Raw genomic sequence first — 57,671 nt, 5'->3', positions numbered from 1 at the left:
CGTGATCGGCGAGTTAAAATTCGGCGTGGATTGTGACTCGAAAGAGATGCAGAACATTTACAAACTGGCGGAGGAATATAAAGTGCCGGTACTGATGCACTGGCAGTTTCAAATGTTCAATTACAATTTTGAACGATTCCCGAAAATGCTTGAAAAGTACCCGAAAGTCAATTTCATCGGCCACGCTCAGACCTGGTGGGCCAATATTGACAAAAACCATACGGACCAGAATGTGCTTTATCCGAAAACCAAAGTGACCAAAGGAGGCCTCACCGACCGCTTGCTCAGCGACTATCCAAATATGTACGGGGATCTTTCGGCCGGGTCGGGATTGCTGTCCATGACACGGGACGAAGACCACGCCACCGATTTTCTGACGCGCCACCAGGACAAGCTGCTTTACGGCAGTGATTGTGACGACATTGCAGGCAGCGGTGAAACGTGCCAGGGTTCCCAGACAATTTCAGAGATCAAAAAACTGGCTTCTTCTAAAAAAGTTGAGCGAAAGCTATTATATGAAAATGCAAAGCAGCTTTTCAGGTTGTGAGGATCTAAACTACAAAGCGATGAGAACCCAGGTATACCTTTTATTTTCGATTGCCATTCTTTTTTCGGTTAGCACCGCATTTCTATCTTCATCCCAAAAGGAACCTGCAATAGTCACCATTGAGGGCGGCAAAATCTCAGGCTTACTCAGCGCCGACGGCAAGATCAGCATATATAAAGGCATTCCGTTTGCTGCGCCACCGGTCGGAAATCTGCGCTGGAAGGCTCCACAGCCCATTATTCCATGGTCGGGCGTTCGCAAATGTGAAGCGTTCGGCGCTAGTCCCGTACAGGGAAACCCGGCACCGTTCAGTATGTGGAGCGCCGAATTTTTGATCGCAAAAGAACCCATCAGCGAAGACTGCCTCAACCTGAATGTATGGACTGATAATGGTCAAAAGAATGCTGCACCGCGACCAGTGATCGTGTGGATTTACGGTGGCGGATTTGGCAGCGGCGGCAGTAGTTGTGCGATTTACGACGGTGAGGCGACGGCTCGAAAAGGAGTTGTTTTTGTGAGTATTAATTACCGGGTAGGTGCGTTCGGCTTTTTTGCACATCCTGAACTAACCGCTGAATCCGGAAAAAACGCATCGGGGAATTATGGCCTCATGGACCAGATCGCTGCTTTACAATGGGTTAAAAAGAATATAGCGCAATTTGGCGGCGATCCTACCAATGTCACGATTGCGGGACAGTCTGCCGGTTCCATGAGTGTGAATTGCCTGGTGGCTTCCCCTTTGGCCAAAAACCTTTTTAACAAAGCCATTGCTGAAAGCGGCGCAGGTTTTGCCAGACCCTACCCTACTTTACAAAAAGCGGAAGAAAGCGGCCTGGGCATGGCAAAGTCATTGAATGTATCGAGCCTGGCGGAATTGCGTAACATACCTGCGGAGGATATTCTCAAAAAGACACCTGCTATGCGTGGCCCGATCGTGGACGGCTACGTGCTCCCCGCATCCATTGCGGATATTTTTGCCGAGGGTAAACAAAATGATGTAATCTTATTAACCGGTTGGAATGAGGATGAAGGACTGTCGGGAAAACCCAAAAATGCCGTGGATTATCAAAAGCAGATCAAGGAACAATATGGTGCGCAGGCGGAGGAATTGTTGAAGCTTTACCCCGGAAGCACCGACGCAGAAGCGGCCTCATCCCAAAACAGAATTTCCCGCGACATGACTTTCGGGGCCCAGAATTACGCCTGGGCCAAAACGCAAAGTGACGCTGGCAAGAAAGTATACCTGTATCGTTTCGACAGAAAAGTGCCCGCTACCGGTGAGTATGCACATTATGGCGCATTTCATACCGCGGAGGTCGCCTATGCTTATGATAATCTTCGCTTTATCAATCACCAGCTCAGACCATTGGAACCAGCCGATGATAAAATTGCACATGATATGTCCACATATTGGGCCAACTTCGTCAAAACCGGGAACCCTAACGGGAACGGACTTCCTCAATGGCCTCTCTACACTCCGAAAGAAAAGCAAACAATGGTAGTCGGTACGGGCGCCCGCACTTTGCCGGATGCCGCCTCGCTGGACTTTATTTTAGGCTTGATGCGTAAGCGTTAATAAAAAAGAAACCAGGTCGTGGAGCCCGTTTGTAGCCGTGGCACTATATTTTTATTGCGTCTGTAACGCTGTACATCACGCAGTTAAAATTTAAAAAAGTGAAAACGATCTACCTGGCAGACGACGACGAAGACGACAGAATGCTGATTCGCGATGCGATAGAGCGGGTCATTGAAAATGTGGAAGTGATTGAGGTTGAAGATGGAGAAAAGCTTCTCACACTCATCACAGCGAACAGTAATTGCCTTGATTCCGCATTGATTTTAATGGATATGAACATGCCGCGTAAAAATGGCCTGGAAACACTCACCTTCCTGAAATCAAATCCCAAATATGAGCGCATTCCTGTGCTGATGATGTCCACGACCTCCAATCACCAAATGATTGAACAGGCATATAAGCACGGCATTGACGGCTATATGATCAAGCCAGTCAGTGAGGATGAATTTACCAGTCTTGCTGAGAGCATTGATACCCATTTTCCACTCGAAAGGCCCGTTTACAAGCGTAGTCCCAAGCCTCGCATAGCAAGGGGTTGGAATACCGCCCGATGGAATAATGACGTCAAAAACCTTCCCAACTTTTGGTGGAAGACAGTTACCTATTCTAAAAAGAGATAACCATCTCCCACCAACTTCTCTCAGGCTCCGCTGCTAGTTATGCACTGCGAATTGGCCTGGCTGGTAATTCCCTACCTTATTAGGAAATGCAATATTGACCCTGTTGTAACCATTAATGGTGATAACAGCCAGGGTGAGATCAATCAGCTCCTCTTCTGAAAATTGCTTAATCGCGTCCTGGTAAATCTCGTCCGGCACCTGCCCGCCCTCAATTTTCGTAACTGCTTCTGCCCATGCAAATGCTGCACGCTCGCGATCCGAATAGACAGGTGCTTCGCGCCAGGCATTCAGCAGATAAAGCCGTTGCTCCGATTCTCCTCTTGCACGCAAATCCTTGGAATGCATATCCAGGCAGTAGCAGCAGCCATTAATCTGCGAAACCCTGAAAGATATCAGGTTCAAAAGTGACTCTTCCAGATTCGATTTCGCCAGATATGCGCCCAAACCGAACATCGCTTTCATAGCTCCTTGTCCTTTCGCGAAAATATTGATTCTCTTTTCCATTTTTTGTTTGATTGTAAGTGAATATTTGAAATACACCCTAATGGCGAATGAGATCGCGAAAATTGGACAGCGGTGACAAAATATTTTTCAAATATTTCACAAAACGCTCATTATCATCCCATATAAACTTTAATACGGTTCAGAAACTGTTTTTTTCAATTCAGCACAAACAGGCTGTGCGGGTGCTTACTGCCGCTATACTTTTGGAACATGTTTCACTTAAAACAACGGATTTAACACTCCGGATGTAACCATCAGATAGCCATGAGCACAATTGAAATTGAACAGGAACAAGCCGTTTCACCCGTACACATCCTTCAAACCGGGATGAGTTTCTGGCCTGCTAAAACCCTTCTTACTGCTGTCAAACTAGGCCTTTTTACGGAACTGGCCGACGGCCCGTTATTCGCTTCCGAAATTCAGCAAAGACTGAAACTGCACGAAAGAAGCTACTTTGACTTTCTGGATGCATTAGTAGCCCTGGGCTTTCTGCAACGCGCAGGATTCGGCTTTACAGCTACCTACGAAAATACACCCGAGACTGCATTGTTCCTCGACCGCAACACCCCTGCATACGTGGGAGGCTTGCTCGAAATGGCCAACGATCGTCTTTACCCATATTGGGGAGACCTGGAAGAAGCGCTTCGCACGGGATTACCTCAAAACGAGATCAAACGTACCGGTAAGCCACTTTTTGAAGCGATTTATGCAGATCCTTCCGGCCTTGAAATGTTCCTCGAGGGAATGGCGGGTGCGCAGGTAGGTAACTTTATGGCCCTGGCAGAAGCATTTGATTTTAGTCAATACAAAAAACTTTGCGATGTTGGCGGCGCCAATGCATTGCTTTCCGTTTGTGTGGCACACCGCCACCCTGGCTTGCAATGTTTGTCCGTTGACCTGCCGCCAGTAACCCAGATCGCTCAAAAGAATATAGAAAAACTGGAACTGACACATCGCATTCAGGTAGGAACGCTCGATTTCACATCAGAAGCATTTCCGGAGGCTGACGTGATCACAATGGGTAACATTCTGCACGACTGGAACCTGGAAGAAAAGAAAATGCTCATCGGCAAGGCTTACGAGGCACTTCCGGTAGGCGGCGCGCTGGTAGTGATCGAAAACATCATCGATGACGAGCGCAAAGAGAATGCTTTCGGTTTAATGATGTCGTTGAATATGGCGGTGGAAACAACCGGAGGATTTGATTATACCCATGCTGATTTTCATCAATGGGCAACCGAGGCAGGATTCCGCTCAACTGCCAAAATACATCTCGCGGGACCTTCAAGCGCAGTAATCGCTTATAAATAGATTTTTTGTCAGTCTGAGCGCGCGGATCTTAATTATTTTGTCCCACTGAGCGGAGTCGAAGTGCATGCACTTCGACTCCGCTCAGTGGGACAAAGCTTCACTACTTCCCGGAAAGCGATTTAATATACATAATCACTGACTCAATATCCGAATCCGACAGCACACCCACAAAAGAAGGCATTTCTTCGTTGTAGCCTTTCACGATATGTTTAGAAGGTGTCAGGATTGATTCTCTGAGGTAATTTTCGTCGGCAACCGTCGTGGTACCATCATCAAATGTCCGCTGGGATTTGTACAGGTTCTGAAAAGGGGGACCGTACATTCCTTTCGTTCTCAAACCTTCCGAATGACAGCCGGAGCAAGCCATTTTCTGAAAAACCTCTTTGCCTTTTTCGACAGTAGCAGGTTCAGCTTTCGCCATCGGTGCTGTTTCCACAGGTTTGGGTGCAGTTAGCAAAGCAAGGTCTACATTAGTGAAACCGTATTTTTGCAAATCCATATCCGTAGCACTGTTTACGGTAAACCAAAACTGATCGTTCATTTGGTGACCGTCCGCTGCCTTCAACTCGTACGAAACTTGCATTTGCATGATCTCGGTCATTTCCGGTATCAGGAGTAACACCTTTTTGCGGTCGGCAGACAAGTACGAAGCCACTACCGGCAATGTCTCTTCACCAGTAGTACCGTCCAGTTTGAAGTGGCCCGAACCATATTCTTCGGTACGCTTGTAGTTCCATCTTTTAACCGCGAAATTTTTCGCGTCTGCTGCGGCAGTAGCATCCAATGCATTATCAAAGCCCAGAACAATACCCTGCTTGCCAGCGCGGAAATGATTGGGCATATAACTAGGCTTACCGGTGTAGCGCAGCCTCAACAATGCACTGATACCATTCGAACTAGAACCCCAGAGGTTGAAACCAGCGACATACATCTGTCCATCTATAGGGTTCAGCACACCTTTGGACGTGGGGGCCGGATAATTGGCATTGATAAACGAAACACCTCCCTGAATTACTTTTGATGCGCTATCGATCAAAACCCTGAACAAACCCGGATGACCAAAAGAAAAATGGATCAGACTCCCATTCAAAGGCCCCATTTTATTGCCGATAACCCACGCCTGGCCTATGCTCGACCGATCGATGCTGTGAGGTATCCAGGTCAGCGGCGGTGCGATCGGCGGGTTGTCCGTGCGGTGCGCTGTGGGCTCTACGCCATAGTAATCTCCTTTTTTGATCAAATAAATGGGCGTGGAAGGAACAAAGTTACCCTGCTGATCAGAGGCAGTCAATACGCCGGTTTCAGGATTCAGTCCCAGGTATGGTCCCCGCAGACCAGTTGCGATCACTTCTGATTTTCTTCCATCGGGCGAAATTTTGAGGATCGTACCATTTTGATCAGAACCTACACGAAACCCTTTCCCAGCAACCGCAGTCATACCAGGCCCATTGCTCAGACTTCCCCCTTTTGCAATGTAAAAACTACCATCCGGTGAGTACACGAGATCAGCCGCCCATTCCCTCGACTCGGCGGACTGCGACATCACATTGGAGAAATTCTCATAATAATCCGCCATGCCATCCTGGTCCAGGTCATTCAAACGGACAATACCATTCCTGTCAAAAACGTAGATCGTATCTTTCACGATTTCCACACTCATCGGCTCATGCAGGCCAGACGCGAACCGCTTCCATTTCAGGTTACCGAGTTCTTTATCAATGCCTTCGATCGTCCACACGTCCCCTTCAAAAGTAACGACAGCGGCACGGCCATCCTTAAAAAAGGCCATATCGGCCACACGCACATTTCTTTTCCATGGATTATGCAGCGGTAATGTCAGCTCATCGGTAACAAATGCAGCGGTATCAGGTGCTAGTTTGCCTTTTGTCACAACGGTTTCCTTCCAGTTCGCAGGACCACCTTTGCTGAAATCCGGCAGCGGCGCAGGCTTCGTCCGGCAAAATTTCTCGAATGCTTTAACTTGTGAGGCGAGACCTTTCCAAACCACCACAGTAGCCTCTGTGGCTCTTGCTGACGCAGGCACACGAACCGTGAGATAGCGGCCGTCTGTTACGCCCGGCTGCCACGAAACTTTGCTTTTCCCCAATATCCCGACGGCCGTCACAGTGTCTTTATTCGCTCCCTGGTAAATGTACGCGATCCGCCCCTTCACCTCACTGCCCGTACTGTTTCGCACTTCGGCCGCTGTGAGATAGATGTCGTTGGTTACATTACCAGCCTGAATAGCTCTCGTAAAAGCGACCTGATCCTCAAATGCAGTGCTACCCGGCAGTTCAAAAACATTGGCCGTACCTACCGAGTAATGCAGTATCGCCTTGTCGCCGTATACATACACACCGTTCCAGCGGCCTTCCGAGGCGGGCAATGGTTTCCATGAAGGCTGGTTTGGGTCAGTGGCAGCGTAAACGGGCTTACCGGTCGTCCAGCCTGCGTAGGCACCCGTGGCAATTTTCCCGTCGCCGGTTACGCGACTGATATTGTTATTTTTATTAAAAAAATCCTTGTAAGATACCTGCGCCATGAGCACCATCGGCAGGAATTTGCCCGTCCAGGCGACAGACCATCTCAACAGATCAGTATCGAAACATGCATAGGCATTGTTTCCGAGCTGCAAAGCCAGTGTTCTGGCTGCCTGATTGTCGTTTGGAAAGCCTGCACCCAGTTTTCTGGCGTCGACAGACGTACTGATAAACGGGAAACCGGGCTCGACAAATGATGCGAGGTCCAGAGAATCAGGCTGGTTGGAAACGTCATTTTGATTGCCGGTATACCCTGTGAGCAATATGGTGGTCATTCCCAAAACCCCTATCCACACCGCTGCCGACTTTTTGCTCCAATATTTTAAAAAATCAAACATGTCATGATCAGGTAATAATTCACGCTGAAAAGTCCGGTACGGATTGAAAATTACTTGAAAGAAACCGGTTAATTTCAATGAATTCAACGAAACCGGTTGCGTAAAACCTTCTGATTCGATTTAAATAAATATATTTGAATTAAACCGACCTTTTATGTTTTCCTTTTCAGGACTAAAAAAAGAAAATATTTCCGTTTCAACAGAAATCCTGGCGGGCGTATCGTCTTTTCTGGCAACGGCATATATTATTATCGTCAATCCGGCGATTTTGAGCCAAACCGGCATGCCATTTTCGGCGGTACTGACTGCCACCATTCTCGTATCGTTTTTCAGCAGCCTCATGATGGGACTGTACGCCAATAACCCGATCCTCGTAGCACCGGGTATGGGATTGAATGCATTCTTTACATTTACTGCTGTATTTACTGAAAAAATAAGCTGGCAGGTTGCGCTCGGCACCGTGTTCTGGTCCGGGATATTTTTCCTTTTGCTATCCGTTTTTAACGTCCGATCCTACATTGTCAAAGCCATTCCAAAGCCGCTGCGTTTTGCGATTGCTTCGGGTATCGGACTGTTTATCACATTAATAGGCTTCGCCAATGCCAAATTCATTGTCGCCAGCCCTGCCACGATGGTTACGCTCGGCAAGCTTAATGCGCCCACCCTGACGTTCATTGCCGGTTTGCTCATCACCGTTGTGTTGCTGATCCGGAATGTGAAAGGCAGTATCCTCATCGGCATTATGCTGACCAGTCTGCTCGCGTGGCCCATTGGACGCTGGTGGGGTGGCGAGGAAGCGGTGATCACCATTAACAATATTATTTCCAAACCGGATTTCAGTCTTTTGTTTCAGCTGGACCTGGTCAATTCGCTGAAATGGAGCCTGGCGCCTATCATTCTGGCATTTGTGTTCACGGATATGTTTGACAGTCTTTCCACATTCGTCGGCCTGGCCGAGGCTGCCAACTTACTGGACGAAAACGGTGAACCCAGAAACATCCGCAAATCGCTTATTGTGGATGCATTCTCCACCACCATTGCCGGGCTCACCGGCAGTAGTCCCGGCACCGCCTACATTGAATCCGCAGTCGGAATTGAGCAAGGTGGTAAAACCGGCCTTACCGCGATCACAGGGGCCATTCTCTTTCTGCCATTTCTGTTTTTGTCACCATTACTGAGCGCAGTACCAGCCATTGCGACGGCTCCTGCGCTGGTATTGGTCGGTGTGTTTATGATGAAGCCGGTAGTCAAAATCAACTGGTCACAGCTGCACGAAGCATTTCCGGCATTTCTCGCAATGGTACTCATTCCATTCACCTATTCCATTACCCAGGGCATTATCTGGGGGTTTCTGAGCTGGACGGCATTGCAGATCGCTACCGGAAGGACCCGGGAAATCAGTCTTGCTTTGTGGATCATTGACATCTTTGCCGTACTGGCCTTAATTTTTTGATATATTAAATGAAAAAACTTCTTCTGCTTTCGCTTCTGTTTTCTTTTCACGCCCAGGCACAGGACATTACCGGCGTACTCGGCGCATTTCCTCCCGAACTCGTTCTGCTGCAAAGTAAAATGGAGAACAAGCAGGATACCGTCATTGCTCAGGTGCGTTTCACCAAAGGCATTTTGAACGGAAGGCCGGTGGTACTGGCGCAAACTGGTATTGGAAAGGTCAATGCGGCCATTACTACCATACTAATGATCGAGCATTTCAAACCCAGGGAAATTGTCTTCTCAGGCATAGCCGGCGGCATTGATCCTGCATTACTTCCGGGCGACATTGTGGTCGGCACACAGATCACCTACCACGATTTCGGAGCGGTGGAAGATGGCGGCATGCATTACTGGGCCACCAAAAATCCGAGTACGATGAAGGAAAACCCGGTAACCTTTGATTGCGACCCGGCTTTGGTCCAAAAAGCGGTGTCCGTTTCGAATGGATTGGCCTTGGCCAAAATAAACCGTGAGACCGGCAGCGTTGCCCCAGCTGTGAGAAAGGGAATTATTGTGACGGGTGACGTATTTGTCTCTTCCGGCATCGTCACGACCAGGCTTCGCAAAGAGCTAAATGCCGCCGCCACTGAAATGGAAGGCGCTGCCATTGCCCAAACTTGCTATCAGCAAAATGTACCCTTTCTAATCATCCGCAGCATCAGCGACAACGCCAATCACAAAGCCAAAGACGATATGATGACCTTCTACGAAATTGCCGCGCAGAATGCCGCCACGCTGGTAATGGCCGTTGTGGGGGCTAAATGATGGGTATAGTAGCAATTTACGGTCAGCCTGATTTGTTATTGACAGGCACAAATATCGTATTCGCTTGCATGACTGTTACATCGCTACGCGATTTGGAAATGGGTGGTAAATTGTTGGTGGCTACCGAGGTTGCATCGCTACGCGATTTCAGATCTTGGCTATGACGTCGCTCATTTTTGGTGCAAATTCAAAAAGCAAAATGCCACCGAAACGGCAAAATGTCAAGTAGCTACTGAGGTGCATCGCTACGCGATTTCAGATCTTGGCTATGACGTCGCTCATTTTTGGCGCAAATTCAAAAAGCAAAATGCCACCGAAACGGCAAAATGTCAAGTGCCGTCAGGCACGAAATATCGGTAGCACGTCACCGTTCATAGCCATTTTTGAATGCCGTCAGGTATGTAACATTTAGTACGGCGCAAATATCGTATTCGCTTGCATGACTGTTACATCGCTACGCGATTTGGGAATGAATTAAACCGCCCTCTTCAATGCAACTTTGGGCTGGTAAGTATAAACCGAATACGGAAAAACGGCATGTGCTACCCATTTCGAGATCAGGCAGGCAATTACGATTGGAATGAATAAAATATAATTATCGGCCAATGCACAGACCAGAAATATGGAAGTAAAAGGTGCGTGAATGCTCCCGCTCAGCACCGCCGCCATCCCAATAAGTACAAAATTGACCGGAATCAGTCCCAGGCCAAAGTAATGGTTTAAAACCACGCATACGATCAGCCCCAGAAATGCCCCGATCAACAGGCTGGGCGCAAATACGCCGCCATCTCCACCCGCGCCCAAAGTCACGGAAGTGGCTATGGGTTTTAGTAAAAGCACCGCGACTAACGGTAACATCAGCGTCATCGAAGGCACATTGACCTGGCTGAAAACATGCTTAATCCCTTCATAACCTTCACCATAAAGATTTGGAACAAAGAAAATCAATGCAGATATAAGCAGCGAGCCGCCTATGATCCGGATGTAATCGTTGTGAAAAGAGGCAAAAAACTTCTTGAAAAATAATACACTTTTGGTGAGGTAAACCGAATTAAGACCGGCCAGCACTCCCAGCAAAACAATGTAGGGTAAGGCATATGTATTCCATTCGGTAACTTTAAAATGAAAAACCTGTTTGTAAAAAAACAGCCGCGTAATGGCATAGGAAGCAAGAATAGCCGTCACAACGCTAATCGTATGCAGCTTGCTTCTGCGTCGGGTAAAAACCTCGAAGGCGAACAAAAAACCAGCCACGGGTGCATTGAAAAGCGCGGTAACACCAGCAGCCAGGCCCGCACAAACGAGATCCGTCCGGTACTTGCGCAGGTAGCTCACTTTCCTGCTGGACAATGCGCCGATAGCTGCCGTAGACACCACCGTGGACACTTCTATGCCCGTGGAACCGCCAAAAATCACGGTCAGCAAGCCATTGAAATAATGAGAAGAAATTTTGTATGAAGGTAGCGTATTACCGTTTTTATTAATCGTGTCGAGTACTTCCTTGATCCCTTTATTGGCTTTATTATGAAACAAAAAATACCGCAAAACATGAATGGTACTGAGCCCGATGAGCGGAATAATGAAGATCAGAAAGCGGTTTTGATGCAGTACGCCCAGAAAAAGTGCTTCGTAATGTTCGGTAATTACTTTGAGTGTGTCAGCAACCAGGGCAGATAAAACTCCAACTATTGCAGCGGCCAGCAGCACAGCGGCGACCCGCCTGATTTTTTTAATCTGATAAGAATTCATTGTGTTCACTCCAACGAAGGATATTTTCCGTCATAATTTCAACGCGCATTTCATTTTTTTTGTTTTTCATATCGATAAATAATATCAAAAATCAAATCGTCTCTGTTATTTTCATTAAGATTCACGCATTGATACGATATCGATAATATACATTGATTATCAGACGAATACATGTAATTATTCTGAAAAAAGTTGGCCATTTAGAACGGGTAGGATGAGCGACCATATTCCTTTTAAAGTCACGTTACGCAATCACTAAACTGAATTGACTATGAAAAAAATGTATTTAGTTTTGGCGGTCATGGGTGCCGGGTTGGTGCTGCTGGCCAACACCACGCGCCTGTCGCACGGAAAATATGGTTTTATTGTCGGTACGCCTGAAATCAAATCGATCAGCGCGCTGACATTCGGACCGGACGGCGTGTTGTTTATCGGCGACTCGAAAAGCGCGACTGTATTTGCGATGGATACCAAGGATGCTGGCAATACTCAGGTACCAGCTGTGGAGATCAAGAATATCGATCAGAAGATCGCGGCACTGTTAGGAACGGAAGCACAAAACATTACCATTCAAGACATTGCGGTTAACCCGGTATCAAAAAGTGTGTATTGCGCGGTGCAGCATAGCGATGGTACGCCGGTACTTTTCAAAATTGACGGAGAAAAAATCCAGGCTGTGAGCACCAAAAACGTACCTTTTTCAAGCCTGATACTTAACAATGTACCTGCCGAGGACGCAAAGGACAAAAGAGGTAACTCCGTTCGCGTTTCTGCTATTTCGGACATTGGTTTTGCTGATGGCAAATTGCTGGTAAGCGGCCTTTCCGGTCAGGATTTCAATTCTACTTTCAGGAGCATTCCATTTCCTTTTACCGACAAACAGGATCAGGCTTCGCTTGAAATTTATCATGCTGCACACGGCAAATACGAAACATTAGCGCCAATCCGAACATTTACAACCGCTGAAATCGGTGGCAAAAAATACCTCGTAGCCAGCTATACCTGCACACCGCTGGTACTGTTCCCGATGGATGAACTGAAAGCCGGAACACATGTAAAAGGCAGAACTGTTGCCGAAATGGGTAGCGGTAACTCGCCGATTGACATGGTGACGATGAAAAAAGGCAATGAGTCATTTTTAATGATGGCCAATTCGGCCCGGCCTGTTTTCAAGGTTAAATTCAAAAGCATTGAAACCTACCAGGGTTCCTTAACCACGCCGGTGGAGGAAAGCTTCGCCACAGCCGGTGTCGATTTTGTATCATTACCCGTAACCAATGTGATCCAGATGGACAGGCTGGACGATACGCGAATGGTACTGCTGCAACGCCGCTCAAACGGTAGTCTTGACCTTTGGATTTCCAGTGAACGTTATTTGTAAAAAATCAGCTCTTAATATGGTCAGGTCGTGCGTGATGTACGGCCTGACTTTTTTTGTTTTCTTCAATACATTATTTTCTTGCAACCCGGCAACCGACACGATCGACATTACCTGGAAAGACAAAAGAGCGGTAGCGATTACTTTTCCGCTGCGAATGGCCGAAAAAGTGCCCGCTGATTCCATTGAACAGCTGATCAGGATACATCTACTAACTAAAACGCAACCCGAAACACCCGCAGTTACAGCTGTTTTGGGAGACTATTCGATTGAAAACGGGATCGTTACATTCACTCCGCTGATACCTTTCACGCGCGGGTTGCATTATGTTGTGTGGGCAAAAGGCGCACGCGTAGGGGCATTTTCGATCCCCGCACCTGATATCGCGGACAGCCCGAAACTGCTTGCGATATATCCCTCTCAGGACACATTGCCGGAAAATCTGCTTAAAATTTACATGCATTTCTCACAGCCAATGCGGGAAGGGCTGTCTGACAAATACGTAGCGCTGGTAAAAAATGGCCGGGATACCGTCGCCGGGGCGTTTCTGAACCTGCAACCCGAACTTTGGAATGAGGACAGGACGAAGTTAACGCTATGGCTCGATCCGGGCCGAACGAAACGTGACCTGATACCCAATCAAAAACTAGGCGCTCCGTTGACAAAAAATGGAGGTTACCAGATCGTAGTATCACGTCAATGGCACGATCAGCAAGGAGCTTCACTTTTCCAAACTTATACCAAAGATTTTGTCACCATTGCCCGGGACAGTTTGTCGCCGGAGCCCAAGAATTGGAAACTAGGCATTCCTGCGATCAATACCTCCAATCCACTGCAAATCAATTTTGGAGAACCACTAGACTACGGCCTGCTGAATGAGGCGATGAAGGTGAAAAACGACAATGCGATGATCGTTTCGGGAAAATGGCAGTTTAATGAAACAGAAACCATTGCCCGGTTCATTCCCACTGCAAACTGGACAGCAGGAAAATATTCTCTACAAATTGATACAAGGCTGGAAGACCTGGCTGGTAATAACATCAACCGGCCGTTTGACAGGGATATTACGAAGAAAACAGCGCAAAAATCCGGCGCGACCATGACATTGGAATTCCACGTCAAATAAGCCCGCGATTTTTGTCGAGCAGCTTACTATTAACGACCTGCTCAATAACTTGCTCGCGGTAATTCCGGCTGATAGGGATCAGATGCGACTGGATAAAAATCTCATTGCCCTCAATACCCTCGATCTTACTGACGGACACCATATAGGACTTGTGCACACGGATAAACGAGCGGCTATCGAGATTTTGTTCGAGATTTTTGAGATTTAAAAGTGTGATATACTTGCCTTTTCTGGTGTAAATGGTCACGTAATTTTGCATTCCTTCGACAAAAAGAATATCCTCGAAAAATATCTTTTCGTATTTGCTGCCGCATTTGATAAAGAAATAATCGGCCTTGGGTTCTGATTTCTGAGAATCCGCCGCCACTGATTTCGCCACCAGCCGGTGATAATCCCTTGCCTTGTTTGCGGATTTGAAAAAACGATCGAATGTGATCGGTTTCAGCAGATAATCCATCACATTCAGCTGAAAACCTTCCAGTGCGTAGCTGGGATAGGCCGTTGTGATAATGACCATTGGTGAGTTTTGTACACTTCTGAGGAAGTCGATACCATTCATCTTCGGCATTTGAATGTCCAAAAATATCAGGTCGATCTGATGCTGATCCATTACATTAATGACTTCCAGCGGGTTTTCGCAGGTAGCAGCCAATTGCAGGAAATCAACCTCTTTGACGTAGTTCGCCAGCCCTTCCCGGGCCAGTGGCTCATCGTCGACAATTACACAATTAATCATTTCAATGGATTGATGTTCAAGCTATTTGCATGACAGGTGCGATGACATTTTCTTCCAAGGTTACCTGGAATTTTACCTCAAAATCATGTTGATTTCTTTGAATATCCAGCCCATACTTGCCAGGATAGATTAAGTCCAGCCGCCTTCTGACGTTTTTCAGGCCGATACCGCCGTAGTTGATCACGTCACGCGACTCGTCAAGTGCGGTACTGTTGGCGATGTAAAAATTCAGCTGCTGCCCGGTCAGGCTCAGTCTGATATTGATCCAGTTATCGTCTCCCGGGTTCCTGGAAACATGTTTGAATGCATTTTCCAAAAAAGTCATCAGGATAAATGGTGCGATGCCCAAATGATGCCCGTCCAGGATTTCTCCTTCAAAAGTGACCTTCACGTGTTCATTCTGGCGAAGTTTTTCCAGCTCGATGAAGTTTTCCAGATAACCAATCTCCTTTACGAGCGGAATCTGATGATCATTGCACTCATAAAGCTGATGCCTGAGCAGCTCCGAAAATTTCGCCAGCGAGGCCGAAGCCATATCCGGGTTTTTATGGATCAGGAAAAATATGGAATTGATACTGTTAAAAAGAAAATGCGGGTTGAACTGGTATTTGAGGAAATTAAGCTCGGTTTCCAGCTTTTCCTTTTCGAGTAATTGCTGCCTTCTCTGCGTATTAAGCCAGTTTTTGGCCAGTTTAATGCTCATCGCAAATGTAATGCTGGCGACCGTCGAGGACAGCGGGCCGCCCGTCACCATGTGCCAGAAGTCGTAGGTACCTCCGCCGTACAATTCCTCCGGCGTTTTTTCCGCCACTATGGCGCCCAGAAAGTAGCCCGGCACGATCAATGAAGCCGTGCAAAGTATCGTTAGCAGCAGTAAAAAGATGTAGGTTGTAAATTTTCCTTTTTCAAGAAATTTCGGGATCAGGAAATACAGGTTGAAATAAACCGCCAGCGCCTGAAAGACCAGGTAGAAGATGAATTTGACAAAAAAAGGTGTAAAAAGAATGTTGGAGGCAGCTTTGAAGGGATTACCCATTGCGACCACCCACCATACATAATGGTATACAAACCAGAACGGAATGTGGTACAATTTGTATTTGAAAAACCACTGCTGGTTTGTTTTTCCAAAAGATAAGGCTGCCATCTGCCGCGGCTTGGATTTGGGTACAATTCACATACAATTTACACGAACTATGCGAATTATACTGTTCCATTACACGAAGTTGCCCTAATAATTGACCATCTGCTCGTCTCCGTGGACGAGAGGAAGGCAGCAATCAGATCAAACCAGAACGATGCCACTTGGATGCTCTTTTTTCTTTTTGGTTTCAGGGGGATATTCGAGTTTAAGCTTTTTGCCTTTTTCGTCTGCTTCTTCCAGCAGCTCAAAAGTTTTTCTTTCACCCACCATCAGAAGCGCCTGAAACAAAATTCCTGCATAATGGCTTTCCTCGCTGTCCGGGCCCTTTTCCTTCGCCAGGTCGTTGTAATAGCCAAATAGGTCTTTGCCTTTTCCCATGATCAATGAATGCTTTTTTAGTTTAGGATTGGTCGTCAATCTGGAAATTTTACATTCCATTAACTTGAACGAGGCCAATATAATAAAAAATAAATGATAATATTATTAACCCAATCACTTCAAAACATCCAAAAAATTCATACCAATATGAAACTGTCATTGCTGGTTGCATATTTTTTCCTGTTTGCATTGCCTGCTGTTTTTGCTCAAAAGCCTTTGCAAAATGGCGTCTGGCAATCCTTGTTCAATGAGAAGGATCTCGCCGGATGGCAAACATACCTCGACCACCCTTACGCCAAGGAAGGCCAGCCAAAGCTACCTGCACTGGGCCTGAACAATGATCCGAATCACGTTTTTTCGGTCGTCAAAGTGGATGGAAAACCTGCAATCCGGATTTCAGGCGAGACGTTTGGCGGCATTAATACATTGGCCGATTTTGAGAATTATCATTTGCGCCTTGAATTTAAGTGGGGTCAGCTCAAATGGCCTCCCAAGCTCGACCAGCCACGGGACAGCGGCCTGTTGTATCACAGCGTGGGTGCGCATGGGACGTCGATGTTGTGGATGGAATCGTTTGAATACCAGATCCAGGAAGGCGACTGTGGCGATTATTGGGGCGTCATGAATGTACTGACTGATATTTCAGCAGTCAAAAATGAAAAGGGCAAGTACGTTTACCAGCCCGGAGCCGCTCCTGTTATTTTTCAGGATAAAACGCCAAACGGACGTACTGTTCTCAAAGCGCCTGACAATGAAAAGCCTTCGGGAGAATGGAATACGGTGGATTTGTACTGTTTCGGAGATACCTGTTTACATGTGATCAATGGAAAAGTCAATATGTTACTTACCAAAACGCGGCACATTGTCGACGGCCAGGAGCAGCCACTCACCAAAGGCAAACTCCAAATCCAGTCCGAAGGCGCCGAAGTTTTCTATCGCAACATTCAGATTGAGGGGATTACGAAGCTGCCTGTGTGGTTGATTAAGTAATGTGGGTTTTTGAAAAATGGTTTTTGAAAACCTAAGCATATTTCGTTTTTACACACATGAACAAATTGATATGAATGCAAAATTGACGTTAAAGCTGAACAAGCTCCTAATTGAGAAGGCTAAGAAATACGCCTGGACACACAAAAAGAGCTTGTCTAAAATTGTTGAGTTATACCTACAATCACTTATAACCGATAACGAAGTTGCAGGAGAACATATTCAAATTTCTCCCTTCATAAAGACCATGTCGACCGGCATCAGGATACCATCAGACTTAGATCTTAAAAAAGAATTCGCTGATTATATACACTATAAATACAAACAGACCCTTATCTAATAAACTCTTCTCAGTTATTACTCCGACCAAAACCTTACCATTATTAAAAAAAGATAAATGGCGAAACACTCGGATTAGTCGATCACTTATTATCACTACTAAACGAATCCCGGTACATTTTCCAGCCTTTGGCGGTCTTTTTCCAGAGTACCAGAAATTTTCCGTTGTCGAACATAATACCATTTCATTACTGGCGGTAATTGCCTCTTTTGCTTCTTCGAGCTCCGTGTTTGTTGCAACTTGCGCATTCACACGGTAAGCAAAAAAGGTCATGGCTAATAGGATAGGCGAGGTGAGAATTTGATAGATTTTCATTTGAGTTTCACTTCCTCGATCTCAGCTCCTTTTTCATATTGGTAAATGTCTCAACAGGCCCCTGACAAGCAAACGTGTTAACGACACAAGCCGGGATATGTCCGCCGGGATCTACCTGTAATGCATATTCGACGGTCACTTTCCCCTCGCCCATTGGTTTGATAATCCAGGAACTTTTGGAATGGCTGACCCGCACAATGCCTTTCTTTATCGGTACCCAACCTGAAACAGCGGGTGCATTGACGGTCACAATTTTGGTCACGGGATCTTCCGAAACCGTTAAATGGGTTACAAAATCGCGGTTATCGAGCGGCCACGGAAGGCTCACTTCTGTATAATAGTAGATTTCAGTTTCAGAAATTTTCCTGACCAATGAGCATGATTTGGTATGACAAACCCATTTTTCCGCAGCCTTCACATCAAGTAATAGAGCTACTACTTCCGCCGCGCTGGCATTCAAAATGCATTCCGCTTTTAATGCCTTGATCTTGGAATCCGCAACAGCTTTGGCATATACTTTAATGTCTCCCTTCCGCTCTACAAGCTTCCAATCAGCCTGCTCCCGATGCGGCTGACCGGTAGCGGGGAAAATAGGTAGAAAAAAAGCAATTATAACGAGTATTAAATTCTTCATGGCAATGCAAATTGTCACAAAGAGAGCCTCGCCGAAAATTGATTTTTCCAGGACGTTAAAAAACCTGTATCGATCGGTATAAATCCTGTTTCAATTGAAAAGAACAATCCCTGTCAACTGAAAACCAAGCTGATACACCTATCACCAAAACCATTACTTACGAAAGTAACCCTCTTTTAATCATGACAATTCAAAAGGCCATTACCCTTTTTTTGAGCCAAAATAAGCACCAAGTGAAACTCTGAATGTATTTTTAAAAGGGTTATCTGCGTCAACCGGGAATAGATAGGAAGCATCTGCTGTGTAGTTTTTGAAGAGGCGAACGCCAGCGCCCGCTGTTAAATATCGCTGATTACTTTTATTCCGGTTTTCTCCATGATATCCTCCCCGGATTGCGATCAGGTCGTTATACCAATATTCAGCACCCATGGACAAGGTTACTTCTTGCATTTCCTCCCGAAATCCTCCCGGAGCATCCGAGAAAGACTGTATGACACCTTTTAGTACAGGTTTTGCATTTGGATTCTGTAAATTGTCAGGTGTCGGAACCATCAGTTTACTGAGATCGGCAATCACATTCAACCTGTGTTTACCCGTGGCGGTATAAGAAATACCACCACCGAGTTTGATAGTCGTGGGTAAAAAGTACTCGCCCGCGCCGCCGTAGTTAACCTTGTCACCCAGATTGGAGAGAACGGCTCCGAGTGACCAACTGAAATCTTCACCGCTGTTTTCACTTTTTATGCGCTTATGATAAAAGGCACTAATGTCTCCTGCCACGGTTCGGCCGGGATGGACGGGAGCTCCATTGATAATCGTATTCCCAGTATTGGATGAAATGTATTTCAAGGTTAACCCCATAGAAAAATTCTGTCCCAATTGCCTTGAATACATTCCGCTTAAAACCAAATCCGTAGCATCTATAATTGGGCCACTTGCGTAAGCGGTTTCATAGTTAAAGTTCTGAACAGCAAGCCCAATGGCCTGTTTTTCTCCCAACTTTTTATAGGCGCTCGCATATCCAAGCCATGAACCATCCGTCAGCGTCGCGAGCCACGGCGTATACGATGCCGAAACTCCAATCTCCCGGTCAGCAACTGCCAGCTTTGCCGGGTTCCAATAGGTCGCATTGGCATCGGCACTCAGTGCTACACCAGCTTCCCCCATCGCAGCGCTTCTGGCATCAGGGGCAATTGTCAAGCTTGCGGGCTGACCAATGGGAATTCTGATAGACTGCTGGGAAAAAGTTTCTGTGTACGCAAGGGCGCAGCAGCAGGCAATCATAAGATTTGCTTTCATGAAGGTTCAGATTTACGTTGAAGATTATTTGCTAGCGGTTACAAAAACCAACGCGAACCCGATGATATTATTATAGAAAATCGCCCACTAGTTCAACCCTCACCAGCGATCCAGCCCCAGCAGCTTCCTGCCCAGTTCCGACAGTTCGGCGGTTTCATATTTTGTCTTTTCCCAATTCCTTGGGTCGCCAGGAAATGCGTAGCCTTCGGGTGCCTGCCGTTCCCTCCATGAATTGATGCGCCATTGACGCAGCTCTTCGTCGTCTTCCTGGGCGGGCATCATGGCAATGTACTGGGCCAGCCGGACCTTATTTTCGCTTCGGTTGGCCCGGATGCCGTGTGGCTGTGAACTATTAAAGATCAGCAGGTCACCGGCATTCATTTTTACTTTCACCAGCTCAAATCCAGTGATATCAGGCTGAAAATGGTTGCGATCCTCAGGCTGCGTCAGTTTCCAGGTATCGTAAGTCCTGAAAAGCTCCGGGATACATTGAAATCCGCCCATATTTTCATCGTCCTGATCAGCCAAAGCGAGCACACCCTGGACATTCTGTGGCTTGGTTTCCGGATCGTAATCCCAGTGTATAAAGCCTTTATAATCAAATCCGGGGCGTAGTGGCAGGTTAAGATTGGCCCTGTCAATGGTCACCCAAAGCTTTTCAGTACCCCAGATATCCACAAATGCTTCATGCACTTTGGGAAATTGACGGTTGTCCCACAAATACTGATGATTATAAACCTCCACCATACCTGTGTTGGTCAATTCCTTCATTTTCATCTCAGCACGTGGCGGGGCATACCAGGTTTCGGGATCATTCGGGTCCTTTTCTTCAAATTCCCACAAAAAATCCGCCAATTTCTTAACCTGTTCTTTCGGAACAGCATCCTTCACAACAATATATCCATTCGTGATCCAGAAATCCCAATCCTCCTCACTCAGCAAACGAAGCGGTTTTCCGTTGCTCCGATCATTCAATTTGACATTGCTCGACTTGGCAGTAGAAGGATTGCCCGGAATGTCCTTGTGGGCATTGGCAGGTGCCATTGTGGGTGTCATGGTATGATGTTCCATTGTTTCAAATAATATTTTAGCGTGAATTAATAGAACAAAGTTATGTTATTGGGCAGGCCGTAATCTACCTTTACAATTACCAACATTTGCTCTCCATTGATATTATTTAGAAATTAACAGAGCATTAAAGCAAATTCAGACATCTTCTTTCATACGAGATCATGAAAATTATCCGGGAGGAAATCGTCCCCAACCAAGGTAGTTCGTTCAAAGTATTGCTCACACCGGGCCTGAATGACACTTTTCTCTGGCATTTTCATCCCGAGTACGAGATCGTGTATGTGGAAGGCACGAGCGGCACGCGGCATGTCGGCGATCACACGTCCGTATACGAGGGAAGCGATCTGGTTTTTATCGGTCCCAATATCCCGCATTTGAACTTTGACTACGGGGTACGCACGGAATGTGAGCAAGTCATTATCCAGATGAAGGAAAATTTTCTGGGTCGTGATTTTCTGGACATTCCCGAATTATCGTCAGTCAAAGTACTTTTCGAAAAGTCGCATTACGGGTTGTCTTTTTCGGGAGAGACAAAACAAATGGTTGGAGAAATGCTCAAACAATTGCCTGGACTGGATCATTTTGAGCAACTGATGTCTTTACTGAATATTTTAAAACTCCTTGCCTATACCGATCATGTCCATATTCTCAATGCAGAACCCGCAGGTAATAAGCCCCTCCAAAAGGAGCAGCATCGTATGGATTCTATCTACAAATATGTGGAAACCCATTTCGACCAAAGCCCCGACGTCAATTTTATCGCCGAGCAGGTTAATCTAACCACCGCAGCCTTTTGCAGGTTTTTCAGGAAAAACACGAGAATGACCTTCACCGATTTTGTCAATCAATACCGTATCAATCAGGCCAAAAATTATCTCTTGCAAGACAAAACCGTATCTGAAACATGTTTCGCCGTTGGTTTCGAAAGTTTGTCATACTTCAATAAACTCTTCAAAAAAATAGTGGGTGAAAATCCATCCGAATTTAAGAAGCGGTATATTCAATAACTACCGCATCATCTTCAATGTATTCCGATTCGCGCCGAGCGCCATTCTCAGGCCCTGAATGGGCAAAACGGATGCTAAGCTTCCCACAGCTTGCTTCTGGTCAGTAGTTTATGTGAAAATATTTTTGATATTTTTGAGATCATATGTTTGATATTTTAAATAACAATATTATTTTTACAGGGTCATTACACTTCATCAATAATTATAACCATGAAACGCGTTCACATCAACAACAATCACTGGAATACACTCGCCAGTATCCGCCATCACATGTATGAATATCTGCTGGTATTTTCGTGTGATAAAGTCACGGAAGCGTTGCTTCATAATGTCAAAAGGTATTTTGAAGACAATTACGGTTGTGCCTACGCGGCCAATCTGGTTCCGCACCTTACGCTGTTCAAATGTACCATCCATGAAAACAAGGTGGACAGGATTGTACAGGGTTTTGAGAAAGTAGCCCGCCATATCGATCCCTTCGAAATAGGTCTGACGCAGTTCAACAAATACGAACACGGCACTTTCTATGTAGATCTGGAATCAAATGCATCCGACAATGTACTTGAACTGGCAAAAAAGCTAAAAGATGAAGTGGGTGCCCACGTAAGGCAATGGGCGCCGGGAGAGTATCATTTTTGCGACGACCCGCATTTCACAATCGCCAGAAATATGACCGCTTTGCAAACTGAAAGGGCCGTCATGGACTGGCTTTACAGAGAATTTCTGGCCTCTTTCCCGGTTAATGAAATGAAGCTACTCAGGCGGTCACTGATCAATGGCTCCCGATACGAAACAATCGCTGCGATCCCTCTTTTAGGACTTCCGGGTGGAAGTTATATGCAAGGTTCTTTGTTTTAAAGAAATAGGTTTGTTCTTTCGTCTATGCAAATCCACCATCTTCCCCAGGACATTTTCCCCAATCAAAGCGGCAAGCCCGAGCGGATCATTTTTCATCATTACCTCGCTCGGATCGGTTCGTTTAAAGGGAAAAGTATCATGCACACCAATGCGATCAGTATGGTGATCAGTGGCGAGAAGACCATGCATTTTGCAGATAAAAGCGTGCATATAAAGGATGACGAATTTCACTTCCTGTCGGCTGGCAACTGTCTGGCTTCAATGGATTTGTCGAAGCAGGAATACTTTCGGAGTATTCTGATTTTCTTTGATAATAGTGTCTTGCAGGATTTTTATATCAAATATGCCGCGCTCGTTAAAAAGGTGAAGCACGATGGTGTTCATGCTCCGTATTTGTCTTTCAAAAAAGATGCTTTCGTACTCAACTATATCAATTCATTGAACCTGCTTTTTGATTCTGTCGGAGATATCTCGGAGGAAATGAAGTTGTTGAAATTCGAAGAGCTGATGCTGCATTTGCTGCAAAAATATCCAGCTGAAATCTTGTCTTTCCAAACCGACAGGACCAGAGATTTCGACGATTTCAGAATTCGCAATGCTGTGGAGACGAATGTACAGAACAACATTACGGTAGATGAGCTGGCGTTTCTTTGCAATACCAGTCCATCTACATTCAATCGAAGGTTTTTCAAAATATACGGAAGCAGCCCCAGCAAGTGGTTACTGCAGCGCAGAATGGAAATTGCTAAAAACCTGCTGCTGCATTATCAGGAAAAACCCAGCGAGGTGTATTACAAGGTAGGATATGAAAACCATTCCAGTTTTTCTCAATCCTTCAAACAAACTTTTGGTCTCACGCCAAAGGATTTTCAATCTCAGAATCTGACGGTTTTGCAATAGTTTTTGAACAATCAGCCTTAACACCACCATGAGGCTCCCGGTTAATTTTGCATTGCATTTTTAACAAAAGGATTCATGGAAAATACATTAGAAAAGAACAAGGCAGTAGTCGTACGTTTCAACAAAGAGTTCATTGAGCAAGGTAATGCCGCATGTTTTACGGACCTGGTATCCGACGATCTGGTGAATCACGCAGCACCTCCGGGAGCAGCGGGCCCCGAAAGTATGGTTCATTTTTTACATCATGTGTTACGTGTGGGTTTTCCCGATATCACAGTCAATATCCTTGACCAGGTTGCTGAAAATGATAAGGTCACTACACGAAAGGAATTTCATGGCACCCATACCGGTACGTTTATGGGTATCCCGGCATCCAACAAAAAGGTAGTCATCAAAGTAATCGACATCATCCGTCTGCGCGATGGAAAATACGCGGAACATTGGGGAATAAGCAATCTGGCCGAGGTCTTGCAGGAAATTGCGAAGTGAATTTGGGCAGCGAATGGACAAAAAAGCCATTTCTTTTGTAGATTTAGCTTATAAAAAATCCTAAGCCGCTCAACCAAAACATTTATGAAAATAAAGCTCCTATTCACTTCTTTATTGCTCGTCGCGGCGCAATTTGCGGCAAAAAGCCAGTCATTCAACAATTTCCCGGTGACAACCCAAAAACCACCGCTTCACGGCAAGCATTGGATGGGAATTACCGGCAAACCTTTGGCCGCCACGGCAGGGGCGATGATTTTCAGCAAAGGTGGCAACGCCATAGACGCCTCTTGTGCGATGCTGGCCGCTACCTGCACCATGTGGGACGTACTGAGCTGGGGCGGCGAAACACAGGCTTTGATCTATAATCCCAAAACAAAAAAGGTGATCGCTATCAATGCGATGGGTGTTGCCCCAACTGGCGCTACCGCCGAGTTTTATAAAAACAAAGGGATGAAATACCCACCGGAATATGGTCCACTGGCGGCTACGACTCCGGGAACTCCGGGCGGCCTGATGACCATGCTCGCTGAGTACGGTACCATGAGCCTGAAAGAGGTACTTGCTCCTGCCATGCAAATGGCCGAAGGCTACCCCATTGAAGGACAAACCGCGAATATGATCGAACGCGAAAAGGCTGAAATCAAAAAGTGGCCTTACTCTACAAAGGTATTCCTACCCCATTTGGGCAAACCTAGAGAGGCACCTGATGCCGGCGAAATATTCGTACAAAAGGACCTGTTGGCTACTTTACAAAAACTCGTTGACACGGAGCAACAGACATTAAAAAAAGGGAAGACCCGCAAAGAAGCCATTTATGCTGCCTATGACCGGTTCTACAAAGGAGATATCGCCAAAGAAATTGCAAGAGGCACACAGGAACAAGGCGGGCTGATCACCGAGCAGGACATGGCAAACTGGAAGGTCAAAATCGAGGAGCCGCTGATGACTACTTACAAAGGCATTGAAGTATATAAAATGCAGCAATGGACACAGGGCCCGGTCATGCTGCAGGCATTGAACATGCTGGAAAATTTTGACCTGAAAAGTATGGGGTACAATTCATCCCGCTACGTGCATACATTGTACCAGATTATGAACCTGGCATTCGCTGACCGTGATTTTTACTATGGCGACCCGGCCTTTGCACCCGAAGAACCAATGAAAGGCCTGCTTTCCAAGGAATATGCAAAAGAAAGGATCAAGCAGATCAACTGGGAAAAGAATGACGCCAAGATCATGCCTGGCGACCCCTACCCTTTTGAAGGCAAAAAGAATCCATATACCGATCAGATCAAAACCTGGGGAAACTTCCACGCATCCACTAACAGGAATGACAATGGCCCGAGCGATGAATTTATGAAGGAATTTACTGCCGGTACCACCTCCGTTGAAGCAGCGGATGAGGAAGGCTGGGTCGTGAGTATCACGCCGAGTGGTGGCTGGGTGCCTGCCTGCATTGCCGGTAACACAGGCGTTGGTTTGAGCCAGCGTATGCAGTCGTTTGTGCTGGATGCAAAGGAAAATCCTTTTAATGTGGTCGAGCCCGGTAAGCGTCCACGAGTAACGCTTACGCCTAGCCTCGCTATGAAAGATGGAAAGCCCTTTCTTTCATTTGCCAAACAAGCTGGGGACGAACAGGATCAGTTACTGCTCCAATTCTTCTTGAATATTGTGGAATTTGGAATGACCGTTCAGGAATCAACCGAAGCGCCTAGTTTCAAGACATTGCAGATGTACGGGAGCTTTGGAATTCATGAAAAAATGCCTGGCGGATTGATCTTAAATCAGGCTATGCCCGACTGGTCCAGAAAAGAACTTGCACAAATGGGTTACAAGCTAAGTTACCAACCCAGAACGAGCGGGCCGATCAACGCCATTTACTTCGACTGGCAACACGGAAGCTTCTGGGGCGGGTCGAGTAACCATGGGGAAGACTATGGATTCGGCTGGTAAACCATCACTTTGCATTTTTATCAATAATCCGGATCATTCCGAACGTCGGGCCGAAATGGAATTGCTGATAAAACGGTTTCAATGTTTCGCCGGTAAAGAGACCGACCATCGCTTTGTCGGGTGCATTTTCACCTAGCCAGCGCGAAATTTCCTGCATGATAGCCGTACCAACCCGCTTGCCCTGCCAGGCGGGTTGTACCATCACATCTTTGACATAATAAAAACTAAAACCGTCACCCATTAACAGCGCACAACCAATTACTTCCCCATTCTCCACATTTTCAGCAACCGCGGCATACTGCAACTGATCAAGCTGGCTTTGAAGCATTTTGTCCGGCACGGAAGTCGACCAGCCTACCGCCTGGATCAGATTGCGGTACTCGATGATTGTCGGAGGACGGCCCGTTATTTTCACCGGGCCGGGCAGATTTTCGGAGCTCTTCGTTTTGCCGGAAGCTGGTGAAGCGAAAGCGATATAATTGCCATTGAGGTCACGGATCACGTATTCGTCGAAACCATATGGTTGTCTGGAAAGTGGCATCACAATGTCTGCACCATTCTTCTGGTGCATGCCGTAAAGGATTTCAATGTGCGTGACCCTGATCCAGATTGACTGGCCCCGTGCCTTTTCGGCGAATTCAGAATTGTGGGAAAACTGTATGAAAGCACCGTGCCACGATACTCCGCCATGGCTCGGCGGATCGCCCCAGGTCCATTGATTTGGAAAACCTAATACTTCCTGCCAATACTTAACGGTTTCTGTCACATCGCTTACCTGCAACATGGGCTCCGCGTGCGAGAAAACGGGTTCTATCATTTGTTGATTATGTTAAAGAGACTTGGCAAGTTTTAAAGACTTGGTAAGTTTTAAAAACTTGCCAAGTCTTGTTACTGACTGCCCAATACCGTAACAATCTCCGAATGACCACGTCTTCTTGCCCACTCAATGGGCAATGCCCATGGTTTGTCGGCTGGGATCGTCGGATCGGCCCCTTTTTCTAACAGAAACCGGACAAGTTCAATCCGCCCCGATTTCGCTGCCCAGCCCAATGGTGTTGCGCAAATTTGATCGTCAACAACATCCAGTTCAGCGCCTTTTTCGACAAAAAGTTTGGCGCTGATCAAATCATCCCGTTCTGCAAAACGATGCAATGGCCTTATACCCAGCCAATTTGAAAAATTGGGATCCATACCATGCTCAAAAAGCAGTTCGGCTGTTTCCATACTTTTGATAGGGTCCGCATTACCCTGGCTGGCGACGCCTACCGCTGCTCTTTTGGGCAGATCAGGATAATAGCGCAGCATGAGGCGAACAAAATTATCCTGTCCTTCTCCGGCAGCATTTTCCAATGCAACCACATCATTGGCCAGATCAGGATTAGCATTGAATACAGCCGCAGCAGTCCGTAAATCACCATAGTACGCCAATATTTCGACGGATCTCGCTGCTCCGTGAGAACAAAGCAAATCCACCAGCTCCTGATCATTTCTACTCATCGCGGCAGTCAATGTATCGGCCGAACTTTCCACTGGGACATTGGGATGGGCGCCGTGCGCCAGAAGCAATTTCACAATCTCATTTTGCCCGTAAACTACCGCCGAATGCAAGGCATGGCCCAGAGGAGCAATACCTTCCTCAGGCAAATTCGGGTCGGCGCCATTTTCGAGCAGCAATTTAACGATGTGGATATGCCCAGCCATCGCCGCATTTTTTAAAGGCGCACCCGCACCCGGATAGTAGCCACCGTATTCAGAAAGGCGGTTTGCGCTGGCTGGATCTTCATTTAACAATTCTCTGACCCTTGCCTCCTCACCCCGCAAACAAGCGACACACATATTCACATAGGCCCCTCTTGATTTCAGGTGCAGGTAAATATCGTTAGGTTTGAGCGTGACATCGTCGGGCACATCCCGCCATCCCCGGTAATGATAGTCGCCATTCGTCAGCTGGATGGGCCGGGCACCGTCGGGACGTTTTTTGTCGATATCAGCGCCGAAGGAAAGTACCAGATCGATCATTTCGGGATTCCGGGTCATCACCGCCCAATGGATTGGCTGGTTTCCCCGGTCATCCACCGCATTTAAATTCTCCACATTGGATTCCAGCAACTTCCGGACCGCGTTCACATCACGGCTCCTGATCGCTTTGCCCATTTCCTCACCCGCGGCAGAATCATGCGGCTTGTTCAGCACCTTTTCCAAAAGCGCCTGCATTTCCGGGTATCCCCTATCTTTTGCGATCTGCAGCAATGTGTCATTGGTCCCCGATTCGATTGGATTGGCACCTTTTTGCAGCAAATACGCAACGGTTTCCAGCTGATTTTCCTGGACAGCAAATGAAATAGGGGTCCGGTAGTCAAAAGCACCGCGGATCAGACCTGAATCCTTTTCAAGAAGCTTTTTAATGGTGTCAATATCACCATTTTGGGCGGCTATGAACATTTCCCACACCTCTGTACCTGTCCCTGGCGACCACAGCAGTGGCTCGTTTTTACTAAGTCCTTCGGGTTGCTTCATTTTCTGTGGGTCAAATGTATTTCAACCACTTTTGTTCAGGATGGCTTCTTTTATATCCGGCATACCACCGGCAGGCGGCAAAAAGCAAGACTACGTCGACAGCAAACACCAGATACAGCAGCGGCAGGCTCCATCTGTACTCCTCGGGCATTTGAGTAAACGGTGCGCTTTGGTACCATTCCTGGTGAACAGCCCCGTAAAGGATCACATTGACCACAAAAGCCGTCAAATGAATGAGCAGGATATGCAGCAGATAAAAGAACATTGGTACCTGCCCGATCACTTTGAGCAAACCCGACAACTTCCCACCCGCTTTTTCGGCCCATGGTATCAGCGCGATCAGTGGACCGAGTGTCATGAGCAGGTACAGTTGTGAAGCAGGATATTTCCTTTGATTCAAAAGCTGAAAAATGAATGGCGGTGTTTCGGCATCAACCGGTTGCCGGGAAATAAATATGCTTGCTATCACCAGAAAGAGCGCAATCGCGGACAGGCCGATACCCAGACAAATCTTACGCCTGCGCGCGGGGCCCAGCAGCAGAATCGACCCGAAACCATAACCCGCGGCCATTACGCCTATCCACGGAACAATGACATACAGTATTGAAATCCCCGGCCAGGTTTCAAACCCTGATTTATATATCAGCTCCCAAAAGCGGCCGAATGATTGTTGCGAAGACTCGGAAACGAGATGAGGTATTTTGGCAAAAAGATCCTGAAAAACGATAATTGCCAGCCCAATGATGCCGGTAGTCATTGGACGCAACCATATAAACGCAGCCATCAGGACCATGCACCAGCCCAGCATCCATATCACGCCAAGCAACACAAACTCGGAATAGTCCACGCTGAAAGTCCAGAAAATACGGATCACTGTCAATTCCAGCAGTACCAGCAAAAGTCCGCGTGTGACGAGGTACCGAGCCAGCATTCCTTTGTTTCCGAGCCTGATACCGTAGAGGAAAATGCTTGTTCCCGCAAAAAAAGCGAAACCGGGTGCGCAGTAGTGTGTGATCCAGCGCGTGAAAAATATGCCTGGCGATGGGCCTCCGGGTGGAAGTCCAGAATACACCCGAACGTGGTCGATCACCATTAAAACCATGATCAGCCCGCGTAAAATATCAATGGATTGTATCCTTGCCTGGCCGGATATCTTTCCATCCGGGCCTGCGGCGAAACCAATACCTGACATTGCTGTAAAGTTTTAAATCATGAGAAAATAAAACGGTTGGAATTACCTTTGCAAAAAGGTTAAATAAAGGTGTAGTTAATCATTTTTTCATATAAATAAAAGAATGAATTCCATTGAAATCCAAAAAGTAAATGCTGGTGAAACATTATCTATCAGGCATTTGGTACTATGGCCCGGCAAATCCGCCGACTTCGTGAAAGTGCCCGAAGACGAGTTGGGGTTTCATTTTGGTTTGTATGTAAATGCCCGGCTGGTTTCAGTCATTTCTCTGTTTGCAGACGGAGCCAGTATGCGGTTCAGGAAATTTGCCACGCTTCCCCAATTTCAGGGAAAAGGACTGGGTTCGCAGTTGCTGGAACATTCCATAGAATTTGCACGACAAAAACAGTTTCAGAGAATGTGGTGCGACGCCCGTACCGACGCATTTGGGTTTTACGAACGCTTTGGCTTCTCCAAATTCTCTGAGGCGTTTTTCAAAGAGGATATCGAGTATTATAGAATTGAGAAGGTGCTTTAAAAGCCACCTCGTGCGCTGAGGTTACTTTTCATTTTCCACACAAGCCTGGGAAACATTGTAAAGCAGGCGTTGCACAATGTCCGCTGCCTCTTCCGAAAGTTGAGCTTCTGAAAGCGTCATGCCGTAATCGTCAACCGCTTTTTGCAACGTACAGCTACTGATCCCGACGCCGGAATCCTGCAATTCCGAATTGAGATAATCTGAAAAACGCATATTGAAAACAACCAGGGCCTGCTCCCAGGCAGTCGCGGGAGTTTCGGAACACCACAGATCCAGTATATATGCCTGGCCGTGCAGCGTCAGATTGGGCAATAGCTGATGGGTATATAATGTACCGGTGGCGTAATTGGTTTTCAACTTCTTTTCGAGATTGAAAATGTCATAGTCAACCAGTTTTTGGTCAAAACCTGTTTCCGTGTAATTAACCAGCATATCAACCTCAAAGTAGGTATTAATATGCTCGGCTACTGCCATAATGCTGCGGGTATCTGTATCGTCGGCTTCAAAACAATGTACCTGTACTTCACTGTGCTCCAATATTTGATCTCTACGCGCTTCGAGGACTGAGATCTGTTTACCGAGCAGTATCAAATGTCTTTTTTGTTTTGCCAGTTGTATGGCGAATGTGTGGCCCCAGATCGTGTCTGCGCCTCTGATAACGGAAAAATTCATAAATGTTCGGTATTTCAGTGAAATAATCCCTGGTTGGTTTAGGTAAAAGCCGTGTTGAGTTGTCGTGTGATTGAAGTGCAAAGAAAAGTCCGATTATCGTGAGAAGAAATACTGATTTATCATTGGGTCAAATAAAAGACCGGCATTTGGGTAAAAGCCGTGAAATTCATGATGACGCTTCCGGCCCAATCGCGGCGGCAGTTCAAAATGGTTACGGAATACAGGATCATGGGTGGCCAGAACTGGTACATTCAGGTTACTGAGTCGCACCAGGTGCTGGAACTGGATGCCTCGGGCAACATCTGGCTTTCGCTGGGGATTATCGATGTGTCGCCCAACCAGACAGATTTTATGAAGGTGAAATTCCAGATCATTAACTTTCAAACCGGAGAGCTCATTCAGCTGCCGAAGAGCGACGAACCCGAACTTATCCACTTGACATTCAAGGAAAAAGAAATACTGGAAATGATCGGCGACGGAAAACTGAGTAAGGAAATCTCTTCCCAACTGGAAATAAGCGTGCATACCGTGAACACCCACCGGCAGCGCATTCTCGAAAAACTGGAAGTGAATAACTCCATTGAGGCCCTGTACAGCGCCAAACGCCTGGGACTGATCGCATGACGGGCACGACCGATTTACCTTTGGTACATTTTTTTAATAATCCATTGGTGACATATTTTTCGATAACTCTAACCTTCGAGATTATGAAAATGGAAAATGAAAAACATTCGGTCATCTCGTTAAGTGATGAAAGTTTCAAACACTACCTCATTGAACGTTACGCTGACACCCAGGACGAAGCAGCGGGAAAGGAATGGCAGGAAGGTTCTCAGGTGATAGTATCGCCCGAAAACTGGATCAGGCTTTTTAATAAAGCAAAGGCGGACCTAGCAAAAAAAGGAGGCAGTGTTACCGGTTATGAGCTCGTCAATAATGTTCTGCTGAGCCACGATGGCATTCATGCACACTGGCCGATGAACTGGATGTGGGTGCTGCAGTTCTCACACGATTAATTTTATTTGTAACGCAACATTTAGGTAACAGGAACGTAGGCAAGGATTTTGTCTTAAAGTTTTTCCATTTACCTTTACAAATCCGACCGGTCGGCTGATGGTTTTTGAACTTTCAATTAGCCGTTCCGCCGACTTGTAACGATGCTAATCTTATAATTTAATCCATTGAATGAACCCTGTTAAAACTATTTACTTGGTAGACGACGATCAGGATGATAGATTTTTTATAAAGGAAGCCATTCAGGGTGCAGATACCAACCTACAAATTGTGGAAGTTGAGAATGGTCTGGACCTTCTGGAATTAATTCAAAGCAAGAAAACGCCGCAAGCATCCCTCATTCTTTTGGATATGAACATGCCCAAGATGAATGGCCTGGAAACTGTCTCGGCCATTCGCACCTTCCCGGCACTTTCGGGCATTCCGGTCATTATGATATCTACTTCTTCCAATGCCGCTCTCATCGCCACCGCCTACGAAGCAGGTGTGAGCAGTTTTCTGACCAAGCCAAGCACTTTTGAGGAATTCAACATGCTGGCGAAGGAAATTATTGTGAATTTTCTGGACTGATCAGGTCAACATATCCACAAAATCTGGCTTTTTCCGGGCTTGCCCGGTTCTCATTTTGGACTGGTTTTTGATGGTATGGTTTTTGCGTATAAGGGTTTTTTTAACCTAAAGCGTAAACTAGTACTGCATCAATGAGCAGCATTCCCTCAAACTCAGAACTTCCATCCTTGCACAAGTCTTGCACGGGAATAAAAGGACTGGATGAAATTACAAACGGAGGATTACCCAAGGGGCGACCTACCCTCATTTGTGGTTCCGCAGGTTGTGGAAAAACACTTTTTTCACTTGAATTCCTGATCCATGGCGCGATGGTCTACAACGAGCCGGGCGTTTTTATGGCTTTCGAAGAAAAGGCCGAAGAACTCACAGTCAATGTGGCTTCGCTGGGCTTTGACCTCAATCAACTTCAAAAAGACCAACTGATCAAACTTGATCACGTTCACATCGAACGCAGTGAAATAGAAGAAACCGGAGAGTACGATCTCGAAGGTCTGTTTATCAGACTGGGACATACTATTGATACTCTCGGAGCCAAACGCGTGGTGCTGGACACGATTGAAAACCTGTTTTCAGGCCTGAATAATCAGGGTATTATCAGGGCGGAGCTCAGAAGGCTGTTTGATTGGCTAAAAGAAAAAAAGGTCACGACCATTATTACCGGCGAGAAAGGCGAAGGCTCGCTCACCCGGCATGGCCTGGAGGAATATGTATCAGACTGTGTGATCCTGCTGGATCATCGGGTTACCAACAAAATTTCCACCCGTCTGCTCCGCATTATCAAATATCGCGGATCATTCCACGGTACCAATGAATACCCCTTTCTTATTGACCAGAACGGCATTTCCGTCTTGCCAGTGACATCGCTCACCTTATCACACGAAGTGTCGAGCGAGCGTATTTCTACCGGGATCCCAGGTCTGGACCAAATGTTAGGTGGCAAGGGGATCTTCAAAGGCAGCAGCGTGCTGGTGTCGGGTACGGCGGGCACCGGCAAAACCAGTATTGCCGGATATTTTGCTCACCAAACATGTAAGAGCGGCGGCCGCTGCATATACTTTTCATTTGAAGAGTCGCCCACGCAGATCATGCGCAACATGCTGTCCATCGGCATTGATCTGAGGCAATATGTAGATCAGGGGCTTTTGAAATTCAATGCTTCCCGCCCTACGCTCACGGGACTTGAAATGCACTTGCTCTCAGTCATTAAGCTTGTCAATGAATTCAAACCGTCCGTCATTATCCTCGACCCGATCACCAATCTTGGTATGGTGGGATCGGTAAGCGAGGTAAAAAATATGCTGATCCGGCTCATTGATTTTTTGCAGGAATCCGGCGTGACAGTGATGTTTACTGCGCTGGCTTTTAATGCTACCATATCCGAACAGACTGATGAAAGCATTTCTTCACTGGTGGACGCATGGTTCCTGGTGCGTGACATTGAGTTCAATGGGGAACGCAACAGGGGAATTTATGTAATGAAATCGCGAGGCATGAAACACTCCAATCAGGTACGCGAATTTGTGATATCCGATAATGGCCTGGATTTGGTAGATGTATTCCTGGGGCCTGAAGGCGTACTGACTGGCTCAGCACGGGAGGCACAGCAATTGATGGAAAAAACAGGGGTGGCGTTACGCGATCACGCCGTTTCTCGGAAAGACCGGGAGATAGAAAGAAAAAGAATGGTCCTGGAATCCAAGATAGCTGGTTTGAAAGAAGATTTCGAATCGGTACGGGAAGAGTTGAACAAGACTTATATAGAAGAAGAATTAAAGAAAGAGGTTGCTGAAAAGAACCGTCAGGAAATCGCCAGAAACCGGGACGGAAAGCACTAGCATTCACCCCTCAAAATTAAAAATAAATGGAAACGACCACTGAAATATGGGAACTGCGATTGTACATAGCCGGAAAGACTGCCAAATCGGTAGCGGCATTGAGCAATCTGAAAAGATATTGTGAAGAGCACTTAAAGGATAAATATGTCATCGAAGTGATTGATTTGCTGGTACAGCCGCAATTGGCCGAGGGAGATCAAATTTTTGCGATTCCGACGCTGGTAAAAAAAGTACCAGAGCCAATCCGGAAAATAATAGGAGATCTGTCAAATGAAGAAAAGGTCCTGGTCGGGCTAAACATCCGCCCTGCGGCCATAGTAGAATGAACGAAACCAATGATATAGCTCTTTTTGGTGAGAGCCCGGAAAAACAGAAAGACTTTGTTTTACGCCTTTTCATTACCGGTGCGTCTGTTAATTCCAGCCGCGCCGTGAGCAACGTGCGCGACATTTGTGAAAAATACCTGGTGAACAATTACTCACTGGACATCATTGACGTTTATCAGCAGCATACCATAGCGGAAAATGAGCAGATCATCGCCCTGCCCTTGCTGATCAAGAGCTCGCCACTGCCCGAAAAACGTTTGATAGGAGACATGTCTGATACTAAAAAAGTACTCAAGGGTCTCGGAATAACAACTACTGCCTAATGATCACAACAAAGACATACGATCAGCTGTTAAAGGAAAATGAAAGTCTTCAGGAACAGCTCGAAGAGGCTACGGAGACTATTCATGCGATCCGTACCGGCCAGGTAGATGCCATTGTGGTGCAAGCGCCGGAGGGAGGCCATGAGCTTTATACCCTCAAAACTGCCGATCAGACTTACCGGGTTTTCATTGAAAAAATGAATGAAGGGGCCATTACGCTGAATGAGAAGGGCGTGATCCTTTATTGTAATTCAATGTTTGCATCCATGGTCAATATGCCTTTATCCAAAGTGGTGGGTAAGTGCTTTGACTACTTTATACCCGATATCCACAAAGAAATTTATTTTGATCTTTTCAAAAACGGCTGGATCGAAGACAGTAAGTCGGAACTGGGCATTCTCAGCGGCGACAGGCTTATTCCCTGCCAGCTTTCGGTCACTACATTGCAGCTGGACGAAGGCACATCATTAAGCCTCATTCTCACGGATCTTAGTTTTCAAAAGGAAGTGCAACAGCTGTTGAAACTCAATAATAAGCGGCTTGAAGAAATCAATGCCGAATTGGAAATCAGCAATCATGATCTTCAGCAGTTTGCTTCCATTGCATCCCACGACCTGCAGGAGCCGTTGCGTAAGATATTGATTTTCGCTACCATGCTCAGAAACAAACATTTGAGCGATTTCTCGGGCGACGGTCTCTCCTATCTTGATAAAATCATAGGATCATCGCAGCGAATGAGGACTATGATCTCGGATATCCTGACGTACTCGCGGCTATCGACGCACATTAACAATTTTACGCTGACGAATCTGTCGGAGATCGTCGGCGAAGTCCTGGAAGATTATGAAATCCTGATCCAGGAGAAAAAAGCGAATATTATTATCAGCGATTTGCCGGAGATCGAGGTAAACCGTGGCCAGATCAAACAGGTATTTCAAAACCTCATCAGCAATTCCATCAAATTTGCCAGGAAGGACAAAGCACCTGAAATCAGGATTTCCAGTCAGTTTGTCCCCGTTGCCGACAGTGGGCCGGACGCTTACCTGATTACCGTCCTGGACAATGGTATTGGCTTTGACACGTCCTATACCGATCGGATTTTCTCGCTTTTTGAACGCCTCAATACCAAAGACAAATATGAAGGGTCCGGGATAGGCCTGGCGATTACGAAGAAAATCATTGACAAACATAACGGCAGCATTTCCGCCAGGAGCAAAGAAGGCGAAGGGTCCAGCTTCATGATTACACTTCCTGCAAGGCAAAACTAGCCGTAAAGGCTTATTACTGCAATTGGCGGAAATGTACAATTATTCCCAATTTTCATTTTTCTATTTTACAAAATGTTCAACACAGGATATTTTATAAAATATGAATGCTTTAAACTTGGTATTACTCGCCACTGCCCTTGCCAGCGCACTGATCGCCGGCTTGTTTTACAGCTACTCTTGTTCCGTCAACCCCGGCCTGGGCCAGTTGTCGGATGTCAATTATTTGTCGGCGATGCAGTCGATCAACAAGGCGATCATTAATCCTATATTCTTTTTCAGCTTTATGGGAACATTGTTTTTGCTGCCGGTGAGCACTTATATGCATTATAGCAGTGGCTTTTCTTCCCGTTTTTACATTTTACTGGCAGCCACTATCATTTACGCAGTGGGCACATTCGGTGTAACCATGGTAGGGAATGTACCATTGAATGACGCACTCGAAAAATTCGATATCGCAGGAGCCTCGGCCCAGCAGCTAGCTACCTGGCGATCACAGTTTGAAAAACCGTGGAACAATCTGCATTTCATCAGAACTGTTGCTTCCGTGGTGTCTTTGATCCTCGTGCTTATCAGCTGCCTCCAAACCGTGTCGCCGACCAAACCGATCGACTGATTTTACCAATCCAGCTTCAACAACGAAACCGCCTGGCGGGGAAGGGCAATGGAAATTTTGGCTTTCCCCGACTTTGGTTTGAGCTGATACGACTTCCCGATGGTTTCCAGTTGTCCCGCTTTTTCCAGCGTGGCGATTTGTTTCGCGTCAGGATTTTGGGGAGAACCCATTTTTTTCCAAACCTCGTAAGAGTTGCTATGCTCCTGATCGATCCGGTATTCTGTTACCTTGACCGACGATGCGGATACATTACTGAATGTGATTTCAACCGGCTCGGCAGCACCTTGCTTGTCATCATCATGATAGTTCCAGACCATTACCGCAGCAGTTTTTTTATCTTTTGATGCCAATGCGCCGATATCCGTTCTCGCGCCGCGAATGCTCGAATCCAGTACCATTTGCAGCGGGTACATGCGTTCGCTTTTAACCTCCACGCGGTCACCGCTCATTTTGCCAAACATCCTGAAAACGTTCAGTACCGGCTTGTCCACACCATTGGTTGCCAGGTCGCGGAAGCCATAGAACCAGGGCTGGTTTTCAAACTCAAATGACCAGGAAACTGCGCCCAGGAAATTAACGCCATACAGGTCTTCCAACTGATATTTTCTCGCAAAAGTAGCCGCCGTGTAGCTCGAATACATCGTCCCGTTCCGGTAGGCATTGGATGGGTTGGTAGCCATTCCGCAAGCGGCGCAGCCTTCCGGGTCGGATTCTCCCACGATGAGCGGCAGGTTTTTGAACTGAGGATATGCCAGTACCGACTTAAAGCCCGTCTGAATGTCGCGCAGCTGCGGGCTCATGTTCATCCGCACCATGCCGTCCACCAGTTTGGGCGAACCTTTGGCATGAAACAAAACAGCATCCAGCGGCGCACCGATTTTGCCGGTGACGTAGTTGGTACCTTCGGCGCAATGTTTCAGAAACTCGGTCAACCATTTGGTACCGCCCGGGCTTGACGTTCCGGCAATGTTCAGCCCTCCTATTTTTGCAGTCGGCAATGCACGTTTGACTGCATCGGCGGAGTAATCGTATAATTTAAAAAACTCATCCATTGTACCTTTCCAGTATCCATTCGGTTCATTCCATACCTCCCAGTACCAGCTTTCCACTTCCTTTTGCCCATATCGCTCCACGCTGTGCTTTACCCAGGCATACACCAGAGCAGCCCATTTCTTGTAATCCTTGGGAGGGTATGCCCAGCCCGTCATGATCTTGCCGTAAGGATCGCCCGGTTTCCAGTCGTGCTGATATGGCTGCGGATGGGTCGACATCGCTTCCGGCATAAATCCGATCTGCGCCAGCGGCTTCATTCCTCTTTTTACATAAGTGTCAAAAATGCTGTCTACAATCGCCCAGTTGTAAACCGGGTTACCATTGCTGTCCTCGGTATAGGCATTGGTAGAACCCCATTTCAACGCAGCCGTGCCATCGCCCGTACATAGCAGGCAATGTGCGCGTACATACACGGGCACGGGACTCAAAGCAGCAATCTCGGTCAGCAATTTCTTACCGTCCTTCATGTAAGTATAGTTAGGTTCGTCGTACCCAAACCACGCCCAAACGGGCTTCATCGGTGCTATGGATTTTCCCAGATCAATTTCAATAGTAACCGGTTTACTTTGAGAGAAAACATTGGTGAAAGTGTAGACCGTTATACCAATCAGCAAAAAAGCGTTTTTGAATAATTTCTGCATTTGTATCTATGGTTTGAATTGGAACGTCATATTAAAAAAGCCAGCCATTTCGGGCAGGCTCCTTAAAAAACAACGTGCGCTGTGATTCTACCAGTGCGGCGGCATATTATTTCAGTAATTCCAATTCAATCGCCTTGATGTCGGCAAACCGGGCTCGTTGTATCTGTATCTTTGGTAACCTCACTGTACCATTGATCCAATGCTCCAAAGAACGTTTTGAACACCTCGGGTTGCGTCGTAGCAGAATTAGTCTGCTGGGTCGAATCTTTGAAAAAACCATACAAGCCGCTCTCTTAAAGCAAATAACGCCACTTTCTGACATGCTTCTTTTTATTTAATCACGGAATATCCCTTCGCATGCCGTTGGCCTGCCGTGGTACGGGGTCTCCGATCGGGTTGGCAGGTTTGATCTTGTCGTAGTCCACGACGCCGGTTTTATCAGCCCAGCGCACATAGTCAGCCGATAGCTCGTTAACAATGTCAGTTCGCGAGGCTGCCAGGTCGGTCGTTTCACCCCTGTCTTTTTCGAGATCGTATAGCTCCCATTTGTAGGAGGGATAGGTGGAAACAATTTTCCATTTTCCTTTTCGTACTGCGCGGTTACCTGCTCTTTCCCAGAATATGGGCTCTTCCCGGCCCACCTGCTCACTTTTACCAGTCAGTACCGGCACGAGGCTTTTTCCCGGGAGTACATGAATGTTGGTACCATTCCATGTTGCCGGATATTTGGCGTTGGCGAGCTCGTAGAATGTAGGCGCAAGGTCGATGAGGTGACCGGTGCCTTTCACAATGCTGTTGGCTTTGATCTGCTTTGGAAACCAGGCGATGAATGGCGCGCTGATTCCTCCTTCGTGCATGTTGTTTTTATAGTATGCATGCGGCGTGTTAGAGACGTACGCCCACGACTGGTCCTGGTAGCCGTAAGATCCGGCGGTTCCTATCGGGCCGGTATTGCGTGGCGGCTTGCGTCCCGACGAACCTGAATAACCGCCTTGTGCACCATTGTCGGAAATAAAGACTATCAATGTGTTATCATCTTTTTTCAACGCTTTCAACTTTTCGAGAAGCTTGCCAATGTTCTGATCAACGCGGTCAACCATGGCGGCGTAGATCTCCATTTTGGCTTCCCAAAGTTTCTTTTCATCGTAAGGAACGTTATCCCACAATGGTACCTGATTATCCCTGACGGCGATCGCCTGGTTTGGATCGGAAATACCCAATGCTTTCTGGCGGCGAATGCGCTCGGCCCTGAGCGAGTCCCAGCCTACGCTGTACCGGCCTTTGTACTTGGCAATGTCTTCGGGAAGTGCCTGTAACGGCCAGTGCGGCGCATTGAATGAGAGGTATAAAAAGAATGGTTTGGACGTTTTGCTTTGCTCATCCAGAAAGCTGATCGCGTGATCGGCGATTTCGTCGGTGAGGTATTTGTCCTTGGGCAATGTCGTCCTCTTGTTGTTTTCAACCAATGGAACGGGCGGCGCCTGCCCATATTGGCCGATATCAAAATAGTTGCTCGCCCCGCCGATAAAGCCGTAAAAACGGTCAAATCCGCGCTGGTTCGGCCATGCAAGGCTGTCGTCACCAACGTGCCACTTTCCGCTCAGCAGGGTGCTGTACCCGGCGCCGCGCAGCACCTCTCCAAATGTGAGCGATTCTTTATTGAGATATCCCTGATAAGGCGGCAAGCCGAGATTGACATTGAAATAACCAACCCCTGCCTTGTGCGGGTACTGGCCGGTAATGAGCGATGCACGCGTCGGGGCGCAGATGGAATTATTGTAAAATTCGCGGAAACGAATCCCTTCGGACGCCAGCTGGTCCAGGTTCGGGGTTTTGATCTCAGACCCATAAGCACCGATATCGGAGTATCCCAGGTCGTCGACCATGATCAGGATGATGTTCGGGCGTGTTTCGGGGACAGTCTTTTTTTGAGCAAAAACACTGGAAAAGCCGCTCAGTAGCAAGAAGGTAAATGTGGAGATTTGAAGAAAAAGCAGAGGAGAAACCACCATAGGATCAATGTAAGTTACCGGTTATAAATGTGAATTCATCGTCAATGAAATATCAGATGCTTTTTTAAATAGCTGTGCTGGTGGTAACAAAGCTATTAATCTATTAAATATATAGACAAAGTAAAATTATAGGCAACAGATAAACAAATCTTTTGTATTGATTTTTTAAAAACGGGTAAATTACCACTCGTTATTCCTCAGTCACAATGATTTCCACACGCCGGTTTCGTCTGCGGTTTTCCTCACAGTCGTTTGGCGCAGCGGGTACATTGCTGCCAAAACCTTTGCCTGAGATCCTGCCCGCAGCTATGTGGTGGTCTACCAGGTATTGCTTCACCACTTTCACCCGCTCATTGGAAAGGCTCATATTCTTTCCCGCATCACCTTCGCTGTCGGTATGCCCTGCCAGCCTGATGCTGATCTCTGGGTTCTCTGCCAAATGCTCCACAAGCCGGTCCAGCTCGGGTTTCGAGGCTGTGAGGATAATGGCCCTGCTTCTTTTGAAATGCAGTACCGATCTGACTTCCTCGGTCAGAATGCGTCTGGAACCGGTTGGGGTACGATTGGACACCAGCATTGCGTTGGCGGCTGATGCTGCTTCTGATTTGGGGGTGAGATAAAAAACCTCCCTTGCACCCATTTTATTAGCCGTAATGGATTCGATCAGCAGTTCGTAGCCGTCGGCAAAAATGGAGATGATGCTGGTGTCATTCACGGGGATCTTGAATTTATACACGCCGTTTTCAAATGTTGGAATGATCTGTTTACCGGGCTTTTGACCCGTAACAATCAGCGTAGAAATGACTGGTTTTAATGTATTTTTATCCAAAACCCTTACTGAAACCCTTTTCTTCGTAACCGTAGGAGGCTGGGGCGGCTGCACCACCGACAATGCTGCCTGTGGACCAGCATGACGTTCATTGATCAGGCTCTGGCACAGTGCTTTATCCCAAATTGCAAAAAATAATATGGCGAATGCAGCGAAGATCTTCATTCAAAAATCGGTTTGAATAGCCCAGTAACGCATTAACCTATAAGGAACTTTAATATAAATAGAATTAGAGATAATATTAGATTTACTGTAAATTTTTTTGATATGCAGGCAATCCGCGACTACTTTGAAGCCATCACCCCTCTGTCCGACGATGAATGGAATGCATTTTCTTCGAAGCTCTCGCGGCCGAAGGCTATCTTTCGTTCATTGAAGAAGGTATGGCCCGTTTTTTTCTTTCCAAAAAGGAGGAAGAACTCACATTTGACTTCGCATTTGCAGGTGAATTTCTGAGTGGTTATAGTTCTTTTATCACCCAATCGCCTGCCAGTTTTAATGTCCAGGCATTGGCCAAAACCACATTATGGCGGATCAGTTATCCGGATTTGCAGACGATTTATGCCACTACGAGCGTCGGGAACCGCATTGGCAGGTACGCGGCTGAGCAGCTGTTTTTGACCAAAGCCCGCCGCGAAATGGATTTTTTGACGCAGAGCGCCGAGGAGCGGTATTTGAACCTTTTCAAAGAACAAACCCGGCTCATTCAGCTGATTCCTGGCAGGTACCTGGCATCTTACATTGGTATTACGCCGCAAGCACTGAGCCGCATCCGTAAGCGAATTTATTAACCCGGGTTCATTTTTCGGGAATACATATCGGCCGACCTTTGTAAGAAAAAAAAGAAAGCGTTATGCCCGAAATTATTTTAATACTCGTCTTCGTGATCGCTTTGCTGGTCATCAAAAAAACAAGGGGAACTTATGAAGTCGCACTGGCCGCACGGATCGGAATGGCAGCTATGCTGGTCGTCACAGGAATTGCACACTTCGCATTCACCAAAGGAATGGCCATGATGCTGCCGGAATTCATCGGTCAGCGGGAACTGATCATCTACGCGACGGGAATAGTGGAATTTGCCGCAGCCGCCGGGCTACTCTTACCCAAATTCCGGGTGCTTACGGGCTGGTTGCTGATTTTGTTTTTTGTACTACTCCTCCCAGCCAACATTTACGCCGCCCAAAACCATATCAATCTTCAAACCGCCAGCCATGATGGTAACGGGCCGGGTTATCTATGGTTCAGGATACCATTGCAAGTGTTCTTCATTGCCTGGGTTTATTTGTCTGCGGTGAAAAGTGAGAAAGTACCTGTTCGCGGCTAGTTATTTTTCATAGCCAGGTTTGGTAAAGCAGAGTCGAAACAAATTATCAATACAAAAAATGATATACAAAAGGTTACTTGTGAAAATATTTAGTATACTCACATTATATTTGGGTTACATTATCATCACTAATAACCTTATACTGAGACATGAAGCAACTGTTACGACTTTACTATTTGACAATGGCCAATGTACTGATTGGCCAGTTTGCATTGGCACAGAAAAGCCCGTGGGAAGTAGGTATCAGCGTTGGCTATGGCCAGGATCACTTTAACCGGAAATATTATGACACAGAGCTATGGCCTGGAACTGTCACCAACTTTAAATCGATTAATTCCTGGAACGCTTCCATCTGGGTTGAGAAGTCGTTGAACCAACGTTTCTCAGTTCTTGCGAGACTGAAATATCTCAACAATAAAATGGAAGAAAATGCACTCTGCCTGTGCAATTTTAACGGATCGTATATTTTTGGCGAGAATGAGAGATACCACTGGGGTTCGGTTGGAACGGGACTTAGATGGTACATCAATCCACAGTCGCAGGTAAAGTTCTTTACAGAAGGTCTGGTGCAGGTAGATTACTTTGTGGCGTACATGCGCGAAGTAAATTATACGAAAGAAATCCAATACAATGCGCTGGACCATCAGCGGGTAGTACCCACGTTTGCCCTGGCAACCGGCTTCAAATGGAAGAGGTTTACTTTGTCCGCCGAATATGAGCGTAACATTGCCAGAACATTCATCCGCAGCAAAAAGGAATATGGAACCAAAACCGGCATTTTGCGCCAGGGTTTTAATGTAAAAGCAGGTTTTACGATTTTTAAGGGCGGTAACCTGTAATAAGTAGTTTTGGACATTGATCTAAACAGGTAAGTTGTGCAGGCCAGCGTGCCCCCGTCGCATTGGTTAGTTTTCGGGTCAAAAAAAATCGGACAGTAATACTGTGATGACGCACGGTAAATCTTGGGTTGCCGGTTGCTTTTAGACCACGGATAACATTTTTAATCAGTACAACATTGTCCCAGGTAACCGAACAAGAACTTTGGATCGCATTCCAGCACGGAGACGAGGAGGCTTACACTAAGCTTTATCGGCTGTATATCAAGGACATGTACCGGTATGGTTCCAGTCTGGTTACTACTTCGGAGGCTTTCGTGCTGGATTGCATTCACGACGTTTTTACTGAGCTGTGGGTGAAGCGTGAGAGGCTTTCTGTGCCTGACAATGTTAAATATTATTTGTTAAAAGCACTCAAAACCAGGGTCATGCATTTGTTGGAGCGTAAGGAAAGGGCATTCGCGCCGCTTTCAGAAGTGAACATCGAAATGTTTGAACCTACTGATCTTGAAATTCTGGAAGAACTGGAAGTGGCGACTTCCCGGCAGGAAAAATTGCGGATGCTGATTTCAAAATTACCCCACCGGCAGCAAGAGGCCATAAAACTGCGATTTATTGAAAACCTCAACTACAACCAGATCGGCGACATTCTGGAAATGAATACGCAATCTGCTAAAAATCTGGTATTTCGGGCTGTCGAAAAGCTTCGTGGCTGGATCGTGTTGCCTATTTATTCACTTTTTCTATATTTTTTTGGGTTAAACTGAGTACGTTTTTCTGAATTGGTCATCTATATGCAAATTCCAGAAAACGAGAAACCCATTGACTCCATCATTCGACCACTTTACGGTAGCTGACTTTCTGACCTGCGACGACTTCGTAAGCCACCAGCTCTCCCCTGACGAACGTACCAACGCGTTGTGGAACTCCTGGCTGGCAGGTAACCCGGCCAATGTGGATGAATGGACCCAGGCAGTACATTTGCTCGAATCCATCCGCATCGGGCTGCATCATTATGCCGCTACTGTGCTCTCGGAAGACACGATCAACGGACTGCTGCAAAGGATTAAGGAAACAAACAACATTGCGGAAACAACCCCATTCGTGGGACCGTTGAACCGTTTCAAATGGCTTGCTGCGGCATCGGTACTTGTGATTTGCGGATTATTTGCAGCGATGTGGCTAACCAGGCAGGACTCCAAAACTTACTACGCTAACCGGATTGCAGATCATAACGCGACCTATGTGGAAAAGGTCAATACTGGTAAAGAGGTCGAAAGTATCGTTTTGCCTGACAGCTCGGTCGTGGAGCTGGCACCGGGCAGCAAGCTGGCTTTTAGCAGTCAGTTTAACAAAGCCACCAGAGATGTGTTTTTGTCCGGAGAAGCCACTTTTGAGGTAACTAAAAATGCTCGTAAGCCCTTTCTGGTTTATGCGAATGAGGTGGTTACGAAGGTTTTGGGTACGAAATTCAAGGTACGTGCCTTCGACGATGAAAAGGATGTGCTGGTCAATGTTTCGTCGGGGCAAGTTTCCGTTTTCAGGGAAAAAGACCATTTGACGAATAAAGACGTGAATTTGTCAGCAAAGAATGGACTGCTGCTGCTACCGAACCAAAAGGCCGTCTTCTCACGCCAAACAGAGGAATTTAACAAAACCCTGGTCGAACAGCCTGCGATTATCGCAAAAGGTAAAGAGGTGTTCCAGTTTAATTACGACTCAGTACCTATTGCCAAAGTTTTTGAAGATCTGGAAAAATCCTACGGGATAGCGATTCGCTTTAATCGCGAGCAACTGAAAGAATGCGAGCTCAGTGCATCACTGAAAACGGAGACATTCGATGAAAAGCTGGAAGTGATTTGCAAGACGATCAATGCAGAATATCAGAAGTTTGACGGTCAGATCATTATCAATGGTGGCGGCTGCCAGTAATCTCAATTTTATAACCCTAGCCCACTCTCACCTATGAAAACAATACGACATCCTTAACTCCTTAACCTCCTTTTCAGTAGGATTTCACACCCGTGGCCACGTGCCGGGGTGGCGGAACCTGCATTGCCTGAACGCTAACCTGAATAATTGAACCAATATGAAAAAAACATTCACAACATATGTGGTAATATGTATGAAAATCACACTTTTACAAGCGTTGCTCGTGCTCACATTCGTACAGGTTTCCTGGGCACGGGAAGCTGCCGGACAGGAGCTTTTGAACCGGAGTATATCCATTACCGTTCGGGCAAAGAGCCTCAAATCGGTACTGCATTTGATTGAAGAAAAGGCTGAGATCAAATTCTCGTACAGCCCGCAGGTGGTTCCCATTCACAACCCGATCACATTGGATGCGGAGAACAGGAGCCTTGGTGAAGTGCTGGACATGATCCTGAAACCGATCGCCATCAAATATAGTGTGGCGGGACGGCAGATTATCTTGTCAAAACAGGGACCGGAGCCAAAATCCGGCAGCATTGCAGAGCCCGGGCGACCGGATTTTAAGGCTTCCCATCCTAATAATAAGGTAATAGGCGGAACCGTCAGCGACGAGACCGGCGCCGGATTACCGGGTGTGAGCATCGTACTGAAAGGCTCGCAAACGGGTACGGTAAGTGACGTTGAAGGACACTACTCGCTCGACATTCCCGACGGCCCCGCCTACCTGATCTTTTCGTTTGTCGGGTACCTGCCCCAAGAGATTGAAGTCGGTACGCGCACCAGCCTCGACGTCATATTAAGGCCCGACACCAAGGCTTTGGACGAAGTGGTGGTAGTAGGCTATGGCACGGCCAAGAAGAAGGATCTCACCGGTGCCGTGGCGAGTGTGAACATTGAAGATACTCGGTTACAGCCCAATACCAGTGCTTCGCAGATCCTGCGCGGCACGACTGCCGGCGTGCAGGTGACGGATAACGGCCGCCCCGGACAAGCGGGTACTATCAATATTCGCGGGATCAATTCGATATCTGCCAGTAACTCGCCGCTCATTGTTTTGGATGGTATTATTTACGCAGGCGGAAACCTTTCGGACATCAACCCGAATGATATCGAGTCAATGGATATATTGAAAGACGCGAGCTCCACGGCGATATATGGATCGCTGGCGGCAAACGGTGTGATCGAGATCACGACAAAAAAAGGGAAATCCGGCAAGCCTAAGTTTACATTCAATACCTACATTGGCTCGTCGAATTACGCTGTTTTGCCTCAATACCTGAATGCTGAGCAGTACCTGGCTGCCCGTAAGGATGCCGAACTGGCGGACGGAGGTATCGTTCCTTTTCAACCGGTAGAACTTGAAAATATTGCCGCAGGAAAATCAATCGAGCCTTTTGAAGAAATCAGGCAGAAGGCACCTATGTCGAATTACGAACTGAGCGTTTCGGGCAAAACGGACCGGGTGAATTACTATTTTTCAGGTGCGTACCTGAGGGCGAAATCCCCCGTGAAAGGCGACAATTTCAGCCGGATTTCCAGCCGGTTGAACCTGAGCGTGCAGGCTACTGACTGGTTGAAAATCGGGATCAATTCAGGTTTTTCCTCTCGGGATGATTCAGGCGTGCGGGCAGACCTGTCGGCGACTTCCTACCTGAGCCCGTATGCAAGCCTGTACCTGGCCGATGGCACTTCTCCCCGTCCATTGCCTCAGGACATTGGTTTGGTTGCTAACCCGCTGATCGGGAACCTGCTGAATACCAGGACGTCCATTACCAATGTATTATTTTCAAATGGCTATGCCGATTTTTCGATCTGGAAGGGGCTTTCGTACAAATTCAATGTGGGATACACCCGTACAGATTCGAAACTATTTACTTACAGCCCTGCCTATGAGCCATTGAACCGGCTGGGTTCGGGATCAAAGCGGCATGGTGAAAGCCAGAACATTACGCTCGAAAACATAGTAACCTACAAGCAGCAGATCTCCGCAAAACAAAACCTTGACCTGACATTACTTTACGGTGCTTATGAGCTGAAAAATCAGTTTTCATACTTGTCCAGTCAGAATATTTTCAATGATGCGCTCGGGTACAATGCCCTTGAAATTGGCGAGAGCTACAACATCGAGACCGGTGCTTCCAAAAACAGGCAGAGTTCCGGTATGGCCCGTCTCGGATACTCCATTGCCAGTAAGTACTTCGCTACCATCAGTATCAGGCGCGACGGTTACTCGGCATTTGGCGCTGGAAAAAAATATGGCGTGTTCCCGGCCGCAGCATTGAGCTGGAACATGAGTGAGGAGGCATTTTTACGCAACATTAAGCAAATCAATTTTCTCAAATTACGGGTTTCGTGGGGCAGAAATGGAAACCGTGGAGTGGATGAATATTCGTCCCTGAGCCAGATCGGGCAGAGTAACTATGTGTTTGGAGACGGAAGCGCCACCTCCGTCGGACTGAGCACTACTTCCCTGGCGAACCCTAACCTGAGCTGGGAAACTTCGGAGAGCTTCAATGTGGGTACCGACGTGCAGGCGTTTTCGAACCGGGTTACCATGTCATTGAATTTTTATGTTACTAATACTTACGACCTGCTGCTAAAACAAACCATTCCCAATACCAATGGTTTTGAAACCTATTTGAGAAATATTGGCGAAACTAAAAATCACGGGCTGGAAATTGATCTCAAAACCGTCAATATCATGAAAGGAGACTTCACCTGGAACACCAATCTGGCATTTTCATTCAACCGGAACAAGATCGTAAAGCTGACTGGCCGGGACCTGAACAATGATGAAAAAGAGGACGATGACATTGCCAGCGGCTGGTTTATAGGACATCCGCTGGGTACGAATTACGACTATGTATTTGACGGAATTTTTCAGGAAGGCGACGACCTGACTTTAATCCCGGGTGCGAAGGCGGGCGATATTCGGTTCAAGGATATCAGCGGTCCGGACGGTGTTCCCGATGGCAAGATCACTCCTGACGACAGAGCTGTGGTGAGCAATAACCAGGCCAAATTCAATCTGGGGCTGACGAATATATTCAGTTATAAAGGACTTAGTTTTTCAACGACATTCAATGTGCGACAAGGCGGTTACAGCCCTTTGTCCATGCTCAATCCGGGAACAAACTTTTACGATCAGGCGAATTTTCTGGATGTCCCCTACTGGACCAAGGCCAACCCAATCAATACACGTCCGAGGATAAACTACCGGAATCCATTGGGTTATGGTTTCTATGAAAGCCGGAGCTTCGTTCGTCTGCAGGATGTGTCCCTGGCCTATTATATCCCCGAAAAGATTTTGAAAAGGGTTCATATAGGCGCATTGCAGCTATATGTGAGCGCAAAAAACCTCGCTACCTGGACCGACTGGAGAGGCTGGGACCCTGAATTCGCGGAAGGCGACAGAAGTCCGAAAAATAGCGGGCCTTTGCTGAAGACATTCATTGCCGGCATTAATGTTTCGTTTTAAACCATTGAAATTATGAAAAGCAGATATATCAGTTTCTTTTTAACGGCATGGCTTCTGGGCTTCGCAACATCCTGCAAAGAATCCTATCTCGAAGAAATTCCGCTCGACAGGTTCAGTCCAGAAAACCTGCTGACCAATGCTGCCGGATACGACGCTGTGGTAGTCGCATTGTACGAGGGAGCCCGGCGGGAGCATACGGTTGGTTCCAATAATTTTGAATACATGACCGTGGGTACCGACCAAACGCAATGGGGCCGGAATGATTCGCGTGGTAATAAGGATTATAGTTTGCTGAATTCAAATCTGGACGCCGCTATCCTGTACTGGGACTGGGCATTCAAAGAAATGATCGTGAAAGCCAACCTCATTCTTGAAAATATTGACGACCCCAATTTAAAGATCGAGGAGCAGGCGCGGAACAACATTAAAGGTCAGGCTTTGTTTTTCAGGGGATATACTTACAATTTCCTGGCCAACATTTACGGCGGTGTACCTATTGTCAAAGATCGCATTATCGACCCAAAATTTGATTTTACCCGCAGTACCAGGGCCGAAGTGCTGGAATTTGCCGCGCAAGACCTGGAAACTGCTTCCCAGCTGCTGAAACTGGACGTAAAAGATGGCCGGATTCCCCGTGCAGCGGCATTTCACCTGCTGAGCGAAGTTTATATTTCGCTGGGAATGGAGAAAAAAGACCCGTCATTTTATGATAAATCCATTGCTGCGGCATCCAAAGTGATCAACAAGGAAGCAGGTGACTATGCCTTGATGACCCAGCGTTTCGGCCCTGCAAGCGCTCGGCCAGGGGATGTGTTTTCAGATATTTTTGCGGACGGACAAATCAATAAATCTTCGGGAAATAAGGAAGTAATGTGGGCCTGGCAGTTCGAAAACTTCACGCCAGGCGGAAGCACTTCTGCAACTCTCGCCAATAACAGTATCCGCTACTGGGGACCTGAATACGACAAGATCAAATCTCCGAACGGAAGCGCCAACCTGCCGTCCGACAGTCTCGGCCGAGGAATCGGTGTGAATTCCCCAACCAATTATGCCAAGTACGACATATGGAAGCTGGACCCGAACGATATGCGTAATTCGGGTTACAACATCAGGAGAACCTATTATTACAACAATCCTGCCGACAAGCAATATTATGGCAAACCCATTCTGACAAAACGAGGCGCGGATGGTGTGCTGTATTCGACCAAAAGTGATGGTACCATTACCAATATCCGGCTGGACACACTGCGGGAATACTATCCGTATTTCAGGAAGATCGAAGGCACACCATTTGGCAATAACAACCTTAGCGGCAATTCGGTGAAAGATTTCAGCCGGATGCGGGTGGCCGAAACGTATTTGCTGCGCGCTGAGGCATATTTACGAAAAGGAGATAGGACAATGGCTGCTGCCGATATCAATGTTGTCCGCGCCCGCGCCAAAGCGAAGCTCATCACCGCCGGTGACGTCAGCGAGGATTTTATCCTCGACGAAAGATCACGCGAGCTGATCGTGGAAGAACCCCGGTTGCGGACATTGATCCGTATGGGCAGGCTGGTGGACAGGGTGAGGAAGTATAACTCAGCACCTTCCGTTGCGAATGGTCCATCGTCGGGTGCTACCATTCAGGATTTTAACAGGTACTGGCCAATTCCACAAAAGGTCATTGACGCCAATGTGGGGGCCAATTTTGAACAAAACCCGGGCTATCCCTGATCTTTCCCACAGCTGCATTTAAACCACAAAAAAGAAAAATGATGCAATCCAGAAGAACGTTTTTGAAGCATAGCGCAGCATTAACAAGCATGATGTTCAGCCTGGACAGTCTTGGGCAGGGGCCTGCCAGCATCCTGCTGCGTTCTTCGTGGCAGGTCGAAAATATCGGGGACATTGGCCATACGCCCGGCGTGATCACACTGCTTGAACGATATTACCCGCAGGTAGAAGTGCGCCTGTGGCCGGTTGACATTGGCAAAGGCGTAGACGACATGCTGACCAAACGGTTTCCAAAATTAAAAATAATCACTGCTGACGCTGACGTCAAAAAAGCATTTGAAGAATGTGCATTTATGCTGCACGGCTCAGGCCCGAGCCTGGTGCGCGGCAAAGATCTGGCGGCATGGAGCCAGCAAACGGGTAAGCCTTACGGCATTTATGGTATCACATTTCCGGGCGTTTACGGCTTCCCAGATGATCGCTGGAAGTTCAAAGAAGACGATGTCAGCATCATTACCAATGCAAAATTTGCTTTGTTTCGCGACTCCGTATCACTTGAATTCGCAAAATCAAAAGGTGCCAGATCGCCCATTATGGAGTTCTGCCCTGACGGAGCTTTCGCGGTAGATTTGAAGGACGATGCAAAAGCAATGGCTTTTCTCAAAGAACATGATCTGAAAGACGGGCAGTTTGTTTGCGTCATTCCACAGCTTCGTTTCACGCCCTGGTGGGAGTTGCCCCGGAAAAATCAGCAGGTCAATCCCGCCAAGCAAGCGCGGAATGATGGGATGAAGGAACATGACAATGCACCTGTGCGTGAGGCCATTATCGCAGTTGTGAGGCAAACCAAACACAAGGTACTAATTGTACCGGAAAACGAAACGCAGATGAAAATAGGTAAGGAAATGCTTTACGATCCTTTGCCAGACGACGTGAAACAAAAAGTGATATTGCGAGCTGAATACTGGCTGACTGATGAAGCGATCAGTACTTATATCCGCTCGGCAGGACTTTTTGGAATAGAAATGCATTCGCCCATTATGTGTATCGGAAACGGTATTCCAGCCATTGTGTGCAGGTTTGAAGAACAGACGAGTAAAGGAGCAATGTGGCGGGACATTGGTTTAGGCGAGTGGCTCATCGATCTGGACAAGCAGAAAGATATCGACCGACTTGTGCCGACGGTGCTGGATATGCTCAACAACACTAAAAAGACCAAAGCGAGCGTGAGTAAGGCTATGGCTTTTGTCCAGAAACGGCAAAAAGAAACAATGCAGCTCATGCAGGGTTATCTCAGCTAATTTGCGGCCTGTATGAAACGGGCTTTTTTAATCACCATTAAAAATTGATCATGAATTCGCAATCGAGAAGAGATTTTATCAAAAAAACAGGGGTACTGACGGCTGCCGCCTGGATGTTTGACCATATGGTTTTTGCTAAATCAAACCCGACCATTCTGTTTGTTTCGGGCTGGCAGGACGTCAACATTGGCGATATTGCGCACACGCCGGGGCTGATAGCGCTCTTGAAAAAACGACTGCCCAAGTCGCGGCTAATACTTTGGAAAAAGAGTAAAAGTGAGCTGGCGGAGGGTATGCTCAAAAAGCATTATCCTGACCTGGAAATCATTCACGGGCAAGTCAATAAAGAAAAAGAGCCGCAGAGTGATGAGGTCAAAAAAGCTTTTGCGGAGGCAGATTTCTTCCTGCACGGCTCCGGCCCGTCGGTAGTGGCTGCGGATTATCTGGATAGCTGGCAAAGTCAGACGAAAAAGCCGTTCGGAATATTCGGAGTGACGATTCAGGACATTTCGCCGGACCTGAAAAGGATCATTCAAAACGCGTCCTTCATTTTTACAAGAGAAACTGCATCCATTCAAAAACTGAAAGAAGCTGGTCTGGAAGGCAAGCATATCGCATTCGCCCCTGATGCTACTTTTGCGATGGACATTCAGGATAAGCCCAAAGCGGCGCAGTTTATCAAGGATAATCAGCTGGTTGACAGGAAATTCATTTGCGTCATTCCGCGGCTCAGAAGAACGCCTTACTACAAAATCAGGCCCAATAATGCGGGATGGAGCGACGAGCGGATCAAAGAGGTGGACGAACTGAATGACAAATGGAAGGAACTGGACCACGCCAAGCTGCGTGAAGCCATGACGGCCTGGGTACGAAAAACGAAGGGCAAGATTGTAGTATGCCCCGAAATGACTTACCAGGTTGATATTATGGATGAGCTGCTCATCAACAAGCTGCCCGACGATGTAAAGCCGCACATTGTGAAGCATGCGTACTGGCTGCCCGACGAGGCGGCGTCGCTATATGCGAGGGCGCACGCGGTGCTGAGTTTCGAATGCCACTCCCCCATTATCGCCGCCGCCAATGGTACGCCGTGTTTTTATTTGCGACAACCGGAAGACACGATCAAAGGACAGATGTACTACGATCTTGGCCTGGCAGACTGGACATTTGAGATCGAACAGACAACCGCCAAACAAATCACGGACCGCCTGCTGGGCATCACCGATCATTACGAGGCCGCATTGAAACAGGTCGCTATGGCCAATGCGAAAGTAAAAGTCCGGTACGATGCTACATTCACGATCATGAATGACAAATTGAATGCATAGCAAGAACTGGGCTGAAAAACATCAGCCCAGTTCTTGTAAAAACAGCTCGATATCGTTCAGTCCCTTTTTGGTTGCATAGGATTTGAACAAATGTGCTTTCATGCGCAGATAGTGATTCATTTGACTTCCCAGATTCTGGCGTTTTTCTGTTAACACAGCTTCCGAAAGCCAGAATCTGTTTTGGAGGCTGTTACTGGAAATAATGAGCAGCTTATCGTCCTCCGAACTAAATTTCAGGTATTTGTTATCTTCTAAAAGCTGCATATCCCGGTACAATCCGGTGTAGCGGGCGTCCCTTATTCCCTCATATTTCTCTGCCATTTTCGAATTTTGCTCCATCAAATGGACCATACTTAAATGCAGGCACTGATATTTCAGTCCGTTTTTGAACAGGAGCTCACTCATTTTAAGAAAATCATATAGGCTTCCCACCGGAAAATCTTGGTGAATTTGTGAGTTAGATTCAGAATAGGTTTCGCTAAGCCTGAAAACCAGATCGTCCTTCGTCGGGAAATAGTAAGTCAAATTTCCGATCCGCATGCCCAGATCTGCGGCCAATTCACGCATTCCGGCGTACTCGATGCCTTTAAGGTTAAATATCTCTAATGCCCGTTTAATAATTTTCTCCTCCGTTGCATTCATTTCTTATGAGCGATATTTGGTCAATGTCCTAATTCGTACTAATTTTAGGTCGTTGTCCAAATTTATAACTTTTAACTCGTATGACGAAATCATTTTCAAACATCCTGCACATCCTGGCGTCGATAGCCTTTATTTCCATTATCGGGGCCGGCATTTATGAACACGCCACGTCAGTGCCCGTATGGCGCCTGGCGCCACCGATGTCACTCTCCATGTTCCAAGGCGAATATGGTATCCAACCGGCCAATTTCTGGATGCCGGTACATCCCATAACCGTATTGCTGATGCTCGCAGCGTTGGTCGCCAACTGGAAACAGCCGCGCCGCAAACAAATTCTGATCGTATTATGCGGCTACCTATTGATTCTTTTGATCACGGCGACGTATTTTGTTCCCGAGCTGATGGCCATTACGAAGGCAGCCTATTCGATGACCGTGAGCAGCGACCTGACAAGCCGCGCTGAAACCTGGGAAAAGCTCAGCTTACTGCGTTTAAGCGTGTTACTGGTATTGGCGGGAGTATTATTGCATGCATTGACGCTTAAAACAGAAGCTAAATAATGGAAACCATCACTATGAAAGCGACATATCCCGTTACGATCGACAATGGCCACGGTGAGCGGCTGACATTCTTGGGGCGCGAAGTCCGCGATGGCGTCGAGTATGTGCAAGTTGAGAACCAGGTGAGTCCGGGCTCTGGTCCGCCCATGCATGTGCATCACCAGCAGCACGAGAGTCTGTACATATGTGAAGGCAAAATGGGCGTTCAGGTCGCAGGCGAAGAACCTTATTACCTAAACGCAGGCGATTCTGCCACTTTCAACAGCGGAATCGCGCACCGGTTTTGGAATGCTGGCGACACAACGCTCCATTGCACCGGCGAAATCTGGCCACCGCATAACATTGAATATTTCCTATCCGAAATCTACCGGTCCAGCCGTGAAAATCCCAAAGGCATCCCCGCGCCTTTTGACGCTGCATATTTGCTGTGGAAATATAAGACTGAGTTTGATATGCTGGGCATTCCGGCTTTTGTGAAGAAGGTGATTTTTCCTGTGGTGTTGTTTGTGGGGAGGTTGCGGGGGTTGGATGGGAGGTTTAAGGATGCGCCGGAGGCGGTTTGAGGGTTTTTGGGGAGTGAGTAAGTTGCTTGTTATGTTTTTTGCATCATTACTCACTTTTTATTAATCGTTTTTGATTAACCTATTTTCAAAATATTCTGTGACGTAGTAGCCACCACTTTTTGGTGAACCTTGAAATTTCAATAGATTTAATGCTTTTGCCCTTTTAATGTGCCGTTCCACAGTTGCCATTGATTTTTGAAGTTTTTTCGAAATCTCAATTGTTTTCAAACCTTCCTTATCAAGCACTATTACCATTATCTGGATAATTTCCATTCTGGTAGCGATCGTTACACCATCAACTTCACCATCATTTACACCATCATCCAATAGTCGATTGACAACCTCAGTGACAATCGGAATATTAGCATTTCCTGTTAAATATGCCACAGGGGGCTCTTTAAACATAGTTACTCCTTTATTTACGCCATCACTTACACCCTCATTTAGTCCCTCACTTACACCCTCAATTATTCCATCACTCGCATTCGCCAAAACTGGTATCACCATTTTGAACGTGTTACCCTCAATGAACTTAGCCTTTCTTCGTCCAGCATATTGCTTGCTAAGCCGTGTCACATTTAGCACACCCGAGCCTAGTTCGTCTACGCGTCCGAGCTCGATAAAAAATTTCGCAATTACTGGGTTTTTGGGAAATGGAGTAAAGCGGTTAGGGTCAATTATACCCTGGCCATGAGGATTATTGGCATTTTCGGTTTCCACATTGTCTTTGCCAATCACAAATGTGCATGGATGAGCATTGGTGTATTCCCGATGCACAATGATATTTGCTACAACTTCGCGGAAAATGGCGGTCCGAAGACTTATCCTCTGATCAGCCTGCAGATAGAACTTATCAGGTAGATGTTTTTCCACAAAACCCATGAGTTGCTCGTAGGCATCTATCAGATTGGTTTGAATGTAAAGCCGATCGTCGTACCGATTTGTATCGTCAATCCTTACTAATGCATCAATTTTATAATGTGGGAGAATTTGACGTATTACCTCATCTTTCCCCAACAGTAGAGCAGCGGCCTGCGTGTAGCCTTCCTCACCACTGTGAAAATCGCGTCTCCATAAGCCTGCTGTTTCCAAAAGCCGCGTGTCATCTAATGCAAGCCAGGGATGGTTTGCATTGTTGCTTCTGATCAGATTTCTGATCTTGGGGAAAAGCTCCGGCTTAAAATGTTCAAAGTACAGGGCAGGATAAACCGTGTTCTCTGTATAGTGTGTTCTTTTCCGATTAAAAACTTCCGCAATCTGTTGTGCGTCATTTATTTTAAAATCGCCCTCATTACTTCGATCATAAATAGTTTGAAGTGTCTTATGAACCTGCGAGCTGACTGGCAACTGAATGTGTATAATCCAGTGATCTCCAATCAAGTACTTTCGAGGAAAGACGATGAACGGAGGATTTATTTTCTGCGGATTATTGGAAAGATTTACCAAATCAGTAATCACTTTATCGATATGAAGAGGATCGACACCCACAACTTCCCCTTTATCTGTCACTCCCAACAGAATATCGCCGCCCTCACGATTGAGCATGGAACAAACGGAATCAAATAGATTTTCGGGAAGAGCTAACCTGGCTACTTTGAATTCAAGGCGTATGCCTTCTTTCTCTTTTAGGAGCTTATATATTCTGTCTATCGTCATTTTGAAAAAGATTATTTACCAATACAGTTAAGGACAAATTGGCAAAATCATAGTGGTCAAAATGCTGAGTAGTTATTCAGAGGCGCATATGAATTATTCCTCAGTAAAATTTTCTGGATTAGGATATCTTACCACACTAGCGGAACCTCATTTAAACCCTCACTTACTCCATCATTTAGTCCCTCACTTACACCATCAAATACAACATCATTATCGCAGTTGTCCTTACAGCTGAGTAAGCGTTTCGTTGATTTGATATAGTAGTTTTGCTACGGGTCTTTGTTTTCAGTTAAATCTTTCTTCCGACTGAAAGTATTTGAACATGCCTGAAATGAACGACCGATTATACGCACTCCATTGATGAAAATTTTCTGGACATATCCGACAAGGAACTTTTGAACCTGTACGAAACCAGTAGCATTGCCAAATGCGAAATGCTGATTCAAGAATTAGACTTGGCGACGGAACCGCATCCATCGGAAGTTCCGGAAGGAGAAACGAGGGTCAAATATATTGAAGCTCTGAGGAATGCAGATCAGGGCGATATGAATGCACTTACCGCTTTAATTCTTGTCGAACTGACGCCCCTTTAGCTCGGCTTCACGCAACAACGCGATCACGATAGCCTTAACCTGCGCCTCGGGCACCTCCTGGTTTTCCAATGCCATAGTACCACATACAGATTCGGTGATCATTGAGGTAACGTAGGCTTTTTGGCGGAGTTTGTCGTATTTTTCGAATAGTTTCATAGGTCGAATATTTAGACTTTTGCGAAGATAAACTGACTTATTTATTGCCAATATTTGTACTAGTAGAATTTTTCAGAATCTAAAAGCAACAGATTTTAAACATCTTGTTTGATTGTACGAAGTGAAAATCCATACATATCTATGATTT

The 57,671-nt window shown here is 46.6% G+C and carries 56 protein-coding genes (2 of these 56 running past the window's edge); 35 read left to right on the top strand and 21 right to left on the bottom strand.

Going from position 1 to position 57,671, the window contains the following annotated elements:
* From ON006_RS01325 to ON006_RS01315, 3 genes are all read left to right on the top strand, one after another.
* Positions 1 to 547, top strand: the 3' portion of a protein-coding gene (locus tag ON006_RS01325; protein ID WP_244823310.1) for an amidohydrolase family protein. Its footprint begins 398 nt before the window's first position; the window shows 547 of its 945 coding nt (coding positions 399–945); its start codon lies beyond the left edge, outside the window; its stop codon occupies positions 545 to 547.
* A gap of 19 nt (positions 548 to 566) precedes the next feature.
* The gene (locus tag ON006_RS01320) at positions 567 to 2,123 is read left to right on the top strand and encodes a carboxylesterase/lipase family protein (protein ID WP_244823309.1); all 1,557 of its coding nucleotides are present in this window, start codon (positions 567 to 569) and stop codon (positions 2,121 to 2,123) included.
* Positions 2,124 to 2,221: 98 nt separating this feature from the next.
* On the top strand, positions 2,222 to 2,743 hold the full coding sequence (locus tag ON006_RS01315) for a response regulator (protein WP_244823308.1): 522 nt from the start codon (positions 2,222 to 2,224) through the stop codon (positions 2,741 to 2,743).
* Positions 2,744 to 2,776: 33 nt separating this feature from the next.
* Here ON006_RS01315 and ON006_RS01310 read toward each other — a convergent pair whose 3' ends face one another.
* Positions 2,777 to 3,247: a carboxymuconolactone decarboxylase family protein gene (locus tag ON006_RS01310; protein WP_244823307.1), complete on the bottom strand. Its 471-nt coding sequence runs from the start codon at positions 3,245 to 3,247 to the stop codon at positions 2,777 to 2,779.
* Between the two features lie 264 nt (positions 3,248 to 3,511).
* Here ON006_RS01310 and ON006_RS01305 point away from each other — a divergent pair, with 264 nt between their 5' ends.
* Complete coding sequence (locus ON006_RS01305) at positions 3,512 to 4,558, top strand: methyltransferase (protein ID WP_244823306.1); 1,047 nt, start codon at positions 3,512 to 3,514, stop codon at positions 4,556 to 4,558.
* 100 nt (positions 4,559 to 4,658) lie between these two features.
* Here ON006_RS01305 and ON006_RS01300 read toward each other — a convergent pair whose 3' ends face one another.
* Positions 4,659 to 7,436 carry a DUF6797 domain-containing protein gene (locus ON006_RS01300; protein WP_244823305.1) on the bottom strand — a complete coding sequence of 926 codons (2,778 nt, stop codon included), beginning with the start codon at positions 7,434 to 7,436 and terminating at the stop codon, positions 4,659 to 4,661.
* Between the two features lie 154 nt (positions 7,437 to 7,590).
* On the opposite strand from ON006_RS01300, the gene ON006_RS01295 reads away from it, so the two are divergent.
* Positions 7,591 to 8,889 carry an NCS2 family permease gene (locus tag ON006_RS01295; RefSeq protein WP_244823304.1) on the top strand — a complete coding sequence of 433 codons (1,299 nt, stop codon included), beginning with the start codon at positions 7,591 to 7,593 and terminating at the stop codon, positions 8,887 to 8,889.
* A gap of 8 nt (positions 8,890 to 8,897) precedes the next feature.
* Positions 8,898 to 9,695, top strand: a complete 798-nt coding sequence (locus ON006_RS01290; RefSeq protein WP_244823303.1) for a 5'-methylthioadenosine/adenosylhomocysteine nucleosidase — start codon at positions 8,898 to 8,900, stop codon at positions 9,693 to 9,695.
* A gap of 474 nt (positions 9,696 to 10,169) precedes the next feature.
* Here ON006_RS01290 and ON006_RS01285 read toward each other — a convergent pair whose 3' ends face one another.
* The gene (locus tag ON006_RS01285; protein WP_244823302.1) at positions 10,170 to 11,444 is read right to left on the bottom strand and encodes a chloride channel protein; all 1,275 of its coding nucleotides are present in this window, start codon (positions 11,442 to 11,444) and stop codon (positions 10,170 to 10,172) included.
* 271 nt (positions 11,445 to 11,715) lie between these two features.
* On the opposite strand from ON006_RS01285, the gene ON006_RS01280 reads away from it, so the two are divergent.
* Positions 11,716 to 12,825 (top strand): hypothetical protein, encoded by a 1,110-nt coding sequence (locus ON006_RS01280; protein WP_244823301.1) that lies wholly within the window; start codon positions 11,716 to 11,718, stop codon positions 12,823 to 12,825.
* Between the two features lie 16 nt (positions 12,826 to 12,841).
* Positions 12,842 to 13,948, top strand: coding sequence for an Ig-like domain-containing domain (locus ON006_RS01275; protein WP_244823300.1), 1,107 nt, complete (start codon positions 12,842 to 12,844; stop codon positions 13,946 to 13,948).
* On the opposite strand, the gene ON006_RS01270 is transcribed toward ON006_RS01275, so the two are convergent.
* From ON006_RS01270 to ON006_RS01260, 3 genes are all read right to left on the bottom strand, one after another.
* Complete coding sequence (locus tag ON006_RS01270; protein ID WP_244823299.1) at positions 13,941 to 14,684, bottom strand: LytR/AlgR family response regulator transcription factor; 744 nt, start codon at positions 14,682 to 14,684, stop codon at positions 13,941 to 13,943. The two genes, ON006_RS01275 and ON006_RS01270, sit on opposite strands and share 8 nt — an antisense overlap.
* A gap of 16 nt (positions 14,685 to 14,700) precedes the next feature.
* Positions 14,701 to 15,828, bottom strand: coding sequence for a sensor histidine kinase (locus ON006_RS01265; protein WP_244823298.1), 1,128 nt, complete (start codon positions 15,826 to 15,828; stop codon positions 14,701 to 14,703).
* Positions 15,829 to 15,966: 138 nt separating this feature from the next.
* Complete coding sequence (locus ON006_RS01260) at positions 15,967 to 16,263, bottom strand: hypothetical protein (RefSeq protein ID WP_244823297.1); 297 nt, start codon at positions 16,261 to 16,263, stop codon at positions 15,967 to 15,969.
* A gap of 87 nt (positions 16,264 to 16,350) precedes the next feature.
* Here ON006_RS01260 and ON006_RS01255 point away from each other — a divergent pair, with 87 nt between their 5' ends.
* Both ON006_RS01255 and ON006_RS32185 read left to right on the top strand, forming a co-directional pair.
* Entirely contained in the window at positions 16,351 to 17,193 is an 843-nt protein-coding gene (locus tag ON006_RS01255) for a 3-keto-disaccharide hydrolase (RefSeq protein ID WP_244823296.1), read from the top strand.
* Between the two features lie 16 nt (positions 17,194 to 17,209).
* The gene (locus tag ON006_RS32185; RefSeq protein WP_374760234.1) at positions 17,210 to 17,530 is read left to right on the top strand and encodes a DUF6364 family protein; all 321 of its coding nucleotides are present in this window, start codon (positions 17,210 to 17,212) and stop codon (positions 17,528 to 17,530) included.
* Here ON006_RS32185 and ON006_RS01250 read toward each other — a convergent pair.
* The 4 genes from ON006_RS01250 to ON006_RS01235 form a co-directional block, all read right to left on the bottom strand.
* Positions 17,468 to 17,845: a hypothetical protein gene (locus ON006_RS01250; protein WP_244823295.1), complete on the bottom strand. Its 378-nt coding sequence runs from the start codon at positions 17,843 to 17,845 to the stop codon at positions 17,468 to 17,470. The genes ON006_RS32185 and ON006_RS01250 overlap by 63 nt on opposite strands.
* A 7-nt stretch (positions 17,846 to 17,852) precedes the next feature.
* A complete protein-coding gene (locus tag ON006_RS01245) occupies positions 17,853 to 18,479 on the bottom strand; it encodes an START domain-containing protein (protein ID WP_244823294.1) in 627 nt (208 codons plus the stop codon).
* Positions 18,480 to 18,680: 201 nt separating this feature from the next.
* On the bottom strand, positions 18,681 to 19,778 hold the full coding sequence (gene porV, locus ON006_RS01240) for a type IX secretion system outer membrane channel protein PorV (protein WP_244823293.1): 1,098 nt from the start codon (positions 19,776 to 19,778) through the stop codon (positions 18,681 to 18,683).
* A 99-nt stretch (positions 19,779 to 19,877) separates the two neighbouring features.
* On the bottom strand, positions 19,878 to 20,849 hold the full coding sequence (locus tag ON006_RS01235; protein ID WP_244823292.1) for a phytanoyl-CoA dioxygenase family protein: 972 nt from the start codon (positions 20,847 to 20,849) through the stop codon (positions 19,878 to 19,880).
* 161 nt (positions 20,850 to 21,010) lie between these two features.
* Here ON006_RS01235 and ON006_RS01230 point away from each other — a divergent pair, with 161 nt between their 5' ends.
* The 5 genes from ON006_RS01230 to ON006_RS01210 all read left to right on the top strand — a co-directional run bounded on the left by ON006_RS01230 (position 21,011) and on the right by ON006_RS01210 (position 26,056).
* Positions 21,011 to 21,856 (top strand): helix-turn-helix domain-containing protein, encoded by an 846-nt coding sequence (locus tag ON006_RS01230; protein WP_244823291.1) that lies wholly within the window; start codon positions 21,011 to 21,013, stop codon positions 21,854 to 21,856.
* Positions 21,857 to 22,066: 210 nt separating this feature from the next.
* The gene (locus ON006_RS01225; RefSeq protein ID WP_244823290.1) at positions 22,067 to 22,714 is read left to right on the top strand and encodes a 2'-5' RNA ligase family protein; all 648 of its coding nucleotides are present in this window, start codon (positions 22,067 to 22,069) and stop codon (positions 22,712 to 22,714) included.
* 24 nt (positions 22,715 to 22,738) lie between these two features.
* On the top strand, positions 22,739 to 23,614 hold the full coding sequence (locus tag ON006_RS01220; protein ID WP_244823289.1) for a helix-turn-helix transcriptional regulator: 876 nt from the start codon (positions 22,739 to 22,741) through the stop codon (positions 23,612 to 23,614).
* A gap of 75 nt (positions 23,615 to 23,689) precedes the next feature.
* Entirely contained in the window at positions 23,690 to 24,103 is a 414-nt protein-coding gene (locus ON006_RS01215; protein WP_244823288.1) for an ester cyclase, read from the top strand.
* A gap of 84 nt (positions 24,104 to 24,187) precedes the next feature.
* Positions 24,188 to 26,056 carry a gamma-glutamyltransferase family protein gene (locus ON006_RS01210; RefSeq protein WP_244823287.1) on the top strand — a complete coding sequence of 623 codons (1,869 nt, stop codon included), beginning with the start codon at positions 24,188 to 24,190 and terminating at the stop codon, positions 26,054 to 26,056.
* Positions 26,057 to 26,060: 4 nt separating this feature from the next.
* Here ON006_RS01210 and ON006_RS01205 read toward each other — a convergent pair whose 3' ends face one another.
* From ON006_RS01205 to ON006_RS01195, 3 genes are all read right to left on the bottom strand, one after another.
* Positions 26,061 to 26,873, bottom strand: coding sequence for a GNAT family N-acetyltransferase (locus ON006_RS01205; protein ID WP_244823286.1), 813 nt, complete (start codon positions 26,871 to 26,873; stop codon positions 26,061 to 26,063).
* Between the two features lie 71 nt (positions 26,874 to 26,944).
* The gene (locus ON006_RS01200) at positions 26,945 to 28,573 is read right to left on the bottom strand and encodes an ankyrin repeat domain-containing protein (RefSeq protein ID WP_244823285.1); all 1,629 of its coding nucleotides are present in this window, start codon (positions 28,571 to 28,573) and stop codon (positions 26,945 to 26,947) included.
* A gap of 10 nt (positions 28,574 to 28,583) precedes the next feature.
* On the bottom strand, positions 28,584 to 29,765 hold the full coding sequence (locus tag ON006_RS01195; protein ID WP_244823284.1) for an acetyltransferase domain-containing protein: 1,182 nt from the start codon (positions 29,763 to 29,765) through the stop codon (positions 28,584 to 28,586).
* A 103-nt stretch (positions 29,766 to 29,868) separates the two neighbouring features.
* Between ON006_RS01195 and ON006_RS01190 the strand changes: the two genes are divergently transcribed.
* Positions 29,869 to 30,282 (top strand): GNAT family N-acetyltransferase, encoded by a 414-nt coding sequence (locus tag ON006_RS01190; RefSeq protein ID WP_244823283.1) that lies wholly within the window; start codon positions 29,869 to 29,871, stop codon positions 30,280 to 30,282.
* 21 nt (positions 30,283 to 30,303) lie between these two features.
* On the opposite strand, the gene ON006_RS01185 is transcribed toward ON006_RS01190, so the two are convergent.
* Entirely contained in the window at positions 30,304 to 30,954 is a 651-nt protein-coding gene (locus ON006_RS01185; RefSeq protein ID WP_244823282.1) for an SDR family NAD(P)-dependent oxidoreductase, read from the bottom strand.
* 168 nt (positions 30,955 to 31,122) lie between these two features.
* On the opposite strand from ON006_RS01185, the gene ON006_RS01180 reads away from it, so the two are divergent.
* From ON006_RS01180 to ON006_RS01145, 8 genes are all read left to right on the top strand, one after another.
* Positions 31,123 to 31,578: a response regulator transcription factor gene (locus ON006_RS01180; RefSeq protein ID WP_244823281.1), complete on the top strand. Its 456-nt coding sequence runs from the start codon at positions 31,123 to 31,125 to the stop codon at positions 31,576 to 31,578.
* An 83-nt stretch (positions 31,579 to 31,661) separates the two neighbouring features.
* Entirely contained in the window at positions 31,662 to 31,970 is a 309-nt protein-coding gene (locus ON006_RS01175; protein ID WP_244823280.1) for a hypothetical protein, read from the top strand.
* Between the two features lie 169 nt (positions 31,971 to 32,139).
* A complete protein-coding gene (locus tag ON006_RS01170) occupies positions 32,140 to 32,538 on the top strand; it encodes a response regulator (RefSeq protein WP_244823279.1) in 399 nt (132 codons plus the stop codon).
* A 131-nt stretch (positions 32,539 to 32,669) separates the two neighbouring features.
* The gene (gene kaiC, locus ON006_RS01165) at positions 32,670 to 34,373 is read left to right on the top strand and encodes a circadian clock protein KaiC (protein ID WP_244823278.1); all 1,704 of its coding nucleotides are present in this window, start codon (positions 32,670 to 32,672) and stop codon (positions 34,371 to 34,373) included.
* Positions 34,374 to 34,399: 26 nt separating this feature from the next.
* Positions 34,400 to 34,699: a circadian clock KaiB family protein gene (locus tag ON006_RS01160; RefSeq protein WP_244823277.1), complete on the top strand. Its 300-nt coding sequence runs from the start codon at positions 34,400 to 34,402 to the stop codon at positions 34,697 to 34,699.
* Positions 34,696 to 35,022 (top strand): circadian clock KaiB family protein, encoded by a 327-nt coding sequence (locus tag ON006_RS01155; protein ID WP_244823276.1) that lies wholly within the window; start codon positions 34,696 to 34,698, stop codon positions 35,020 to 35,022. The genes ON006_RS01160 and ON006_RS01155 overlap by 4 nt, the downstream gene beginning before the upstream one ends.
* Positions 35,022 to 36,290 carry a PAS domain-containing sensor histidine kinase gene (locus ON006_RS01150; protein ID WP_244823275.1) on the top strand — a complete coding sequence of 423 codons (1,269 nt, stop codon included), beginning with the start codon at positions 35,022 to 35,024 and terminating at the stop codon, positions 36,288 to 36,290. The genes ON006_RS01155 and ON006_RS01150 overlap by 1 nt, the downstream gene beginning before the upstream one ends.
* 100 nt (positions 36,291 to 36,390) lie before the next feature.
* Positions 36,391 to 36,903 (top strand): anthrone oxygenase family protein, encoded by a 513-nt coding sequence (locus tag ON006_RS01145; protein ID WP_244823274.1) that lies wholly within the window; start codon positions 36,391 to 36,393, stop codon positions 36,901 to 36,903.
* A gap of 2 nt (positions 36,904 to 36,905) precedes the next feature.
* On the opposite strand, the gene ON006_RS01140 is transcribed toward ON006_RS01145, so the two are convergent.
* The 3 genes from ON006_RS01140 to ON006_RS01130 all read right to left on the bottom strand — a co-directional run bounded on the left by ON006_RS01140 (position 36,906) and on the right by ON006_RS01130 (position 41,603).
* Positions 36,906 to 38,597 (bottom strand): GH39 family glycosyl hydrolase, encoded by a 1,692-nt coding sequence (locus tag ON006_RS01140; RefSeq protein ID WP_244823273.1) that lies wholly within the window; start codon positions 38,595 to 38,597, stop codon positions 36,906 to 36,908.
* Positions 38,598 to 38,935: 338 nt separating this feature from the next.
* Positions 38,936 to 40,609 carry an arylsulfatase gene (locus ON006_RS01135; protein WP_244823272.1) on the bottom strand — a complete coding sequence of 558 codons (1,674 nt, stop codon included), beginning with the start codon at positions 40,607 to 40,609 and terminating at the stop codon, positions 38,936 to 38,938.
* 190 nt (positions 40,610 to 40,799) lie between these two features.
* Positions 40,800 to 41,603: an OmpA family protein gene (locus tag ON006_RS01130; RefSeq protein WP_244823271.1), complete on the bottom strand. Its 804-nt coding sequence runs from the start codon at positions 41,601 to 41,603 to the stop codon at positions 40,800 to 40,802.
* A gap of 155 nt (positions 41,604 to 41,758) precedes the next feature.
* On the opposite strand from ON006_RS01130, the gene ON006_RS01125 reads away from it, so the two are divergent.
* The 9 genes from ON006_RS01125 to ON006_RS01085 all read left to right on the top strand — a co-directional run bounded on the left by ON006_RS01125 (position 41,759) and on the right by ON006_RS01085 (position 53,353).
* Entirely contained in the window at positions 41,759 to 42,229 is a 471-nt protein-coding gene (locus ON006_RS01125; protein ID WP_310590212.1) for a Crp/Fnr family transcriptional regulator, read from the top strand.
* Between the two features lie 62 nt (positions 42,230 to 42,291).
* A complete protein-coding gene (locus tag ON006_RS01120) occupies positions 42,292 to 42,762 on the top strand; it encodes a DoxX family protein (RefSeq protein WP_244823270.1) in 471 nt (156 codons plus the stop codon).
* 149 nt (positions 42,763 to 42,911) lie between these two features.
* The gene (locus ON006_RS01115; protein ID WP_244823269.1) at positions 42,912 to 43,601 is read left to right on the top strand and encodes a hypothetical protein; all 690 of its coding nucleotides are present in this window, start codon (positions 42,912 to 42,914) and stop codon (positions 43,599 to 43,601) included.
* 176 nt (positions 43,602 to 43,777) lie between these two features.
* Positions 43,778 to 44,365 (top strand): RNA polymerase sigma factor, encoded by a 588-nt coding sequence (locus tag ON006_RS01110; protein WP_244823268.1) that lies wholly within the window; start codon positions 43,778 to 43,780, stop codon positions 44,363 to 44,365.
* A 55-nt stretch (positions 44,366 to 44,420) separates the two neighbouring features.
* Positions 44,421 to 45,530, top strand: coding sequence for a FecR family protein (locus ON006_RS01105; protein ID WP_244823267.1), 1,110 nt, complete (start codon positions 44,421 to 44,423; stop codon positions 45,528 to 45,530).
* 157 nt (positions 45,531 to 45,687) lie between these two features.
* On the top strand, positions 45,688 to 49,008 hold the full coding sequence (locus ON006_RS01100) for a TonB-dependent receptor (RefSeq protein WP_267609942.1): 3,321 nt from the start codon (positions 45,688 to 45,690) through the stop codon (positions 49,006 to 49,008).
* A 12-nt stretch (positions 49,009 to 49,020) separates the two neighbouring features.
* The gene (locus ON006_RS01095) at positions 49,021 to 50,724 is read left to right on the top strand and encodes a RagB/SusD family nutrient uptake outer membrane protein (protein WP_244823265.1); all 1,704 of its coding nucleotides are present in this window, start codon (positions 49,021 to 49,023) and stop codon (positions 50,722 to 50,724) included.
* 38 nt (positions 50,725 to 50,762) lie between these two features.
* Positions 50,763 to 52,025 carry a polysaccharide pyruvyl transferase family protein gene (locus ON006_RS01090; protein WP_244823264.1) on the top strand — a complete coding sequence of 421 codons (1,263 nt, stop codon included), beginning with the start codon at positions 50,763 to 50,765 and terminating at the stop codon, positions 52,023 to 52,025.
* A gap of 50 nt (positions 52,026 to 52,075) precedes the next feature.
* Complete coding sequence (locus tag ON006_RS01085) at positions 52,076 to 53,353, top strand: polysaccharide pyruvyl transferase family protein (RefSeq protein ID WP_244823263.1); 1,278 nt, start codon at positions 52,076 to 52,078, stop codon at positions 53,351 to 53,353.
* A gap of 21 nt (positions 53,354 to 53,374) precedes the next feature.
* Here the strand turns inward: ON006_RS01085 and ON006_RS01080 are convergent, their stop codons facing one another.
* Positions 53,375 to 53,995, bottom strand: a complete 621-nt coding sequence (locus ON006_RS01080) for a TetR/AcrR family transcriptional regulator (RefSeq protein WP_244823262.1) — start codon at positions 53,993 to 53,995, stop codon at positions 53,375 to 53,377.
* An 80-nt stretch (positions 53,996 to 54,075) separates the two neighbouring features.
* On the opposite strand from ON006_RS01080, the gene ON006_RS01075 reads away from it, so the two are divergent.
* Positions 54,076 to 54,555, top strand: coding sequence for a hypothetical protein (locus ON006_RS01075; protein WP_244823261.1), 480 nt, complete (start codon positions 54,076 to 54,078; stop codon positions 54,553 to 54,555).
* Positions 54,555 to 55,118 carry a cupin domain-containing protein gene (locus tag ON006_RS01070; RefSeq protein ID WP_244823260.1) on the top strand — a complete coding sequence of 188 codons (564 nt, stop codon included), beginning with the start codon at positions 54,555 to 54,557 and terminating at the stop codon, positions 55,116 to 55,118. The genes ON006_RS01075 and ON006_RS01070 overlap by 1 nt, the downstream gene beginning before the upstream one ends.
* Before the next feature lie 60 nt (positions 55,119 to 55,178).
* Here the strand turns inward: ON006_RS01070 and ON006_RS01065 are convergent, their stop codons facing one another.
* The 3 genes from ON006_RS01065 to ON006_RS01055 form a co-directional block, all read right to left on the bottom strand.
* Positions 55,179 to 56,774: a DUF8451 domain-containing protein gene (locus ON006_RS01065; protein WP_244823259.1), complete on the bottom strand. Its 1,596-nt coding sequence runs from the start codon at positions 56,772 to 56,774 to the stop codon at positions 55,179 to 55,181.
* 563 nt (positions 56,775 to 57,337) lie between these two features.
* A complete protein-coding gene (locus ON006_RS01060; RefSeq protein WP_244823258.1) occupies positions 57,338 to 57,523 on the bottom strand; it encodes a hypothetical protein in 186 nt (61 codons plus the stop codon).
* A 95-nt stretch (positions 57,524 to 57,618) separates the two neighbouring features.
* A protein-coding gene (locus ON006_RS01055) for a DUF7662 domain-containing protein (RefSeq protein ID WP_244823257.1) crosses the window boundary here: on the bottom strand, positions 57,619 to 57,671 show its 3' end. Its footprint extends 1,003 nt past the window's final position; the window shows 53 of its 1,056 coding nt (coding positions 1,004–1,056); its start codon lies beyond the right edge, outside the window; its stop codon occupies positions 57,619 to 57,621.

The organism is Dyadobacter pollutisoli (assembly GCF_026625565.1).
GTDB lineage: Bacteria > Bacteroidota > Bacteroidia > Cytophagales > Spirosomataceae > Dyadobacter > Dyadobacter pollutisoli.
The sequence above is the reverse complement of the archived record's forward strand: the minus strand, read 5'-3'. Positions and strand labels throughout refer to the sequence as shown.

Coding starts and splice junctions, on each gene's coding strand:
- ON006_RS01210 (WP_244823287.1), top strand. CDS start 24,188: ATGAAAATAAAGCTCCTATTCACTTCTTTATTGCTCGTCGCGGCGCAA.
- ON006_RS01275 (WP_244823300.1), top strand. CDS start 12,842: ATGGTCAGGTCGTGCGTGATGTACGGCCTGACTTTTTTTGTTTTCTTC.
- ON006_RS01195 (WP_244823284.1), bottom strand. CDS start 29,765: ATGTCAGGTATTGGTTTCGCCGCAGGCCCGGATGGAAAGATATCCGGC.
- ON006_RS01140 (WP_244823273.1), bottom strand. CDS start 38,597: ATGCAGAAATTATTCAAAAACGCTTTTTTGCTGATTGGTATAACGGTC.
- ON006_RS01305 (WP_244823306.1), top strand. CDS start 3,512: ATGAGCACAATTGAAATTGAACAGGAACAAGCCGTTTCACCCGTACAC.
- ON006_RS01145 (WP_244823274.1), top strand. CDS start 36,391: ATGAATGCTTTAAACTTGGTATTACTCGCCACTGCCCTTGCCAGCGCA.
- ON006_RS32185 (WP_374760234.1), top strand. CDS start 17,210: ATGGTTTTTGAAAACCTAAGCATATTTCGTTTTTACACACATGAACAA.
- ON006_RS01235 (WP_244823292.1), bottom strand. CDS start 20,849: ATGGAACATCATACCATGACACCCACAATGGCACCTGCCAATGCCCAC.
- porV (WP_244823293.1), bottom strand. CDS start 19,778: ATGAAAGCAAATCTTATGATTGCCTGCTGCTGCGCCCTTGCGTACACA.
- ON006_RS01230 (WP_244823291.1), top strand. CDS start 21,011: ATGAAAATTATCCGGGAGGAAATCGTCCCCAACCAAGGTAGTTCGTTC.
- ON006_RS01270 (WP_244823299.1), bottom strand. CDS start 14,684: ATGATTAATTGTGTAATTGTCGACGATGAGCCACTGGCCCGGGAAGGG.
- ON006_RS01090 (WP_244823264.1), top strand. CDS start 50,763: ATGATGCAATCCAGAAGAACGTTTTTGAAGCATAGCGCAGCATTAACA.
- ON006_RS01215 (WP_244823288.1), top strand. CDS start 23,690: ATGGAAAATACATTAGAAAAGAACAAGGCAGTAGTCGTACGTTTCAAC.
- kaiC (WP_244823278.1), top strand. CDS start 32,670: ATGAGCAGCATTCCCTCAAACTCAGAACTTCCATCCTTGCACAAGTCT.
- ON006_RS01175 (WP_244823280.1), top strand. CDS start 31,662: ATGAAAATGGAAAATGAAAAACATTCGGTCATCTCGTTAAGTGATGAA.
- ON006_RS01255 (WP_244823296.1), top strand. CDS start 16,351: ATGAAACTGTCATTGCTGGTTGCATATTTTTTCCTGTTTGCATTGCCT.
- ON006_RS01115 (WP_244823269.1), top strand. CDS start 42,912: ATGAAGCAACTGTTACGACTTTACTATTTGACAATGGCCAATGTACTG.
- ON006_RS01250 (WP_244823295.1), bottom strand. CDS start 17,845: ATGAAAATCTATCAAATTCTCACCTCGCCTATCCTATTAGCCATGACC.
- ON006_RS01120 (WP_244823270.1), top strand. CDS start 42,292: ATGCCCGAAATTATTTTAATACTCGTCTTCGTGATCGCTTTGCTGGTC.
- ON006_RS01300 (WP_244823305.1), bottom strand. CDS start 7,436: ATGTTTGATTTTTTAAAATATTGGAGCAAAAAGTCGGCAGCGGTGTGG.
- ON006_RS01260 (WP_244823297.1), bottom strand. CDS start 16,263: ATGGAATGTAAAATTTCCAGATTGACGACCAATCCTAAACTAAAAAAG.
- ON006_RS01185 (WP_244823282.1), bottom strand. CDS start 30,954: ATGAATTTTTCCGTTATCAGAGGCGCAGACACGATCTGGGGCCACACA.
- ON006_RS01095 (WP_244823265.1), top strand. CDS start 49,021: ATGAAAAGCAGATATATCAGTTTCTTTTTAACGGCATGGCTTCTGGGC.
- ON006_RS01180 (WP_244823281.1), top strand. CDS start 31,123: ATGATGACGCTTCCGGCCCAATCGCGGCGGCAGTTCAAAATGGTTACG.
- ON006_RS01100 (WP_267609942.1), top strand. CDS start 45,688: ATGAAAAAAACATTCACAACATATGTGGTAATATGTATGAAAATCACA.
- ON006_RS01220 (WP_244823289.1), top strand. CDS start 22,739: ATGCAAATCCACCATCTTCCCCAGGACATTTTCCCCAATCAAAGCGGC.
- ON006_RS01285 (WP_244823302.1), bottom strand. CDS start 11,444: ATGAATTCTTATCAGATTAAAAAAATCAGGCGGGTCGCCGCTGTGCTG.
- ON006_RS01125 (WP_310590212.1), top strand. CDS start 41,759: ATGGAATGCATTTTCTTCGAAGCTCTCGCGGCCGAAGGCTATCTTTCG.
- ON006_RS01200 (WP_244823285.1), bottom strand. CDS start 28,573: ATGAAGCAACCCGAAGGACTTAGTAAAAACGAGCCACTGCTGTGGTCG.
- ON006_RS01245 (WP_244823294.1), bottom strand. CDS start 18,479: ATGAAGAATTTAATACTCGTTATAATTGCTTTTTTTCTACCTATTTTC.
- ON006_RS01280 (WP_244823301.1), top strand. CDS start 11,716: ATGAAAAAAATGTATTTAGTTTTGGCGGTCATGGGTGCCGGGTTGGTG.
- ON006_RS01225 (WP_244823290.1), top strand. CDS start 22,067: ATGAAACGCGTTCACATCAACAACAATCACTGGAATACACTCGCCAGT.
- ON006_RS01190 (WP_244823283.1), top strand. CDS start 29,869: ATGAATTCCATTGAAATCCAAAAAGTAAATGCTGGTGAAACATTATCT.
- ON006_RS01060 (WP_244823258.1), bottom strand. CDS start 57,523: ATGAAACTATTCGAAAAATACGACAAACTCCGCCAAAAAGCCTACGTT.
- ON006_RS01070 (WP_244823260.1), top strand. CDS start 54,555: ATGGAAACCATCACTATGAAAGCGACATATCCCGTTACGATCGACAAT.
- ON006_RS01085 (WP_244823263.1), top strand. CDS start 52,076: ATGAATTCGCAATCGAGAAGAGATTTTATCAAAAAAACAGGGGTACTG.
- ON006_RS01205 (WP_244823286.1), bottom strand. CDS start 26,873: ATGATAGAACCCGTTTTCTCGCACGCGGAGCCCATGTTGCAGGTAAGC.
- ON006_RS01130 (WP_244823271.1), bottom strand. CDS start 41,603: ATGAAGATCTTCGCTGCATTCGCCATATTATTTTTTGCAATTTGGGAT.
- ON006_RS01170 (WP_244823279.1), top strand. CDS start 32,140: ATGAACCCTGTTAAAACTATTTACTTGGTAGACGACGATCAGGATGAT.
- ON006_RS01265 (WP_244823298.1), bottom strand. CDS start 15,828: ATGGCAGCCTTATCTTTTGGAAAAACAAACCAGCAGTGGTTTTTCAAA.
- ON006_RS01295 (WP_244823304.1), top strand. CDS start 7,591: ATGTTTTCCTTTTCAGGACTAAAAAAAGAAAATATTTCCGTTTCAACA.
- ON006_RS01150 (WP_244823275.1), top strand. CDS start 35,022: ATGATCACAACAAAGACATACGATCAGCTGTTAAAGGAAAATGAAAGT.
- ON006_RS01155 (WP_244823276.1), top strand. CDS start 34,696: ATGAACGAAACCAATGATATAGCTCTTTTTGGTGAGAGCCCGGAAAAA.
- ON006_RS01135 (WP_244823272.1), bottom strand. CDS start 40,609: ATGGTGGTTTCTCCTCTGCTTTTTCTTCAAATCTCCACATTTACCTTC.
- ON006_RS01080 (WP_244823262.1), bottom strand. CDS start 53,995: ATGAATGCAACGGAGGAGAAAATTATTAAACGGGCATTAGAGATATTT.
- ON006_RS01075 (WP_244823261.1), top strand. CDS start 54,076: ATGACGAAATCATTTTCAAACATCCTGCACATCCTGGCGTCGATAGCC.
- ON006_RS01065 (WP_244823259.1), bottom strand. CDS start 56,774: ATGACGATAGACAGAATATATAAGCTCCTAAAAGAGAAAGAAGGCATA.
- ON006_RS01160 (WP_244823277.1), top strand. CDS start 34,400: ATGGAAACGACCACTGAAATATGGGAACTGCGATTGTACATAGCCGGA.
- ON006_RS01290 (WP_244823303.1), top strand. CDS start 8,898: ATGAAAAAACTTCTTCTGCTTTCGCTTCTGTTTTCTTTTCACGCCCAG.
- ON006_RS01320 (WP_244823309.1), top strand. CDS start 567: ATGAGAACCCAGGTATACCTTTTATTTTCGATTGCCATTCTTTTTTCG.
- ON006_RS01310 (WP_244823307.1), bottom strand. CDS start 3,247: ATGGAAAAGAGAATCAATATTTTCGCGAAAGGACAAGGAGCTATGAAA.